The following is a 57,671-nucleotide window of genomic DNA, read 5'->3' on the forward strand; positions in this document are numbered from 1 at the left end:
CATAGGACGGTACGTGGCTGAGCGGCATAGATAGGCCGTTTACAATACTATGTAAAATTTGGCCGTCTTCTAAAATGAGTGCGATACCGCGTGCTATACCAATGAGCACTGCTGTGGTGGTGAGATCTTTAACACCCTCAATAAAGCTTTCCGCGGCTTCATCAACTTTTAAACGCCCCAAAAAGGTAATTAAAATACCCCAGCCAACAAAACAAGCGCCCAGTTCATAAAGGTACCAGCCGTATTGGGAAATGCCGTAAATTGCAATAGCAATGGTGGCCAAGAAGGTTCCTAAAATTAGGCGATGGCGCCCGTTTAAGGTCGGATAGTCGGTCTGCGCTTGTCCTTTCAGTGGGCAAGGCAAGTCGGCCACTAGCGACGCGCTGGGGTCTGCTTTTACTTTCTTGGCGTAGCTCCACACATGGTGAAAGGCAATGAGTACGAAGGGTAATATAATAGCCAAGCGAAGCCATAGGCCTGAATAGGGTGGTACTTCGGCAATACCTTGGGCAATCAGTACGGTAAACGGATTAAAAGCAGAAACACCGTAGCCCACGCCATAGCCCGCTACAGTCATACCTACCGCGGTCATGGCGTCGAGCTTCATGGCTTTACACAAGGCCACGAGAATCAACACAAAAGGAATGTACTCACCTGCGGTGCCAATGGCACCAGACGCCAGCGCGAAGAAAAAAATCACCATAAAAATAAGTTTTTCTGGTGTGTCGCGGTGCTTGTTGAGCAGGTTGCCAATCAACGCGTCTACGGTACCGGTGCGGCGTGCAATTGCCAGCACACCACCAACAATAAATACAAAGAAAATAATGTCTTGCGCCGCGGCAAAGGCCCGAGGCACGGCGGTAAGCAACTGCCAAGGGGTTAGGTATTGGCGCTCATCAACCAGTTCAAAGGTATTGGGAACAACTACGGAACGGCCTGCGTCGTTAATGAATGTTTCGAAAAAGCCCTGAGGAACAACCCAAGTGGCAATCATGGCAACAATCATCATGCTGAACAGGAGCGTGAGCGTGTGTGGAACTTTAAATGCTTTCATAAGGGCAAAGCCTATATTGTTATAATTGTAAGGTTAAAATACGCATAGGAACGGCTAATACTAACCGAAGCTTGGCGAGCCGCCAAGCAACCCCGTTGATCAGCGCTTATGCTGGGTGTAAAAACGCGTTACAATGCGCAAAAAAGAAGAACAAAAGATGGTGGTATGAAAAAGCAACGCGCATTCTTAAAGTGGGCAGGAGGCAAATACACTCTTGTTGAAGCCATCAGCCGCGTGTTGCCACCCGGTGAAAAACTGATCGAACCTTTTGTGGGTGCAGGTTCGGTGTTTTTAAACACAGACTACCCCAAGTATTTATTGAACGACATTAACCCCGACCTTATTCATTTGTATCAAACCCTGAAGCGCAGGCCGAAAAGTTTTATTGAAGACGCGCGCACATTGTTCAGCGTACAAACCAATTCAGCGTCGGCGTTTTACAGTTTGCGCACTCAGTTTAATGGTTCCACAGACGCCTATGAACGTTCATTACTGTTCTTGTATTTAAACCGCCACGGCTATAACGGGCTGTGCCGTTACAATAGTAGCGGCGGTTTCAATGTGCCTTATGGGCAATATAAAAAGCCCTATTTTCCTGAGCAAGAGCTTGAGTTTTTTGCCGAAAAGGCAAAGCGCGCAACGTTTACTTGTGAGCCTTTTCAAAACAGTTTTCGCCGTGCTCGCCGCGGCCATGTTATGTATTGTGATCCGCCGTATCTCCCGTTAAGTGTCACGGCAAACTTCACCTCGTATGCAACGCAAGGGTTTAGCCTCGACGAGCAGGCGCTGCTCGCCAAAAAAGCCTTACATGCCTCACGCAAGCGCCATATTCCGGTGCTTATTTCAAACCATGACACGATGCAGGCGCGCTGGCTTTACAAAGCAGCACAAATTACCGAGTTGCAGGTACACCGGTTTATTAGCCAAAATGGTGCAACGCGAAATAAAGTAAATGAATTAATGGCTTACTTTCCAGCAGGAAACCTTGCTCCATGACACCTACTCCCCAACAAATTGAATGGCAGTTAAAAGCCTTTAACCAGCTCACGGCACAAGAAATGCACGACCTGCTGCGTTTGCGCCAAGACATTTTTGTGGTTGAACAAAATTGCGTTTATGCCGACATAGACGGCACAGACCACGAATGGCTGCATTTGTTGGGTATAGTGTCACACCCTACGCACGAACATTCGAACACCCTCCTTGCTTATGCGCGGCTTCGTTTTACCATCGCTGCTAGTGAGCCAGTGGCACGTATTGGCCGGGTAGTTGTGGCACCCGCAGCGCGTGGTCAAGCATTAGGGCGTGCGCTTATGGAACACGCCATGGCTGCTATTCATTCGCAGTATCCGAACCGAACGATCGTATTGGGCGCACAGGTTTATTTATTGAAGTTTTACCAGTCGTTAGGGTTCAAGAATGTTGGCCCAGAATACTTGGAAGACGGTATTTTACACCAGGATATGGAATGGCGTGGAGCCTCTGCATGACGCCTACTTCATTAGCGACCCCACAGGTTCCAGTCACTACAGCGGTACCCGAACTGAGTAGCGCTGCTGTGGCGTTGGCAGAGCGGTTCGGTTTACCGTTTTGCACCACTGAACAAGCGCACGCGCTCGACTTTGTATTGCTGCTAGGCTTTGACGGCCTCGAATTGGTATGGCAACACCAACCGCACAAGCAAAAACTGCATCCGCTGCAACTGAGTTTTACCCATGGCAAACAAGCATGGCGGCAACAGTTGGGCGGCGGTAAGCAAGAAGCGGTTGTGCGTGCAGTGGGTGTTGCAAAAGGCTATCGGCCCAAGGTGCTCGACGCTACCGCAGGATTGGGGAGAGACGGTATGATGCTGGCTCACGCGGGTTGCACGGTGGCATTGCTTGAGCGTCAGCCGGCGGTGTATGCGTTGTTGCGATATGCCGTTGAGCAGGCGCAACAAGACGAGCGCATCGGTGCCTGGGTTACGGAGCGTGTTACCGTGCTACCGTTCGGTAGTTTATTAGCCGAAGGCTCATTGCGCGCAGATATTGTGGAGTGGGCTCCCGAGGCTATTTATTTAGACCCTATGTTTCCAGAGCGTGGAAAAACAGCGGCAGTGAAAAAAGACATGCAAATGCTTCAGCAGCTCGTGGGCGCCGACAGCGACGCCGACGGCTTGTTGCCGGCAGCACTGGCCTTAGCGTCATACCGAGTTGTGGTAAAACGCCCAGCGTCAGCGCCCTATTTGGCGGGCCAAAAGCCAACCAGCCAAGTGGTTACCAAAAAACACCGCTTCGACCTTTATATTAAAAAGGCTTATGGCTCAGCCAACACCACCTCAAGTTCGGTTTGAATCCAAGCGTAAGGTTTCGCCCACGGCTCTAGTTGTTGCAACCCAGCGGGTAACTGTGGAATAGCAGCTCGTGCTTCTGCCAGCGAGCCATAATTACCGGTCACCACAACGTACCAACTGCGTTCATCTCTGAGTGTGTGATACACCATCAGGTTGTCGGTGGGGGTATTGGTTTCTGCCAGTGTGGCAAAAAAGCGATCGAGCGCGCTTTGTGAGCGCACTGCACCCAGTTGCAAAGCAACGCGTGAACTGTCGGCGTGCCAGAAAAAGCTGTTGTCGTGGGCATTAAGCCAAGGGTTGCTGGGGCTTTCGGGGAGCGTCGCTGGTGGCTCTACCGCAGCTAAGGCTTCAGCTGCCTGAGCTTGTTCCTCAGTGGGCGCTGTTTCTACGGCAGGAGCGGGTTCGGCCGCGGGCGCCTCGGCGGAAGTCGTTTGTGGTGTGGTAGCCGAAGACACGCGCATGAGGCCAACACTGAGTTCGCGTTCGGGCTGGTATTCCCGCGCCGCTATACTCAAACGCGACAGGGCGTCGTCGAAATTCATGGTCAGTTGTGCTTCGGCAACGCCTAATTCTGGCTCGCTAGTTTCAAGCGCTGCTGTGTCGTCTGGCGCGTTTACCGAGGCGATCACGCTTGTGTTATCAGCTGTACTGTTCGTCGGACTCTCAGCCGGATTCGCAGCCACAAGTTCCGTCGCGTTCTCGGCGGCAGGCGCAAAGCTTTGAACATAACTTTTCAGCTGTTCCTGGTACAAAAATGCTGTTACGCCAGTGGCCATTAAAAGTGCGCCGAGCAGGGCAAAAACAAGGCGTTTGCCACCTTTTTTAATCGTTGAAGTGTTGGCCCGAGATTTCACCGGCGCGGCAGGCTCATGCTCGTTGTCGGTAATCTGATAGCGCGCTTTTGGGGTTGGCATAAGTAGCTGGCTTAGCTGCTTTTGAATTACACCCGGGTATTTCAGACAGGTGCCAATTGCCGATTGAATGCGCTCGGCATTCATGGCTAAGCTTTTACCGCGCTCGTGGCAGTTGAGTAGCGCCTTTGCAAAGGATAACGCCTCACTGTCGGCGAGCTCGCTAACCAACACTATCTCTGGCGCGTCACTGGTATTGTTTGGTACAGCAGTACGTTGGCGAGCGGCCCAATCGGTACTGCCCGACACCACTACGCTAATTCTATGCTTGCCGCCGGTGAAACGGCTGTGCAATACCAACTCTTGTAACTCGTCCACAATAATCGGCGAAAGGGTATGTGCGTCGTCGATTACAATCATTAAATGTTGGCCATAAGCCGCTGACAATGTTGGCAAGGTGCGGCGAATGGTTTTACTTAACGAGGCTTCTGCTGGGGCATTTTGCAGGCTGCTAATTTGTTGCAAAAGTCGCTGGCGTACATGTTCGATGGTCAGTTTGGCGTTGGCGCTGAGGTAGGCAATATTGGCGTAGTCTGAGGCCTGTTCCATAAAGCTTTCGAGCAGCGTCGATTTTCCAGCACCTTGTGGGCCGGCAACAATCACCATTTGGTTTTTGAACGTGGTTACATAATGAAGCTGCTCGAGCAATTTTTGCTGGCTTGGCAGAATACGCACAGGCATGGCGAGTGGCGTTTGCTGGGTGGTATCTGTATGTGCTACTGAAGTCATGCAGGGCCTCTTGTGTTCGCTACACTCAAGGCCTTTGTGCCCGAGCGCTACTGGTGTGCGACGCTGGCTTGCAAAAGTTCAGGGGCTATGGGCTGCTCGGTAATTGCGGCACAGCCTATTGCCGTAGGTAAAACGAAGCGTACTAACCCGTTTTGAACTTTTTTGTCTCGGTACAAGCCCGCCTGCCAATCTTGCCACTGCATATTCGGAGCAGAGGTCGGCAAACCTGCGGCTTCAACCAAGGCTTTAATGCGTCGGTAATCTGACACATCGCACCATTGCATTGCACTAGCTAGGTGTGAAGCAATTACCATGCCAGCAGCAACGGCTTCACCATGCAGCCAATTGCCATAGCCCGCATACGACTCAATAACATGGCCAAAGGTGTGGCCGTAGTTTAATAATGCACGCACGCCTTGCTCGCGCTCGTCTGCGCTCACTATGCGGGCTTTAATAGAGCAGCTCACCTCAATAGCGTAGCGCAGCGCTTCCGGATCTCGTTGCAGTAATGCCGGCATGTTCTGCTCTAGCCAGGTAAAAAAGTTGGCGTCTTCGATAACGCCGTACTTAATCACTTCCGCTAACCCAGCTTTTAACTCGCGTTCGGGTAAGGTTTCTAGCGTTGTGGTGTCAATAACAACAGCGTTCGGCTGGTGAAAGGCACCAATCATGTTCTTGCCCAGCGCGTGATTCACAGCGGTTTTACCGCCTACAGACGAGTCTACTTGTGCCAGCAAGGTAGTGGGTACTTGCAGAAAACGAACGCCACGTTGAAACGTCGCAGCCACAAAACCAGCCAGGTCGCCCACAACACCACCGCCAAGTGCCAAAATAATACCGTCGCGGTGTAAGCCACTTTCCATCACGGCGTTGAGCGCCTCCGTGTAGGTTGCAAGGGTTTTGTATTGCTCGCCGTCGGGCATTAAAAAGGTGCCATGCAAGCGGTTGCCAAGCATGGTTTTTACTGCGGGCAAGTAAAGGGGAGCTACGGTTGGGTTCGACACAACGAACACCTGCCCCGAGCCCACAGACTCGAGCGCAGATGAAAGATATTGCATTGCTCTCGCACCAATAAAAACAGGATAACTACGCTCGCCTAAGTTCACTATAAGTGGGTTCATAAGCACTCCTGTTCTTTATTGGGGAGGTTAAAAGCCGAGCTTCTCAATAATTTGACCGGCAACAATTTTGGCGCTTTGTTCGTCGGTTTGAATCACGATGTCGGCAATTTCTTCATAAAGCGGCTCGCGCTCTTGCGCTAAACTTTCTAACACTTCGCGTGGGTTTTCTGCATTGGCCAGTAGCGGGCGTTTTTTATCACGCTCTGTACGCGCTACTTGCTTGTCGATCGTGGTTTTTAAATACACCACAATACCCCGCGCCGACAAACGGTTACGGTTTTCTTTGCTAATAATTGAGCCGCCACCGGTGGCAAGTACAATGCCCATGTTCTCGGTAATTTCTTCAATTACTTTTTCTTCACGAACCCGGAAGCCTTCTTCGCCTTCAAGTTCGAAAACCCAACTAATGTCAGCACCTGTACGGCGCTCAATTTCGGTGTCCGAGTCGAAAAAGTCTAAGTGGAGGGATTTGGCGATTTGCCGCCCGATCGTACTTTTGCCGGCGCCCATTGGGCCAACTAGGAATATATTACGCTTCTCAGCCATAACTTGATTACGTCACTTCTTTTGAATCGCGATTACACACAAATGATGAGTGTCTATCCACCCCTGTACCTGTGAAAAAAGACACGCGATTATCGCAATTTAACCTCGGGGGTGCAACCAGTAAGCCGCTGGGCGTGTTCGCTAACCGGGTTTTGCCGTTATAAATGCACTAACATGGCGGCAGTTCGGCGCCAAGTGCTGCCAAATAACCTTATCGCTTTCAATCTGTTGCAGAACCCAGTCGGTTCCCTGCAGCTGGCCTTGTGGGTATAGTGTTTGAATTCCATTTCCGCTGTGCTGAACCTGAATATAGGGTTCAGGCACATGCAATACTGCGGCTAAAACCCGAGCCTGCGGAACTTCTATGCGCTTGCATGGGTTTTCGCTCGCGCTATTGTGCTGCAATGGCATGGGCTCGGGATCCGGTTCTTGTTCCGTAATTTGCACAGCAGTTGGGTTCTCGGTTTGAACCGCTGTAGACAAATGCATGGGCTCTGCTGGCTGTGGTTTGAGCACGTAGAGAATGGTGCTACAGCACAACACGCAAAGGCCAAAACTAAGGTACAGGTTGCGGCGTTGCGCATTGCGGAGCGCCCGTGGGCGCAGCAAATTGATCATAACGCAGCCTGCTGAGCGAGGGCTATGGCGTGTTCACAATCCTGAACGCGCGGCCAAACACCGGCGTACGGCCAAGGTTCTGCTGTGCGTTCGTGGCGCATAGCAAGCGTAAAACCAAAGGGGACTACGCCCTGTTGCTCTAGCGGGTGCAAAAAGGAATAAAACCATTCTTTTTTTACCGCAACAAGGCTGTATTGCTGTTTATTTTTGCAGGTATCCCAAATCCAGTCGTTTACCACGTAGCCTTCTTGTTGCAAATACAATGCCCCCCAGTTAGGGCCTAAGCGCAAGTTTAACCTGCCCTTTGGTGGCTCTAATTGCAGGTGTAAATGCTGTGACGCAATGCTGGGATGGGTAGTGGTAAGCCACCATTTGGGGAGCCGAGTAAGTTTAACATTTCCTTTTTGAAAAATATTTTCTGCAATTTGGGAACTAATGAATTGGCCAAGGCTCTCAGTACTGTGTGTGTGGATTGGTCGCTGGCAGAGCAGCAGTACCTTTTGTTTGCTCTGCCGAGCGCCCTGTTTTTTCAACCACGCCAACGTGAACCAGCCCTCGCTTAACACCACTCCTATGGTTTCATTTTGAATCGGTAGACAAATATTTGTCATGCGCGCTCCTTGCTTGTCATTCGTTGAATGTAAAATTCAGGTATACTTTGTGTAGAAACGTTAATTACGGTTAAATTTAGTGCAGAAGCTGCCTATAATGCGCCGGTATTTTGTTGGGTTATTGCGGAAAACGTTGTGGTTAAATTTTTTAAGTGGATCTTCATTCTCGGTCTTATCGGCCTTGCTTTAGGTGTCGGTACCGTGGTGGGCCTGTATTTTTACGTAAAGCCGGAATTGCCCAGTGTGGAAACCCTACGCGACGTTCGGTTTCAAACCCCTATGCAGGTATATACGGTAGACGGCAAACTCATTTCACAGTTTGGCGAGCAGCGTCGTATTCCGGTTACCTACGACGAATTACCTCAGCAACTTATAGACGCGGTGTTGTCGACCGAAGATTCGCGGTTTTATGAGCACTTTGGCGTAGACCCAATTGGCGTAGCACGCGCTTTCCGGGTTGTGGTAATGACCGGCTCTATGCGCGAAGGCGCCAGTACCATTACCATGCAAGTCGCGCGAAACTTCTTCCTCACGCGGGAAAAGAAGATAATGCGCAAAATAAAAGAAGCCTTTATTGCGGTGCATATTGAGCGTTTGCTCAGCAAAGAAGAAATTCTTGCACTTTATATGAATAAGCCCGGATTAGGGCATCGCGCTTTTGGTGTGGCGGCTGCGGCGCAAGTTTATTATGGCAAAGAACTCAACGAACTTACCCTGGCCGAAATAGCAACCATCGCAGGCCTGTTCCAAGCACCGTCGGCGTTGAATCCGATTTCGAACCCAGAACGTTCAGTGCAGCGGCGGCGTATTGTGCTTGGCAGAATGCTCGAAACGGGTGCGATTACCCAAGCTGAATACGAGGAAGCGTACAACGCGCCAGTAACGGCGAGTTATCATGTTGCACAACTCGAGGCCAGCGCACCTTATGTTGCCGAAATGGTACGCCAAGAAATGGTGAATCGTTACGGCGAAGACGAGGCCTATAACAGTGGTATGAAGGTTTATACCACCGTGCACTCAGAACTTCAGGCGGCTGCAGAAACCGCCCTTCGGCAAAACCTGCATGACTATGACGAACGTCACGGTTACCGCGGTGCTGTGGCCAAACTCTGGGGTTACAGCGCGGCCGAGCTTGCGCAGTTGCGTGCCGGTGGTGCCATAGACGCAACAACACTTGCCACCATTCGCTCATTCCAAGGAAATCGTTGGGAGCAAAGCGCAATTCGTAGCCACTTAGCGCGCCAACCGCGGTTTGGTCGGCTTATTGCTGCGGTGGTGCTAGCTGTGCATGAGCAGTCCGCCGAGGTTATGATGCGGGGCGGCGAGGTGGTGACCTTACCTTGGCAGGCACTCGACTGGGCGCGGCCTTTCTTAGACCATGATCGACAAGGCCCGCCGCCGTCAACCGCAGCAGAGGTGTTAAATGCCGGCGACCAAGTGTGGTTGCGTGAAGTTGAAGACGGCTTGCGCCTTGCTCAATTACCCGCACCGTCCTCTGCCATTGTGTCGCTGAACCCGCGAGATGGCGCCTTACAAGCCGTGGTGGGCGGCTATAGTTTTAACGTAAGCCAATACAACCGCGCTACACAAGCCAAACGGCAAGTGGGCTCAACCATTAAGCCTTTTATTTATGCAGCCGCGCTAGAAAATGGCTTTACGTTATCTACTTTAGTGAACGACGCCCCTATTACCCAATGGAACCCAGGCGAAGGCTCTGCCTGGCGACCGCGCAACTCGCCGGAAGTTTACGACGGCCCAATACGGGTGCGCGAAGCGCTAGCACGCTCCAAAAACGTGGTGTCGGTGCGCTTAGCGCGCGCTATTGGTATTAATACGGTAGCCGACTATTTGCTGCGTTTTGGTTTTCAGGAAAACGACATCAACCGCAGTGAGTCTTTAGCGCTTGGTTCTGCAAGTTTTACCCCGCTGGAAATGGCTCGGGGCTTTGCTGTATTTGCCAACGGTGGTTTTTTGGTAGAGCCTTACTTTATTAGCCATATTGAAGACACCGAAGGCAACGAGCTGTTCCGCGCTAACCCTGCAGTGGCTTGCCTCAGTTGCGAACAAGACCTGGCAGAGATGGCAGAGCGGGTGCAGGAGCCGAGCACCGTCACCGACGAGTCAACACCAACAAGTGAACCGCAAGTGCTGAGCTTTGATTTTCCTTTGGCACCGCGGGCTATTCCGGAGCAAACCGCCTACTTGGTTGCCGAAGCCATGAAGTCGTCAATTTGGGGCGGCGGCTCTTGGGCGCATCAAACCGGTTGGAATGGTACCGCTTGGCGTGCGCAGGCTCTGCGCAATCGTAATTTGTCGGGTAAAACAGGAACCACGAACGACGTAAAAGACACTTGGTTTGCAGGCTTCACCAGCGGCACCTCTACCATGCTTTGGGTTGGCCACGATAATCTTAACAATGTATTGGGCCGGGTAACCTTGAATACTAATTTAGGTCGCCAGCGGCAACCTATTGTGGGTTCAGAAGCTGGTGGTACCACCGCACTACCCGGCTGGGTTCGTTACATGCAAACGGCATTAACCCAGGTGGAAAGTGAGTCGCTGCCGTTACCTACAGGCATGACCTCGGTTCGCATTGACCAAGAAACCGGAAAGCTGAGCCGCCGTACCGACCACACCAGTATGTTTGAATACTTTAAGGTAGGCACCGCGCCTCGGGAGTTTGCGGCAGACGGAGAACGCCCGCCGCTCATTTTTGAAGACAACAGCGAAGGGCTGTTCTAAACCATTTGGTTTTGGTTGCCCAAGCGGGCGAGCAGCTGGTGAAGATCAGACTGCACACCGCCCGCTGTTACCTTTTTACCTGCGCCCGGGCCGCTAATAACCAGTGGCATTTCTGCATACCAGTCACTGAAAATAACGAATATGTTCTCCCCCGGAATAAGGTTGGTGAGCATGTCTGTGTTGCTGATAAACTCAATACCCACGCGCGCATGGCTACGCCCTTCTTCCACTGAAAAACTCGCCATAAGGCGTGGTAACTTGTCTTCTTGGCGTGCCTTCGCCCAAAGCTCCGCCATGGGGGCGTCGAGCTCATCCACGCGGGCCAAAAACTCTTCCAGCGGTAAGTCTTGCAGCGGCTCAGGCACTAAGCCTTCTATTTCCACGTCGTCCCAGTCGAGAGTAGCGCCTATGTCGCGCGCCACAATCAGCAGCTTGCGAACAATGTCGTGACAGGAAAGGTCTTCGCGCGGGTCAGGTTCGGTAAAGCCTTCCGCTTTAGCACGGCGAACCAAAGCACCAAAACCTTCTTTGCCTTGGTCGTAGTGCTCAAAAAGCCAACTCATGGTACCGGAGAAAATACCTGAAATGCTACGAATACGGTCGCCAGAACGTTGTAAGTCGTTAATAGCATAGTTTAAGGGTAAGCCTGCACCTACCGTGGTGTTGTATAGCCATTCGCGCTTGTATTCGTGCTGGATGGTGCGAATCTCGCGGTACAGAGCGTCTTGCGACGCGCCCGCTCTTTTGTTCGCACTGATTACATGCATGCCATTGGCAAAGAAACTCGGGTAAAGCTGCGCCAACTCACTGGAGTCGGTGAGGTCCATAACAACCAGCTCGTCGCAAGGCGCATTGGGTAATTCGCGCAGCAATTCTGTAATTAAGTAAGGCCGCGCCAGGCGTTCAAAGTTGTCGCTCCAGTCTTGTAAGTCTACCCCGTTATAGTCGAGCCAAACGCGCTTGGAGTTGGCAATCCCCATAATCTTTACATCCACCGACTCGTTCAAGTTGTCGCGCTGGGCACGGAACAGTTGCAGCCACTCGCTACCAATGTTGCCTCGGCCCATCACCAGCACACCTACGCTGCGGCGGAAGTTAAACAGCAAGCTATGTAGCCGGTTAAGGAGCCGATGGTCAAGCTTCTGCCCTAATATAGCAATTGCGGAATTGCTGTTCGGTGCAACCGCGAAATGGCGGAGTTGCTGTTCGTCTACTTCCCGTTTTAACACGGCAAACTGGCGAGTTTCTTTAATCCGCGCGCCTACGAGCGCAACCATACTGTAGCCGCTCACTTCTTGCGACAAATGGTCGGCGTCTTGGCCGGCAAACCAATTGCGCACGTAGTCGAGGTGGTTTTGGTGAAATGCAAAATGGCGCTGGGCTTGATCAGTCCAACTCACTAAAGGCGCTAAACCGTTGGTTTCAAAAGCTTCTAAAAGCGCTTTATGTTCAAGCGGAATGCTAAAAAGGGTAACGTCTTGTAGCGAAGTGAGCACCTTGCCTTGTGCGTCGGTGTAGTCGTATTGGCCAATGCGCGTTTGCTGGTTTTCTACTTTCAAACTGGAGCGCACACTAATAACCATGCGCTGGCGATCGACCGGCTGAAAGGTGCGAGGGTGCAACACTGGGCTACCGAGCCGCGCAAGCTCTTCTGCTTCCGACCAATCTAAAGTGGGAAGGCTTACCACCCGCTCAACCTTACGTGGGTCTGCACTATAAACACCGGCCACGTCTTTCCAAATCGTGGTTTGGCGGCTGTTTACTAAGCTTCCAATAAGTGTGGCGGAGTAGTCACTACCATTGCGGCCGAGCAGTAAGGTGCGGCCTGTGCCTGCTTCGGCACAAATAAAGCCAGTTACAATAAAGCGTGTACCTGGGTAGGGCGCAATGCGAGCCAGCAATGCCTCGCGCGAGGCTTGGGTATGAATAATCGGCTCGGCTGCGTCGTCGGCCTGTAAAAAGGTGCGGGCGTCAATAAAGTCGGCGCGGGTGCCTTGTTTTTGTAGCAGGGCCGCGAGTAAGCGTGCCGACCACAGCTCGCCGTATGCGCATAATTCTGCGCGCTCTATTTCTTCTTCGCCCACCAACCAACGATGCCAGCGTTCAAAGTCTTGGTCCGACAGTGCTCGGGTCACCTCCAGCGGGCGACCCGCCAATAATTCGTCAATTAAGCCTTGTTGATAACGTTGCAACGACGCCAGTAGACTGGCGGCATACTCAGGCTCATTTTCGCGCGCTTCAGCAATGGCAATAATACGGTTGGTGGTGTCGCCGGCGGCGGAAACAACAACCATATCGCTGCTGCCTGCATGTTCTGTAACAATGCGGGCGACACGCCGATAACAATAGGCGTCGGCCAAGCTACTGCCACCAAATTTGTGCAGGTGAACGTCGTCGGCAATGGCTTGAATACGCTCGGCGCTAATATGATATTCGTTGTTTGTTTCTGTAGTCATGACCACCCTTGCTTAATCGCTCTAAACACATGCTTGGTTTTGCATGTTTTACATCATCGAGAATCGTCATCATAACGAATGTTTTCTGCAAATAGAAGTTTAGATGGCTAAATAGTTTTGCTTCATGCATAATAACCAAATAATGCGATCATCTAAGCATATAACAAAATTGATTTACCGGAGGTTTACCCATGAAGTGGGACGGCGACTACATTTACCCTTACGCGGAGCATGGTAAAAAGAGCGAACAAGTAAAGAAAGTTACGGTGTCTATTCCACTGCGGGTTCTGAAAGTGCTTACCGACGAGCGCACCCGCCGGCAAGTGAATAACTTGCGCCATGCAACCAACAGTGAACTCTTGTGCGAAGCGTTTCTGCATGCCTTTACCGGCCAACCGCTGCCCGCCGACGACGATCTTCGCAAAGACAACCCCTACAAAATACCGGTTGAAGTGCGTGCTATTTTGGCCGAACAAGGTATTGATATTGGCCCAGACGAACTTCCAGAGGAGCCCGAAAGCGACTGAGCCTAACCTCTATGCGGGAGCCTTAAGACTCCTGCATATAGTTGTCGGGCATAGGAATACGGGCAACACCGGAGGCCACTGCGGCTTCCGCTACCGCGCGGGCAACGCGAGTACACAAACGCGGGTCCATTGGTTTGGGAATAATGTAGTTCGGACCAAAGGATAACGACTCCACTCCGGCCGATTTCAACACCGCTTCAGGCACCGGCTCTTTCGCTAAGCTGCGAATGGCTTCTACAGCCGCAAGTTTCATTTCGTCGTTAATAGCCTCGGCACGCACGTCGAGTGCGCCACGGAATATAAACGGGAAACACAGCACGTTATTCACTTGGTTAGGGTAGTCGGAACGGCCCGTTGCCATAATCAGGTCGTCGCGCGCCGCTAAAGCAATTTCTGGGCGAATTTCTGGGTCGGGGTTTGAACAGGCAAATACCACAGGGTTTTCGGCCATGAGTTGTAGGTCTTCGGCACTGATTAAATCAGGGCCCGACACGCCCACGAATACGTCAGCACCTTTAATTACCTCGGGCAGTGTGCGCTTGTCGGTGTTATTGGCAAACAGCAGCTTGTATTCATTTAAGTCTTGCCGACGGGTATGAATGACGCCTTTCGAGTCGAGCATATAAATGTGCTCGCGTTGCGCTCCGCATTTAATTAAAAGCTCCATACAAGCAATAGCGGCGGCACCGGCGCCCATGCAAACAATTTGCGCGTCTGCAATGTTTTTGTTGCGAATTTCTAACGCGTTCAAGAGCCCAGCCGCAGTAACAATGGCGGTGCCGTGTTGGTCGTCGTGAAATACTGGAATGTCGCAGCGTTCAATTAAGGCCTTCTCTATTTCAAAGCACTCTGGCGCTTTGATGTCTTCTAAATTAATACCGCCAAAGGTATTGGCAATACTGGCCACAGTGTTAATAAAGTCTTGTGTGGTACGGTGCGTTACTTCAATGTCGATGGCGTCGAGCCCGGCGAAACGTTTAAACAATAAGGCTTTGCCTTCCATAACGGGCTTTGACGCCATGGGGCCTAAATTACCGAGGCCCAAAATAGCGGTGCCGTTGCTAATCACAGCAACAAGGTTTCCCTTTGCTGTGTACCGGTATACGTCGTCGGGGTTCTCGGCAATGGCACGCACCGGCTCTGCAACTCCTGGGCTGTATGCCAGCGCTAAGTCTTTTGCCGACTCCGCCGAGGTAGTGAGCTCGATACTTATTTTGCCTGGCTTTGGAAATTCGTGATAGTCGAGCGCTTGTTGACGAAAGGTGTTAGTCATAAAAAATTTCTATCCTTGGCTGCAGGCGTGGAGAGTGAATAATCGCTTACAAGTGTAATGAGTTTTCAGAAAAAAACACATCTTACCAATACACATACCGCAATTGTTGCCGATTAAGGCGCGCTAGCACTTGCCACATAAGCCTCGCACGGGTATTGTAACTTTTTTGTTGTAGCCCCAAACCGGCACGAGATCGGGCGGGTTTAAATTTAATATTCAGGTGGAAAATAGAATGAACCATTGGAGCCAGTTTTGGAATGCCAGTAATACATTGAGCAGCTTTGCCGAAGGGCGCGACGCTGCTGGGTATTCCGGCGACGTAAAAGAGTTTTGGGAAAAGTCGGTAGCAGGCTTAGCGGAAAACGCCGTAATTGTAGACATCGGTACCGGTAACGGTGCCTTAGCGGTGTTAATCAACAACATTAATAAAGAACAAAAGCAGCAGTGGCAGGTGCATGGTGTCGACGCAGCCGACATTTCGCCGGCAGAGCTGGAAAAACGCGAGCCTGCTTTTAAAGGGCAGTTCGACGGTATTCAGTTTCACGGCAACACCGACATGACCGCGATGCCGTTTGAAAACGAAAGTGTCGATTTGGTGGTGAGCCAATTCGCATTCGAATATGCCGAGCAAGCGGCGGTATTAAAAGAAGTGCTACGTGTACTAAAACCAGGTGGGCGCGTGGTGATGATGATGCACCACAAAAAATCTGAGCTTTATAAGCAAACGGCGCTTGGGCTTTCTATTTTGCGCGACATGGTAACGGGTTCTCCGTTGTTCCCGCAAACGGAGCTGTATTTGCGTTATGCCAGCGACGCCTTGCAACACATTAGCCTCGAAGAATTCTTACGCACGCCAGAAGGCCGTGGCACAGGTAAAACCGTGCAGTGGTTAATTGAACACTTCTTGCAAAAATACAACAAAGACGAAGAGCGCGTGTGGTTCGACGACGTTGCGAAACGCATTATTGATATTAGCGCCTCGGCAAAAACCAGCGAGGCGAGTAAGCAGTTACTGAAGCATTTAATTACCCAGTACAGTTTGTTCAGCGGCCATATTCTGCGCTTAGAAGACATGGTAAAGGCTGCCAATACGGAAGGGCAAATGAAGAAGCTTGTTACCGCAGCTGAAAAAGCGGGCGCAGAAGGCTCATTTAATGCCTTTGAAGACGACGGCAAACTCTTTGCTTGGTCGGCTGAACTGAAAAAAGCATAACTGCAACGAAAGACGGCAAAGAAAAAGAGCCATTAAAAAAGCCGCGACTCGAAAGAGTGCGCGGCTTTTCTGTAACTCACTGCCTCGGCTTGCTGCTGCAAACGAAGCGGCCGAAGGCTTACTTCGACTTGAGCGCGCCGAAACGCTGCTTGAACTTGTCTACGCGTCCGCCGGTGTCTAGAACTTTCTGCTTACCGGTATAGAACGGGTGACACTCTGAACATACGTCGATGTGAAGGTCTTCACAACGGGTAGAGCGCGTTTCAAACACGTGACCACAAGAGCAAGTTACGTTAATTGCTTCGTACTTAGGGTGAATATCTTTTTGCATGGGGTTACCTCAAAATTTAGGCCGTATCGCCATCCGCGCTCTCCGCGAACACCATACGTGTTTAAGTAGCATCGCTACCTTGACGAAAAATGAGCGCGGATCTTATATCAGCTAAGGCCCGTGATCAAGGTATTATGCGTGTATTTTGAGCGTTTCTTTCCGCTGCTTTACGGGGTAGCATAGGCCCATTAACCAAGGAAAGTGAATAGTGAGCCATCAATTTATACGGGTTGCTTTGCCCGTTCCGCTGCGTCGTTTATTCGACTACCGATTACCCGAGCGCGCCGCTATGCCTGTAGTGGGCGGCCGCGTGCGTGTTCCTTTTGGCCAGCGGCAGCTCATTGGCTTTGTTGTTGAACAAAATGTAACGCCTGAACTCGACCCCGAAACCATTAAGCCGGTTACCGAAGTGCTCGACCAAGAGCCGCTTTGGCCGCTAAGTATTTGGCAGTTGTTAGTGTGGGCCGCCCGTTACTATCATCATCCGCTTGGCGACGTGCTCAGCCATGCTGCTCCCGCACTTGTGCGCCAAGGCCAGTTGCCCCGTTACGAACAAACAACTTGGTATACGCTTACCAAAGAAGGCGAAGCCGTTACCCCAGCCGATCTTGCACGCGCACCGCAACAACAGCGATTATTAGCGGCGTTAGCGAACGGCCCGGCAGAAGCAAGCGTAGTGCGCGCGCTCGATATTCCAGCGAGTACGGTAAAAACCTTGCTCGACAAGCAGTGGATAAGTACCGAACAACGCTCAAACGAACCGCAAAACTGGGTTTTCACGGGTGCCAATGACCCACTGCAATTAAATACCGAACAAGCAGTGGCAGTGGCTGCCATGAAGGCACCGCTAGAGCGCGGTGACCCCACGGTCTGGTTGCTGGAAGGGGTAACAGGGAGTGGTAAAACCGAGGTTTATTTACAGGCCATGGCTCCGGTGCTGGAGCGGGGCCAACAGGTGGTTATTTTAGTGCCGGAAATAGGGTTAACCCCGCAAACGGTGGCGCGTTTTAGTAAACGCTTTAATGTGCCTATTGTTTCGCTACACTCAGGGTTAACCGATAGTGAGCGCTTACAAGGTTGGTTGCAAGCGCGCGACGGTAAAGCGGCTATTATTATCGGAACCCGCTCCGCTATTTTTACGCCTTGCCAGAATATTGGCTTAATGATTCTCGACGAAGAGCACGACAATTCCTTTAAACAACAGGACGGATTTCGCTATAACGCCCGAGATTTAGCGGTGAAACGTGCGCACCAAGAAGGCTTCGGGTTAGTGTTAGGCTCTGCAACACCGTCGCTTGAAAGTTTGGCAAATGTAGCGGCAAAGCGGTATCAGTATTTACGCTTAACCCAGCGCGCGGGACCCGCACAGCAAGCCCAACACGCGGTTATCGATTTAAAGCAGCAACGCATTGAAAGTGGTTTGTCTGATCAACTGCTCACCACCATGGCCAAGCACCTGCAAGCGGGTAATCAAGTGCTTATTTTCTTGAACCGGCGCGGTTATGCGTCGGCCTTGTTGTGCCATGAGTGTGGCTGGGTGAGCGAATGCCATCGCTGCCAAGCGAACATGACCTTGCACCAGTTCGATCATTTGCTGCAATGCCACCACTGTGGCGCGCAAAAAAGTATTCCGCGGCAATGCGGCGGCTGTGGCAGCACGCAATTGGTGTCGCAGGGTATTGGCACCGAACAAGTGCAAGAAACCATTGCAAGGCGGCTACCCGGCTATGGTATTTTGCGCATAGATCGCGACAGTACACGGCGCAAGGGGCAGCTGGCAGAGGCTTTAAATGCTGCCGCAGAAGGCGACTACCCTATTTTGATCGGCACCCAAATGGTGGCCAAAGGGCATCACTTTCCGAACGTAACTTTGGTGGCACTACTCGACGTAGACGGCGCGCTTTATAGCTCCGACTTTCGTGCGGCTGAGCGACTCGCTCAGCTCTATTTGCAAGTAGCAGGTCGCGCTGGGCGAGCGGAGAAAAAAGGCACTGTGGTGTTGCAAACACACCATCCGGAGCATCCGCTAATTCAAGAGTTGGTAAACAACGGTTATAACGACTTTGCGCGCGCAGCACTGGAAGAGCGTAAACTTGCATTGCTGCCGCCGTATGCTGCCATGGCCTTGATTCGCTCGGAGGCAACGTCGAAAGACGCAGCCGAACAGCTGTTAAAAGCCATAGCGAGTTGCTTGCAAGGGGTGGATAACGTAACTGTTATTGGTCCTATGCCGGCTCCGCTTGGGCGCCGCGCGGGGCGTTATCGTTATCAACTACTACTCCACGCTGAACAGCGTGCGCCGTTGCACAATATTTTAATGCATTACTTGCCCACCTTTGAAAAGCTACCCGAAACACGCAAAGCTCGTTGGTCGCTCGACATAGACCCGCAAGATTTCGCGTAATCCGCGGTTTTTTTTAAGGCCCGTAACGATTAAACTAAGCGACCGTTAAAGTTAACGCATAATTCATAAAATGAGGTTTGGCTGGCGCCATGAGAGAACAAATTGAAGTATTACTCGCCGCAGCAGTAGAAACATTAACTGCAAATGGAACATTGCCGCAAGGTGTAACCCCACGCATTCAGCTAGACCGACCGCGCGACAAAAGCCATGGCGATTTTGCCACCAACCTTGCACTAATGTTGGCAAAGCCAGCAAAGCAAAATCCTCGGGCCTTAGCCGAGGCGATAGTTGCCGCCATTCCGAGCAACGCCATTATTGAAAAAAGCGACATTGCTGGCCCCGGTTTTATAAACTTTTTTGTCAACCAGCAGCAGCTTATTCAGCAACTTGAACAGGCGTGGGCCGACCCTAATTTAGGCGTGGCCGCAAGCGGCGAGTCGCATACGGTGGTTATTGACTACTCTTCACCAAACCTTGCCAAAGAAATGCATGTAGGGCATTTGCGCTCCACTATTATTGGCGACGCTGTAGCGCGAACCTTAACCTTCCAAGGCCACAACGTCATTGCGCAAAACCACGTGGGCGACTGGGGCACGCAGTTTGGTATGTTGTTAGCGCACATGGAAGACGAATTAAAAGATCAAGCCTCTGCACGTTTGCAACTCTCCGACTTAGAAACCTTTTATAAAGCAGCAAAGAAACGCTTCGATGACGAAGACGGCTTTGCCGACCGCGCCCGTAGTTTGGTGGTAAAACTGCAGGGCGGCGACCCGCATTGCCAGCAACTTTGGCAGGAGTTCATTAATACCTCGTTGGAGCATTGCCAAGAAGTGTATGACCGCTTAGGTGTGCAACTCACGCGCCAAGATGTAATGGCAGAAAGTGCCTATAATGACGACCTTCCGCAGGTTATTCAGGACCTGCGCGGCAAAGGCTTATTGGTGGAAGACCAGGGTGCACAGTGTGTGTTCCTTGAGGAATTTAAAGGCAAAGAAGGTGAGCCGCTGCCCATTATTGTGCAGAAAAAAGACGGCGGCTATTTATACGCCACAACCGATCTTGCTGCGGTGCGTTACCGCGTGGGTGAGTTGAATGCAGATCGGGTAATTTATGTGGTTGATGCGCGCCAATCGCTACATTTCGATCAAATATTCACCCTCTGCCGTAAAGCCGGTTATGCCAACGAAAATACGTTACTCGAGCATTTGGGTTTCGGTATGGTGCTGGGCAAAGACGGTCGGCCCTATAAAAGCCGCGACGGCGGAGTCACCAAGCTTGCCGACTTGCTGAACGAAGCGGAACGCCGTGCCTTAGAGTTAATTAGTGGTAAAGGCACCGACTTAACCGCCAGTGAGCAAGCACATGTGGCGCGTGTGGTGGGTATTGCGTCAGTAAAATACGCTGACTTGTCGAAGAACCGCACCAGCGATTACATGTTCGACTGGGACACCATGCTAAGCTTTGAAGGCAACACCGCGCCCTACTTGTTGTATGCCAATACTCGGGTAAAAAGTGTGTTCCAAAAGGCCGGTATTGATGCCTTAGCGGTACAAGGTGAAATTCAACTGGCGACCGAGCAAGACGAAAATTTAGCGAACAAACTGGCACAATTCCCAGAGATTATTGCCAGCGTGGGTAAAAAAGGAATGCCCCATTTCTTGTGCGGTTATTTGTTTGAACTCGCGGGCGCATTCTCGTCGTTTTACGAAGCCTGCCCAATTTTAAATGCCGACGACCCAGCGTTGAAAAATAGCCGCTTAAAACTTGCGGCATTAACACAGCGTACCTTGGAAAAAGGTTTGGGTTTACTGGGTATTGAAACCCTCGAGCGGATGTAAACAGTGGCCGTAGACTACGCAAAAAAGCAGGCACCGAAGCGCAAGTCAGCGCCAAAGCGAAAAAAAGCGGCAGCAGCTAAATCTCGCGGCGGTGCTGTGCGTGTACAAACCGAGCGCGCGGTTTCGCGCCGCCGTTTCGTGCTCACGCTGGTGTTGTTGGTGGGCTTTATTGCGTTGTTAGTTGCCTTGAAATATCGCCAAGCCGAGGAAACTCCAGTGGTAACGCCACAAGTGCAGCAAGAAGACCCGTTGCCGGAGTTGCCGCAAGAACGCTGGCGCTACCCCGAAGAGCTTGAGTCGAAAGAAGTGGAAGTGATAGTGCCGGAGCGCGCAGAGTCACAGCCAAGGCTTATTCAGTGCGCGTCGTTTAGAAGTGCTGAAGACGCCGAGTCGATGCGTGCGCAAATTGCGTTTTTGGGGCTTGAAGCCCAAGTTCGTGCTACCCAAGGAACCTCGGGTATGTGGTATCGCGTCATTCTTGGGCCTTTTGAGAACCAGCGTGCAGCGCAACGCACCAACCACCAACTACAACGCGGCGGAGTGTATCGCTGTGAAATTTGGAACTGGACCGAATAACGCCACCTTGAAACTTAGCACTGGCGACCCTATCTCCTAACTTATGATTCATTGCATAGGCAAATGCAGCCGCATTTGCGCAGGAGAAAACCCATGACCACTATTGTTTCAGTGCGCCGCGGCGACAAAGTAGCGATTGGCGGCGACGGCCAAGTGTCGCTCGGCAACACGGTAATGAAGGGCAACGCCCGCAAGGTGCGCCGGTTGTACAAAGACCAGGTGTTAGCCGGATTTGCTGGCGGCACTGCCGACGCCTTTACCTTATTTGAACGTTTTGAAGCCAAGCTCGAACAACACCAAGGGCATTTAACGAAGGCGGCGGTGGAGTTGGCCAAAGACTGGCGTACAGACCGTATGCTGCGCAAGTTAGAGGCTCTGTTGGCGGTTGCCGACAAAACCACGTCGTTAATTATTACCGGTAATGGCGACGTAGTGCAGCCCGAAAACGATCTGATTGCCATTGGTTCCGGCGGCGCGTATGCACAAGCTGCAGCGCGAGCGCTATTGGAGAACAGCGAGTTAAGTGCGCCTGAGATTGTCGAAAAAAGCCTAACCATTGCCGGCGACATTTGTGTGTACACCAATAGCTTCCAAACCATAGAAGTTCTCGACGCAGTACCTGCAGGCAAGGAGTAAGCATGTCGAATATGACCCCGCGTGAAATTGTAGACGAACTTAACCGCCATATTATTGGTCAAGACGACGCCAAGCGCGCCGTTGCCGTGGCCTTGCGTAATCGTTGGCGCCGTATGCAGTTAAACAATGAACTACGCCACGAAGTTACGCCTAAAAATATTCTCATGATCGGCCCTACTGGGGTGGGTAAAACCGAAATTGCGCGGCGTTTGGCCAAGTTGGCGAACGCGCCTTTTATTAAAATTGAAGCCACCAAGTTCACCGAGGTGGGTTATGTGGGTAAAGAAGTGGACTCCATTATTCGCGACTTAACCGACACAGCGGTAAAGCTTATGCGCGAAACAGAAATGGCGCGGGTGCGCCATCGTGCGGAAGACGCCGCCGAAGACCGCGTGCTCGATGCCTTGTTGCCGCCAGCGCGCAAAACTTGGCCAAACAACGAAGATGAAGGCCAAGGTAACGCAGAGCAGGGCGAGCAGAGTGCAACCCGACAAACGTTCCGCAAGAAGCTACGCGAAGGTAAGCTCGACGACAAAGAAATTGAGATCGACGTGTCGATGGCCCCTATGGGTGTGGAAATTATGGCGCCACCAGGCATGGAAGAAATGACCTCGCAATTGCAGAGCATGTTTCAGAACATGTCGGGCGGTAAAACCAAAAAACGCAAAATGAAAATTAAAGACGCGTTTAAGCAATTGGTGGAAGAAGAAGCTGCAAAGCTACTCAACCCCGACGAAATTAAAGAGAAAGCATTAGAAGCGGTAGAGCAGAACGGCATTGTGTTTCTCGACGAAGTGGACAAAATTTGTAAGCGTTCCGACGCCAGTGGCCCCGATGTGTCACGCGAAGGTGTGCAGCGCGACTTGCTGCCCTTGGTAGAGGGCACCACAGTAAGCACTAAACATGGCATGGTGCGTACTGATCACATCTTGTTTATTGCGTCTGGCGCGTTCCAAATGTCGAAGCCTTCAGACCTAATACCTGAGTTGCAGGGTCGTTTGCCCATTCGGGTGAACCTAAAAGCGCTGTCGACCGATGACTTTGTGCGAATTCTCACCGAGCCGAACGCCTCGCTTACGGTGCAATACAAAGCGCTCATGGCTACCGAAGGGGTTACCGTCGACTTTACCGAAGACGGCATTCGCCGCATTGCTGAAATTGCGTGGCAGGTGAACGAAAAGACCGAAAATATTGGCGCGCGGCGTTTACACACAGTGCTTGAACGGCTCATGGAAGAAATTTCTTTTGACGCCTCAGAGAAAGAAGGTGCAACCTTCACTATTAACGCTGAGTATGTGAACAGCCACCTGAATGAACTGGCCGACAACGAAGACTTAAGCCGCTTTATTCTCTAATAAACCTCTGCAACAACGCCAGCTGGTTAGCGTTCACTGACCAGCTGGAAGTTCAGTTTTCCCCAGTTTTCCCAATGCTCGCGTAACAGCTCGAGGGCGCGGTTGGTGTCGACCGGCGGCGAGAGCAAATAGCCCTGCGCGCAGTCACAGCCAAGGTCGAGCAATGTTGCGAGTTGTTCACGCGACTCCACACCTTCTGCAATTACTTGTTTTCCTAAACCATGGCTAAGCTGAATAAGCGTACGCACAATGGTTGTATTGGCTTCGCTCGACAGCATTTCGGCTACAAAGCTACGGTCTATTTTAATGCGGTCTATGGGCAACCGACGTAAATAGGCAAGCGACGAATAGCCCGTGCCGAAGTCGTCTATCGACACCCGAATACCCATGGCCTGCAGTTCACTCAATACATTTAAGCCGGTGTTAATGTCCGACACCGCTACGTTCTCGGTAATTTCTAGTTCAATATCGGCCGCTTTGAGTTCATATTTGGCGAGCAGCGCGCGCATTTGTTGGCACAGCTCGTTGTTCTGGAATTGCCGTGCGCCGAGATTCACTGCGATAGGCACCGGTCGTTCACCTTCGGCACGCCACTTATGCAGTAACTTGGCGCAGTGGTCGAGAACCCAATGGTCTACTTCGCTGGCCATGCCGAGCTGTTCTGCATAGGGTAAAAATTCACCGGGGCCGAGCAAACCGCGTACTGGGTGCTGCCAACGAATAAGCGCTTCAAAACTATGCAATGTGCTTCGCCGACCTGCGTATATAGGTTGCAGGTGGATCAAAAACTCGTTGTTGTGAATAGCGCGGCGTAATTCGGGTTCTAAATCGGCGAGCCGAATATAGTGATCGTCCATGCCGCGTTGGTACACCATTACACTTGGGTTGTCGGCAAGCTTGGCGTTGGCGAGGGCAATGTTGGCTTTACTCACTAAACCTTCGGTGCGACTTCCGTGTTGTGGATACCGCGAAATGCCAATGCTGCAAGACACTGAAATTTCGCGGCCGTCGATAAGCATGGGCTCATGCAATTCGTTGTGCAAACGGGTGGCGAGATCTTCAATTAACGAGAGTTTTTTCAGGTGGTCGAACACCAACACAAACACGTCACCACTTATACGAGAGCAAAGCAGAGGTTTGGTGCGGGTATGGGTAAGCCGCTGGGCGAGCTCAACCAGCACCCTGTCACCGCCACGCATACCAAGCTGGTCGTTCACCGCCTTGAACCGGTCTACGCCGATCATCAGTATAGTGAGGTGGCGACCGGTGGCTCTGCACGAGTCAATAAAGAGTGGCACTTTGCTCATCAGTTCGTCGCGGTTCGGTAGCTTGGTGAGCGCGTCGTGACGATTCAAAAAGTCGGCTTTTTGCATGGCGTTCAGCGCCTGATGACGCTCCGACTCGAGCAGCCAAATAGTCACCCCAAGTGCGGCTATCGCTAAAAACACGAGGTTTAGAAAGCCTTGCAGTGCCCACACCAGTTCCGACATGAGTAAGGGAGTGGTGAGCTGGAATATGCCAACCAGTGCAATGTTCTTCAGCCCTTGTAAGCCAAAGGCAAAGGCGATCATGCGCGGGCCAAGCGAGCCTCTCACATATCGCAGTATAAAGCCGCCAATGGTAACCAAACCAATGCCCGTAACGAGGAACATAAGGGTGCCTTGCTCGAAGGGTTGCACCAGTGAGCTTGCTTGTTCGCCCAGCCGAGTCACTACACTTAAACTCATGGCAAAGGCGTAAATAACCCAACGCCAAGCGCGCTTCGGCGGCTTTTGCTTGGTAATGTCGAACACCCCAATGGTGAGCAGGCTGAGCCCTAAATACAAGGAGCCTAAATGCAGTGTGCCGAGCCACCACGACTGCCAAGCAAAGTCGGCCACCAGTGGCGCAAGCAGAATGTGGCTTAAGCTGGCAACGCAACCGAGGGTGTAGTAGGCCGCAGCATAAGACCAAAAGCGTAAATATGGCCTTTTATATGCTTTGTAATAATGCAGTAGCAACAACGAAAACCCAGCCATTAAAAGGGCTTGGCCGGCATAACTTGCGCTTGCAATAGCTGTATGAGTAAGAAGCATAGAAAGAACGGTTGCCTATGAGCAATCTTATATTTAGAGTTCTTCGATTTAACGGCTTTTCAACGAGAAAATCAACCTTAACCCGCATAAGCGGTTTCTAAGCACAGTGGAGCGGGTTATACTGTACGGCGAAACCCTAGCCAATGCAGGAGCCTGCACATGGAATACAATACTTCAGAACTCTGTGATTTATTTGCTGACCAAATCGACGTGGTTGAACCAATGTTTGTGAACTACGGTGGCCGAGCTTCGTTTGGCGGTCAAATTGTTACGGTGAAGTGTCATGAAGACAAAGGCGTTATTGAAACCGTATTAGCGCAAGACGGCACCGGCAAAGTATTATTGGTTGACGGAGGTGGTTCTTTACGCCGCGCGTTAATCGACATTTCAGTGGCAGAACTGGCGCTTGAAAACGACTGGGAAGGCATTATTTGCTTTGGTTGTGTGCGCGACGTAGACGCCTTGGAAGAGCTCGACTTGGGTGTGCAAGCCATTGCCTCAATTCCTGTGGGCGCTGCGTCTGAAGGCGTTGGCGAATCAGACATTCCGGTTAATTTTGGCGGCGTAACTTTCTTACCCGAAGACCACATTTACGCCGACAGTACGGGTGTGATTTTGTCGCCCGAACCGCTCGACATTGAATAACGCAGCGGCAAAAAATTAAACCTGTTGTTATGCGCTATTCCGCCGAATTTATTATCGCTCCTGAACCCCAACACTGGGTTCGGGCGCGCGACGGCGAAACTAAAATTGGTCAAGCCATTCCGTGCTTACCTGCCGCTGCAACAACCTCCACGCTTGCCGAGCTTTACCAACAAGGCTCACGTGTAGCTCTCGTTGGCGTACCCGAAAGTATTGGTCCGCGCGCTAACCTTGGCCGGGGCGGTGCTGAGCTCGGTTGGCAGGCATTTTTAACGCAGTTCCTGAACTTACAAGCAACGCCGGCCATTCCCGTACAAGAACTTCTGTTGGTGGGCGCCGTAGACTGCCAAGACCTAATGGCAGAAAGCGAAACCTTAAATGCCAACATTCCGCATGAGCTTATGCGGCTGCGTGAGCTCTGTGCAGTGCTTGATCGGCGTGTAGAGCATGTAGTTGCTCCCTTGTTTGCCGCCGGTTATGAAGTGGTTCTCATTGGTGGTGGGCACAACAACGCTTACCCATTACTGAATGCGCTAAAGCAAACCACAGGAAAAAGCTGTGGGGCCGTGAACCTTGATCCGCACGCCGACTTTCGCCCGCGTGAAGGCCGCCATAGTGGCAATGGCTTTAGCTATGCCTATGTAGAAGGCGCGTTAGCCTATTACCACGTGGTGTCGTTACATGAAGGGAAAAACTCCGCTTCGAGCCTGCGTAATCTTGCCGACGCCGGGTTTCGCTACCACAGCGCTCACCATTTGTATGATATGGAATTTACCGACGCCATGCGCGACGTTGCCGCCAAAGCAGCTTCGTGGCAAGTGCCGCTCGGTGTTGAAGTCGACATAGACGCGATTCAGTTCGCGCCGGCCAGTGCCTACAATGTTATGGGCGTTGCACCTGCACAAGCATTTCGCTTTGTAAGTGAGCTTGCGGTGCTGCCGGAGGCACGCTATTTACACCTCGCCGAAGCTGCTCCAGCTTGCCACCCTGCGGGTGTCGAAGCCGGTACACAGCACGCAGGGCAATTACTGAGCGAGTTGGTTATTGCTTGGCTGCGGGGGCGAGCAAAGCGCTATTAAAAAAGCGCAGCGGCGTAAACAAAACCCCTTCTTTAAGTTGCAACTCCAGCGAACCAGCGTTGGCGCAGCGGGTTCGCGCCAATTTCATAGCAAATATCTTCCGCGGCGTTGAGTTTCCATAAGGCAAGATCGGCACGATTACCCACCGCCAAGGTTCCGCTATTGGCAACTCCCAAAGCTTTGGCGGCATGCGCCGTAACCCCTAACCACGCTTCTTCTGGTGTTAACCGAAAGAGTGTGCAGGCCATGTGCATCATCAGTGGTAAATGAGTAAAGGGCGAGGTGCCAGGGTTGGCGTCGGTGGCAATGGCCATGGGAACCTTGGCGGCACGCAATTGGGCCACCGGCGGTAACTGCGTTTCGCGGAGAAAATAAAAGGCCCCGGGTAACAACACCGCCACCGTGCCGGCCTGCGCCATGGCGGCAACACCTTGCTCGGATAAATATTCCAGATGATCAGCAGAAAGCCCTTGGTATTGAGCGACTAAAGCGGCGCCGTTTTGGTTGCTGAGTTGCTCGGCGTGCAACTTCACAGGCAACCCGTGAGCCTTAGCAGCCTGAAATACTTTTTCTGTTTGCGCGCGGCTAAAGCCCACGTTCTCACAAAATACGTCTACGGCATCAGCAAGTTTTTCTGCCGCCGCTGCAGGCAAAATTTCGTTACACACCAAATCAATGTAAGCGTCGGTGCGCCCTTTATATTCGGGGGGTAAAGCATGTGCTGCCAGTAAAGTGGTATGCACACAAAGGGGCAACTCGGCACCGAGCCGCCGCGCTACCCGCAGTTGTTTTAGTTCGTGCTCTACACTAAGCCCATAGCCAGACTTTATTTCTATATGCGTCACCCCTTGTGCCATCAGCGCATCTGCACGGCTTTTGGCCTGCTCAAAGAGCTCGTGTTCAGATGCTGCACGGGTGGCTGTTACCGTGGACAAAATACCGCCTCCAGCTGCGGCTATGTCTGCGTAGCTGGCGCCGTGTAACCGTTGTTTAAACTCGTGTGCACGGCTCCCTCCCCACACTAAATGGGTATGGCAGTCAATTAAACCAGGCGTAAGTAAGCCGCCGTTACCGTTCACTTTTTGTGCATTTTGCGCAAGCTCCAACGGTATATTCTCGGCCGAGCCTAGCCACGAAATTACGCCATTTTCTATGGCTAAGGCGGCATTGGGAATAAGGCCGAGATCGGCCTTGGTCATGGTGGCAAGCGTTACATTGTGAATAAGCGTTGGCATAACAACTCCGAGCTGACTTTGCTGATTTTCTTTGCTAATGTATATACAAGCTGTACTCATGGTAATAGAATTTAAAAAATACGCAAGAACGCGGTAAGAATGAAGTGGGGGACTTCAGGGTGGCCAAGTTTGAAAACATTAAAGAACATATTTATCAAAAAATAGAAAGCGGTGAGTGGCCTGAGTACCACCCGGTAAGCTCGGAAAATGCGCTGGCGAATCAATTTAAGGTAAGCCGCATGACTGCTCGGCGGGCATTGCAGGAGCTTTCCGACGAAGGTTTAGTGACCCGCACACGGGGCTCAGGCACTTTTGTAGCACCGTTGAAGTCGCAGTCGGCGTTACTCACCATTCGCAATATTGCCGACGAAATAGCGCTGCGAAATCATCGCCACCATGCCGAAGTGGTGTGCATGGAAAAGGTTCCAGCGTCGCCAACGCTTGCAACATTTTTGCATGTGCCGGTGCAGTCGCAGGTGTGGCACTCCATTATTATTCACCACGAAAACGGCCAGCCCGTGCAAGTGGAAGACCGTTATGTAAACCCACGGTTAGTGCCCAATTACGGTGAGCAAGACTTTACCCAACGCACACCGCACGACTACTTATGCGAAGTAACACCGCTTACCGAAGCCAGCCACCAAATAGAAGCGGTGTTGCCGAGTGCGGCATTGAGTCGCTGGTTAAAAGTGGAAGCACTCGAACCTTGTTTACAGATTAACCGGCGCACTTGGTGCCGCGACGGCGTGGTGAGCCAAGCTACCCTTACCCACCCCGGTTCACGCTTTCGATTAGGCGGCCACATGACTTTTCGTGCCAGCAAAAAAAGTTAAGGAGATAACGAATGAAAACAACACGCCTCGACCCACGCCGAGTTATTCGGGCAGCGAAAGGGAGCGAAATTACCGCCAAAAGTTGGCAAACGGAAGCCGCTAAACGCATGCTGATGAATAACTTAGACCCAGAAGTGGCCGAACACCCGCAGGGTTTGGTAGTTTATGGCGGCATTGGCCGTGCAGCGAGAAACTGGGAATGTTTCGACCGTATAGTAGAGGTTCTCGATCGGCTCACCGACGAAGAAACCTTGCTCGTTCAAAGCGGTAAGCCCGTTGGTGTATTCCCAACGCACAAAAATGCGCCCCGCGTGCTGATCGCGAACTCCAACTTAGTGCCAAAGTGGGCCAACTGGGAACATTTTAACGAACTCGACCGTGCAGGCTTAATGATGTACGGGCAAATGACCGCCGGTTCATGGATTTACATTGGTTCGCAAGGCATTGTGCAGGGCACTTATGAAACCTTTGGTGCAGTTGCCAAGCAGCACTTTAATGGCGACGCGAGCGGTAAGTGGGTACTTACTGGCGGTTTGGGCGGCATGGGCGGTGCTCAACCTTTAGCGGCAACCATGGCGGGGTTTTCCATGTTGGCCTGTGAAGTAGACGAGTCGCGCATCGATTTTCGCTTAAAAACGCGTTATGTCGACGAAAAAGCGACAGACTTAGACAGCGCCTTAGCCCGTTTAGAGCAAGCGAAAAAAGACGGCAAACCGGTGTCGATTGGCTTGTTGGCCAACGCCGCAGACGTGTACAGCGAACTGGTTGAGCGTGGTATTACGCCGGACGTAGTAACCGATCAAACTTCAGCGCACGACCCGTTAAACGGTTACCTTCCGCAAGGCTGGACTCTAGAGCAAGCGGTAAAACGCCGAGACGAAGACGAAGCGGCCGTGGTAAAAGCCGCGAAACAGAGTATGGCCGTGCAAGTGCGCGCTATGTTGACTATGCATGAGCGCGGCGCCGCTACGCTCGACTACGGCAATAATATTCGGCAAATGGCGCAAGACGAAGGTGTGGAAAACGCGTTCGACTTCCCCGGCTTTGTGCCTGCCTATATTCGACCGCTGTTTTGCCAAGGTATCGGGCCGTTCCGCTGGGTAGCACTTTCGGGCGACCCAGAAGACATTTACAAAACCGATCAAAAAGTAAAAGAGTTAATGCCTCACGACACTCACTTGCATAACTGGTTAGACATGGCGCGCGAGCGCATTGCCTTCCAAGGCTTACCGGCTCGCATTTGTTGGGTGGGTTTAAAAGATCGTGCGCGCTTAGGCGTAGCGTTTAACGAAATGGTGCGCAACGGCGAATTGAAGGCCCCCATTGTTATTGGTCGCGACCACCTCGACTCCGGCTCAGTGGCTAGCCCTAACCGTGAAACCGAAGCCATGCTCGACGGCTCCGACGCTGTGTCCGACTGGCCACTACTGAATGCGTTATTGAACACCGCAGGCGGCGCCACCTGGGTAAGCTTGCATCATGGCGGCGGTGTAGGAATGGGCTATTCACAGCATTCCGGCGTGGTGATTGTAGCCGACGGTACAGACGAAGCTGAACAGCGCTTAAAACGGGTGCTCTGGAATGATCCCGGTACCGGCGTAATGCGCCATGCCGACGCCGGATACGACATAGCCAAAGACTGCGCCGTAGAATGCGGACTCGATTTACCCATGGTGGAAGGAACACAAAAATGAGTGCATACACACTTTCGCTCACACCCGGCCAGCTTAACTTGGCTGAACTACAACGAATTCGCCGCGAACCTGTGCAGCTCAGCATTGTAAACGACGCATGGAGCGGTATTGCCGCGTCGGCGGAAACTGTTGCTGATGTGCTGGCGCAAGGCCGCGTGGTGTATGGTATTAACACCGGCTTTGGCTTGTTGGCCAACACTCGAATTCAACCCGAGCAGCTTGCCGACTTGCAGCGCCGTATTGTGCTTTCTCATGCGGCAGGCGTGGGCGAGCTCATGTCCGACTCCGTAGTGCGGCTTATGATGGTACTGAAAATAAACTCTTTGGCGCGTGGCTTTTCCGGCATTCGCCCCGAGGTAATTCAGTTTCTTATGCAGCTTTTAAACAACCAAGCCTATCCTTGTGTTCCGGAAAAAGGCTCGGTGGGAGCCTGCGGTGACCTCGCCCCACTTGCGCACATGGTATTACCGCTGCTTGGTGAAGGCGAAATTCGTTATCGAGGCGAAGTAAAACCTTCAATAGAAGTATTAAATGAACTTGGCATGCAACCCATAGAATTAGCGCCAAAAGAAGGTTTAGCGCTACTCAACGGAACTCAAGCCTCTACCGCGTTAGCACTGCACGGCTTATTTGCTATTGAAGACGTATTTCGCGCCGCACTACTGGCCGGCAGCATGGCAGTGGAAGCCGCATTAGGTTCGCGCACCCCGTTCGACGCGCGCATACACGAAGTGCGTGGGCAGCCTGGGCAAATAGACGTAGCCGCAGAGCTGCGCCGCATTTTGCATAGCAGCAGCGAAGTGGGTGAGTCGCACGAAAATTGTGGCAAGGTGCAAGACCCCTACTCGCTGCGCTGCCAACCACAGGTAATGGGCGCTGTATGGGACCAAATTCGCTACGCCGCACAGGTGCTAGCGCGTGAGGCAAACGGCGTAACCGACAACCCGCTGGTATTTGCCGACGACAACGACATTTTGTCGGGCGGTAACTTTCATGCAGAGCCGGTGGCCTTAGTCGCCGACGCCCTTGCCGTAGCATGCAGCGAAATTGGTGCCCTTTCCGAGCGCCGCATGGCACTTTTGGTCGACAAAAACCTAAGCAACTTACCGCCGTTCTTAGTTGAAAATGGCGGGGTAAACTCAGGCTTTATGATGGCACAAGTGACCGCCGCCGCATTGGCCTCGGAGAACAAAACCTTCGCCCACCCCGCGTCGGTAGACAGCTTGCCCACCTCCGCCAACCAAGAGGACCACGTGTCGATGGCCACCTTCGCCGCACGCCGGCTTGAAGACATGGCCGAAAATACCGCCGCTATTGTAGCCATAGAGTTATTAAGCACAGCGCAAGGGCTCGACTTCCGCCGCCCGCTCAAAAGCTCGCCGATAATTGAAAGTGCCTACGCAAAAGTGCGTGAAAAAGTAAGCTTCTACGACGAAGACCGCTACTTTTCGCCCGACATAAAAGCCATAATCCAGCTCATACGCTCAGGCGACCTGTCGCCGTTAACGGCGATCAGCCTTTAAAACCTCGATTGACAGTGTAAAAAAGCGCCTTCGGGCGCTTTTTTTGTAGTGCGCCGAGCACGGCGCATAACGCCTTGACGGGCGCTGTTCCTGTACAGGTGGTGCTGGCAGGATGACTTGGAGGTGGGAGTCCCCTGTGAGCTCGGTAAGGGGAATCACTAGCTGAACCGCAAGGGTGTTCATCGTGAGGTGAAATCCGAAGGAAGCGGAAAGCAAATCACAAAAGACCATAACGGGCTCACCTTAACGCTGATGTTTTTGTTGGTTAACACTGTACGCAAAGCAAGCCAATGAACAGCGTTAAACCAATGAAACGCTTAGTTGCTAACGCTTCGCTTTCACTACGTAATGGCCGGTGAAGAAAGCGGCGAAGTCCTCGTTGTTGTACACCGCGATGGTGAGGGTAAGGTGGGCGTTTTTGCCGCTTTTGAGTGGGGTAAAGTCGCCTTCCATGTCGCTGAGGGTGGCAACGGCGCGGGGCTCTTCGTGAATGGGGCTTTGGTAGTCTATGGAGGCGTCGGCCAACACAATGGCGCCTTCTAGATCTTCTTCTTGCATGTGGAGCTGGATCATTCCCCAGCCGGCGAGGGTGGCGAGGGTGTAAATGCTGCCGGCGAACATGGTGTGGTGCACGTTAATGTTGCGTGCCAATGGCGCGCGTAGCTCAAAGGTGCGCCCGGTGTATTGATAAATGCGAATGCCCATGGCTTCGGTAATGGGTATTTGCTCGTGCCACGTTTTTTGCAAGGCTTCGCACCACGCTGGGCGGTACACAATGTATTCGGGGCGGTCGAGTGCTTTTACTAGCTGGTGTTCTGCGGCGGGGTTTTTTACCGTGTCGGCTTCTTCTTTTAATTCATAACCGCAACGTATGTAAAAACCTAAGGTATTACTGCGTGAATTTATAATTACTCGTTGCGCGCCTTGTTCTTTAGCGGCCGACTCCAACGCGTGAATAAGGGTTACACCATGCCCTTCGCCTTGGAAGTTGGGGTCTACGGCCATAAAGCGAATTTGCGCTTCTTCCGGGCTGTTAAAATGAATGCGGCCCACGGCAATAACAGTGCCGTCTTCGGCAACCAGCATGCGGTGGTCGCCCACTTGGTCGTACTCGTCTTTTTCTGAGCCTCGCGGCCGCTTAAATGGTTCCCGCAGCACGCGCCAACGCAGGTCGTAGTAGCGTTCGAAACTCTCGTCGCTTTGTGGAATAACAAGGTGTAGCTTTTTATACATTGGTGTTCCTAAAGCAATGGCTTACACTGAAAGCACGTTATAAACCGTATGTGAACTTATGCGCCAGAACCCACTTACACCAAAGCAATTAGAGTCCATACTTGGTGACGCAACCTTAACAGCGCTTTCGGGAACTAGTGAGGTTAGATTAGTCGTTCTTGAGAATCAAGAATATAGGCTATTGGTGTTAAATGGCGCTATTCAGTCGGTGCAGCATAAACAATACCCTTATGCGCTGCTTTTGCCGCACCAAGTACCCATGCTTGCGGTGCTTGAACAGTTACCTAGTGCTGCCGAGGTGCTGGAGTTAGGCTTAGGCGGTGGTAGCGCTATGGCGCATGCGCGGCATTATTATTCTACCTTCGAATGGTTGTGCGTAGAGTCGTCTGCCGCCGTTATTTCGCTTTACTTCGACCATTTTGCGCCAGAGGTGGTGTTACCCAACCAAACTATTGTTATGGCCGAGGCGCAGCAATGGTTGAGAACTGCACCACAGGGGCGGCAGTTTGACCTTATTCTTTGCGACATTTACGCTAAGGTTTCGCAGCCATTCTTGGAACTCTGTTATGTCCGCGTTAAACGAGGTGGTTGGTTGGTGATTAACTGGTTGCCGCATTTAAACGAGAGCGAATACGCCGACCCATTGAGTACCTTGGGTATATTTAAAGGTTGGCACGTTGAAAGCAGCAAGGTGCCGGGTTATCGAAACCGAATTTATCGCTTACAGCGCCCGCTTGGGTGACGTATAGGAAATGTAATGCCAATTAAAAACAGTATAGAAGTACTACTCCCCAAGGTGAGGCAACAGGTTTCGTCTGCGGCCGCGTTTTTGTCGTTCTTTGTGAAACGTTGTGTAAACGACCGCATTAACGTTATTGCTGGGCACCTTACCTATGTGTCGCTGTTGTCGCTGGTGCCTTTGCTAGCGGTGGTGTTTGCCATGTTCGCGGCGTTTCCTATGTTTGGTGAACTGCGCGAAAGCGTACAAGCGGCTTTACTGGAAAACTTAATTCCAACCAGCAGTGACGCTATTGAAGGCTACTTGGAACGCTTTGTGGGTAATGCCAACCAAATGACCGCGGTGGGCGCTGTGTTTTTGTTTGTGGTGGCGATTATGCTGATGTCGGCAATAGACAAAACCATGAATACGATTTGGCGGGTGAATAAGCGTCGGCGGCTAAGTATTTCCTTGGCGGTGTATTGGATGATCCTCACCATGGGGCCGGTTTTGGTGGGTATTAGTATTGCCATGAGTAGCTATTTATTCGCGCTGGCTTCGTTTACCGACGGTTATATCAGTGGCCTGCAAACCACTGTTTTGCGTTTGGTGCCGTACTTGTCGACCTTTGTCGCTTTTTTACTGCTGTACATTATGGTGCCTAACCGCGTGGTTCGTTTTCGCCATGCGGTGTGGGGCGCTGCGCTTGCCGCCGTGTTGTTCGAGTCGGCTAAAAATGCTTTTCAGTATTACTTAAAGGCCTTTCCGTCGTATGAGCTAATTTATGGGGCGTTGGCGGCTATTCCCATTATGATTGTGTGGATTTATTTTAGTTGGAACATTATTTTGCTAGGCGCTGAGCTTGCGGCCAGTATTGAAGAATACACGAACGAGCCGAAAGAGCCCGCACCAGAAGAAGAGCTGCACCCAGAGGACATAGAAACGAAATGAAGGGGTTAATACAGCGGGTGAAAAGTGCCCGGGTTGAGGTAAGTGAAGTGGTAGTGGGTGAAATACAGCAGGGTATTTTGGTATTGCTGGGTGTGGAAAAACACGACACCGACGCAGGAGCGATCAGGCTTGCAGAGCGCATTGCCAGCTACCGAATATTTGCCGATTCAAACGACAAAATGAACCTCGATGTACGGGATATTGGCGGCAGCGTGCTGGTGGTGTCACAGTTTACGCTCGCCGCCGACACCGGCAAAGGGCGCCGCCCCAGCTTTTCTAACGCGGGTAGCCCCAGCGAAGCACAGCGGCTTTATCATGTGTTTTGCGACGCCATGCGTGCGCAAGGCGTACCGGTGCAAACCGGCCAATTTGCTGCCGATATGCAAGTGCATTTAATAAACGACGGCCCCGTTACCTTTCAGTTGAGTGTTTAGCGAACACGCGTTCTAAACCGTCATCGAATTGCCAGTAAGAAAGTAGCAGCGCGAAAACCCCGAACAGACTAATCGGTTTTATTGGTGATTACGTAATTGAATAATCGATTAAACCATATACTATGGTGAAAAGAGGAACACCGAATGGGGACCAATATTATGAAGAAAACCGCTACTTTTGCCGTTGTGCACTTTCTTGTTGCCTTTACGGTAACCTACTTGCTAACGGGCAGTTGGGTGCTGGGGGGGCTTATTGCGTTGGTAGAACCGCTCTGCAATACCGTGGCGTATTTTTTCCATGAAAAAGCGTGGAATTGGTTCGACAATCGTAAGGCCGCAAACAAGCTAGCGGTTTAACGCGCAGCCATGACAACCCGCACTATTGCCGTTTTTGGTGCTGGCGGCGGCTTAGGAACTGCGCTTATTCAGCACTTGCTGCAACAGCCGAGCGAATCAAACACCCGTATTTTAGCGGTAAGCCATAGCGCCCAGCCGAATGTATTGAATGTTCCCCGTATTGAGTGGCATTCGGTTCCTGCGTACCTGCTGGAAAACCAGCCCAACCCTGAATTTGTTCCTCAACTCGAAGCCCTGTGCCAGAAGTGGCAACAACAAGGTGTTGTGCTGCACGGTGTTGTGTCTACCTTAGGCTGGTTACACCGGAGCAACTGGCAACCCGAGCGCCGGATAGAGCAACTGAACGAGCGTCAGTTGATGGCTTACTTTCATGGAAATGCAGTATTGCCAGCGCTGTTAGTGCAGGCGGTAAAGCCACTGTTGGCAAAGAAAGAGACAGCCTTTGTAGCCCAGCTTGGGGCGAAAGTGGGCAGTATTGGCGACAATGCACTAGGCGGCTGGTATGGCTATCGGGCGTCGAAAGCAGCGCTCAATATGCTGTTTAAAACGGCGGCGATAGAGCTTAAGCGTACCCACAAACAACTTACCCTGAGTGTTATTCATCCGGGTACCACCGATACGGCCCTTTCTGAACCCTTTCAAGAACGCCTACCCAAAGACAAATTGTACAGCCCCGAACAGAGTGCCGAGCGCATTTGGTCGGTTATTCGCGCACTTGAGCCGGCGCAATCGGGCGGCTTTTGGTTTTGGGACGGCACGCCATTACCTTGGTAGCTTGAGTCTTGGTAGCTTGAGCCTTGGTAGCTTGAGCCTTGGTAGGCTTGCCGAACGGCTAAAACTGGTTCATGCTGCTGAAAAAAGAGGGGAATGCTATGAATTATTTACTGTGTTTATTGGTGCCGCCAGCGGCAGTGTGGATAAGTGGAAATCGCCTACAAGCGGGTATAAGCCTCGTGCTGTGGGTTGTTGCCTTGTCGTTGTTCAACTGGGCAACCAGTAACGGCCCGCCGGGCGCCTATGCGGCGGGTCCTGTGGTGTATATTTTCACCATTATTCATGCTTTTGTGCTTACTCATCGGCACATGCAAGAGCAAACCGGAGATCGCCACCCACACCGCAAAGAACGCTAACTTGAAGCCTTAAATTAAATGTAAAGAGCCCGTTTTATGCGGGCTCTGGCGGTATTATGGCGCTAATGAAATCGTAATCTTAGTGGAGAACGGCATGAAGCTAGCGCAATTATCGTGGTTACCTTATTTTGCAGTAGCGGCAGCAGCCTTAGTTTTAAGTGCGTGCTCAGAAGGCCAAGCAAACCCGAACGCACAAGGCGAAAGCGCGCCGCTTTCTCGTGTACTTGTGGTTGAAGTGCAAGCACAAACCTTGGAGTTAGAACGATCGTTTGCCGCCCGCACCGAAGGCTCTATGGTGGCCGAGGTGAAAGCCCGCGCCAGTGGCTTAATTGAAGGCCGCGAGTTTAGCGAAGGGCAATTGATTAACGCCAACGACATTATGTTTCGGCTGGAAAAAGCACCGTATGAGGTAACTTTACAGCGTGCACGAGCGGATCTTAGCCAAGCCGAGGCGCGCCATTCAGCGGCTCAGCGCGACTGGAACCGGGTGTCGAACCTTTACGAAGACGGTGCAATTTCGGGCCGCGAACGCGACCAAGCGCAGTCGGAGTTGGAAATGGCGGAGGCCGAGCTGGAAAGTGCGCGTGCCAGCCTAGACGACGCGCAGTTGCGGTATAACTACACCGATGTAAAAGCACCGATTACGGGTATTGCCAGCCGCGAGATGGTGTCGGCGGGTAACGTTATTGAAGAAGGCAGCACTTTGGCGGTGGTGACCGCGCTCGACCCGCTGCATGTACGTTTTTCGGTGCCTGAAAACGACGTGGCGGCCCGTTATTTGTTACAAAACACAGCCCTAACAGGGCAAGTTGAAAATGCTCCACGTGCGCGCTTGGCCTTTACCGACGGGCGGCAGCACCCTATGGAAGGCCACATTGATTATGTTAGCCGCGTGGTGGACCGTGAAACCGGCAGCATGGAAGCGCGTGCGGTGATCCCTAACCCCCAAATGGATCTATTACCTGGCCAATTTGTGCGCGTGCAACTGCCGCGTATTTCGCTTCCTAATGCCATTTTGGTGCCGCAGCGCGCAATTGTGCAGTCGGGGCGGCGCTCGGTGGTTTACATTGCCGACAGCCAAGACATTGTGCGTGTACGCGAAGTTACCTTAGGCGTGCGGGTAGACAGCCAACAGCTGATTGAGGAAGGCCTAAGCAGCGGCGACCGCGTAATTGTGGAAGGCTTGTCGATGTTGCAGCCGGGTAGCCGGGTTCGGGTGGAGGCGATTGAATGATTGCACGCACCTTTATTGAACGGCCGGTATTAGCGTCGGTTCTGTCTATTCTTATTGTTATTGCTGGGTTAATGTCGCTGCGTATGCTGCCTATTCAGCAATATCCGCAAATTGTTCCGCCGCAAGTGCAGGTTAGTGCAAGCTATTCGGGGGCTACTGCTGAGGCAGCGTCGCAAGCAGTGGCTGCGCCGCTCGAACTGTACATAAACGGCGTGGAAAACATGCTGTATATGACTTCCTCTGCCGACGACACAGGCGGGGTCAGTATTAACGTGGTGTTTGAGGTGGGCACCGACGTAGACCAAGCGGCAATTGACGTAGACGCTCAAGTGCAGCGTGCCATGTCGCGGTTACCTGAAGAAGTGCAGCGCAGTGGCGTACAGATTCGAAAGCAGTCGAGTGCAATTTTAAAAATTGTGTCGTTGAGCTCGCCCGACGGCAGCCGCGACTCACTGTTTTTGAATAACTATGCCACGCTTACCGTGCAAGACGAACTGAGCCGTGTAAACGGTGTGGCGCAGGTTACCTTTTTTGGTTCGAAAACCTATGCCATGCGTATTTGGTTGCGCCCTGATCAGCTCGCCGACTATGGGCTCACTCCGGCCGACGTGCGCGCAGCAGTAAATGAGCAAAACAGTATGTTTGCTGCAGGCCGTTTTGGCGACGCTCCGAACCCAGAAAACCCACAAGAGCTTACTTTGCCCATTGGCACCGAAGGGCGTTTTTCGACGGTGGCTGAATTTGAAAATATTATTGTTCGCGCCGATGAAAATGGCTCTGTTGTGCGTTTAAGCGACGTGGCACGGGTGGAGCTTGGCGCCAGTAACTACGACTTCGACGCGGTGCAAAATGGCGAAACCGTGGTACCCATGGGGATTTTCTTGCGGCCGGGCGCAAATGCGCTAGAGGTGTCGGAAGAAGTAGACGCAGTAATGGAGCGCATGAGCCAGCTGTTCCCCTCGGGAGTAGACTATTCCATTTCATTCGACACCACTGAGTTTGTGGAAGTGTCGATTAAACAAGTGGTCATTACCCTATTCCAAGCCTTGGTGCTGGTGATGGGGGTTATTTACCTGTTTTTACAACGCTGGCGCGCCACACTTATTCCGCTGTTGTCTATTCCGGTGGCTTTAATTGGTGCCTTCGCGGGCATGTATGTGTTCGGCTTTTCGGTAAACCTACTTACCCTGCTCGCGATGGTGCTTGCCATTGGTATTGTGGTAGACGACGCCATAGTGGTGTTGGAAAACGTTGAACGGCTAATGAACGAGGAAAAGCTCGGGCCGAAGGAAGCCGCGATAAAAGCCATGGAAGAGGTGAGTACGCCTATTATAACTATGGTGCTTGTATTGGCGGCGGTGTTTATACCGGTTGCCTTTTTGGGCGGTTTGGCCGGGGTTATGTATCAGCAGTTCGCGTTAACCATTGCAATATCGGTTATTTTGTCTGGCTTTATTGCGCTAACCTTGTCGCCAGCATTGTGTGCCAATATTTTGAAGGAGCGGCCGGAGTCGCCGCCGAAAGTGCTGCAACGTTTTAATGTGTTTTTTGAGCGCATGACAACCAAATACACCGACGGTGTGCGCTTTATGATGAAGCGAACGGCCATTGCCACCGCAGTATTTGTTGGTTTAGGGGTTATTTCTTACGGAATTTTCCAAGGGCTTCCCGGCGGCTTGGTGCCCGACGAAGACCAAGGCTATGTGTTGGTGTCGCATCGCTTACAAGAAGGGGCGTCTTTAGACCGTACCGAGCGCTTCTCGCTGGGTTGGAACGAACAGTTACGCAACGAAGAAGCCGTAGCCAATACCCTCACCTTTATTGGTTATGACTTGGTAAACGGTGGCCGTAAGCCAAATGTGGGCGCAAGCTTTGTAACGCTCGAGCATTGGGACGATCGCAATCTGCGCCGCAACAGTAGCCAAGACTTTGCTGAACAAGTAAACGCCTTTGGCCGTGAGCACCCAGAGGCGACCATTAGTGCCTTTAACCCGCCGCCTATTTCGGGCATATCTACCACCGGCGGTATTGAAGGCTATATGGTGGTGTTAACCGAGGGCGATACCGAAGGGCTAATACAGCACTTGAACCAAGTGATTGGCGCAGCGAATGAGCGGCCGGAGCTGCAGAACGTGCGCACGACCTTGAATACTTCCATTCCGCGTTACACGGCTATTGTGGATCGTGAGCGCGCGAAAACCATAGGGGTGTCAATTAACGACATTTTTGCCGCCATGAACGCCACCTTTGGTCGCCAGTACATTAACGATTTTAATTACTTAGGCCGTGCTTGGCGGGTGTATATGTCGGCGGAGTCGGCGTACCGAGAAAGCCAAGCCAACCTAGCGGAAATTTATGTGCGCTCTTCACGGGGTGAAATGATTCCATTAAACAGCGTGTTACGGGTAGAGCGAACGACTGGGCCAGACTCGGTGCAGCGCTACAATAACCGCCCAGCGGCGCGTTTATTGGGTGACCCTGCGCCCGGTTACAGTACCGGCGAAGCAATGTTAGCGATGGAACAGGTGCTGGCGGAAATGTCAGAAGGCAGCAGCCAATATCAATTGTATTGGACAGGCGCGTCGCGGCAAGAGCGTGAGGGTGGCGCGGCGGCAGGCTTAGCGTTTGGTTTTGCCATACTTATGGTGTTCTTATTGTTGGCAGCGCAGTATGAGCGTTGGACCTTGCCATTGGCGGTGCTTACGGCAATTCCGTTCGCTATTTTTGGTGCTGTGTTTGCTACTTGGATATTGGGTCTGCAGAACAATATTTATTTCCAAGTCGGTTTATTGGTACTGATTGGCTTGTCGGCGAAAAACGCAATTCTTATTGTCGAGTTTGCCACCATTAACCGTAAGCGTGGGTTGTCAATTTTGGCGTCTGCGTTAACCGCCTGCCGACAGCGTTTCCGCCCTATTTTGATGACCTCTTTGGCCTTTATTTTGGGCGCAGCGCCGTTGGCTATTGGCAGCGGAGCAGGCGCGGCGGCGCGGCAAGCGGTGGGTATTACCGTGGTCGGCGGTATGTTAGTGGCCACCTTCGTGTCGATTTTCTTTATTCCGGTGTTTTATCAGTGGATTGAAAAAACCGTGTTGAAACGCGAGCGCGCAAAAGCAAAAGCCTTGAAAAATTAAAACTTTATTGCCATACCTTGAGTATCAACTGTTAAGCGCCTCATCAGCGAGGCGCTTTCACCCAGCAAGGGGCTAATATGAAAAACGAAATAAGTACTAAGCAAATACTCGCGGTGTTCGAAAAAATCAGGCTACACGGCGAGCACAGCAACGACATACACGAACTTGAGGGTGTACAAGCCAGCACAGACTTCGACGGCTACACGGTGTTTTTAGAAGGGCACCGAGTAAAGTTAAGTACCGGTTTTCACAATACCTACCACCTCGACTACGAAAATGACCGCGACTTAGGTGAGTTTCTGAAAAAATTAAAGTACATCGAAGCGAACTATGATTAAATAAGTGCACAATCAAAGCAGTTAGGTTCGTTTTCATGTCTGTAGAGTCACCGAAAAAAGTATACAAAACATACTCCCTCGGCGAAGAAATTGCGCATTCCATAACCCACGGCGTGGGCGCAGTACTGAGTATTGCGGCGCTAGTGGTCATGATTTGGCTTTCTATTGCCGAAGGTACGGCTTGGCACTTAGTTAGCTCCATTATTTATGGAAGTTCACTCATACTGCTGTATACCGCCTCCACGTTGTATCACGCTATTACCAATGCGCGCGCAAAACATGTATTCCGGCTTATGGACCATGCCGCTATTTTTATTCTTATTGCCGGAACCTACACGCCATTCTTGTTAGTAAATTTACGCGGTCCTTGGGGTTGGAGCCTGTTTGTTATTATTTGGTCTATTGCCATTGGCGGCGTAATGCTAGAAACCATGAAAAAAGAACGGGTGAAGTGGCTTTCGCTTACCCTTTACCTGGGCTTAGGCTGGATGGCCATTGTGGCGGTGAAGCCTATGCTCGAACTGGTCGACATGAATGCCTTGCTGCTGCTTTTAGCGGGTGGTTTAGCCTACTCGCTAGGCGTTATTTTTTATGTGCGTAAACAAATGGTTTATCACCACGCGGTTTGGCACGTTTTTGTGCTCGCCGGTAGCGTACTGCACTTTCTCGCTGTACTCTATGGTGTGTTGCTGGCCTAAGGAATTCCGATTTTGAAGATATTAATAAGCAGAATAAAAAGCCTTGCAGTGACCGCTATTATAGTGCGGAGCTTGGCTATTTTTCTTCTGCTGTCGGTTGCCTTTACTGTCACGATTATCAACGAAGTGCGATACTTCGTACAGAAATCTCATGACTTGGCGTATCAAAAGTTTGAGCAAAGTGTTGAGTCTACCGCACGACTCGCCGACGCTATATTTGAGGCTGTGATTGACAGGCCTGACGTTGCGGGGCTCTTTGCGCAGGCCCATGAAGCAAGTGAAGAAAAGCAATTAAGCGTGCGCGCAGACTTGTATAACGCTTTATTGCCACTCTACCAAAGCCTTTTAAGCTCTGATATTCAACAACTTCATTTTCACACCAGTACAAATCATTCATTTTTAAGGTTTCATCGACCAAACCTTTTTGGCGACGATTTAACGCCAGTGCGCCCCTCAATTGTTTACGTTAATAAACATTTAAAGCCATTCCATGGCTTCGAAGAAGGGCGAATTTTTAATGGCTTCCGCCATGTTTATCCTATCGTGCACAATAGTGTTCATGTGGGGAGCGTGGAGATATCTAACTCTCTGGGCAGCTTTAAAAAAGCCTTCGAAAATTCGGGCACAGAGTTTGTCGACTTCGTGCTGTTTAAGCAGGTGGTAGAGGACAAAGTTTTTGAAAGTGAACAAAGCAACTACATCAGCTATCCGTTATCTAGCGAACTGTTGATTCAGTCGTCTTTGAATATTCCACCACAAGGCGCTGGACCGTTTAACGTAGAAGTGAAAGACGCTTTACTTGAACGCATGCAAAACCGAAGGTCTGTCCAAAATGCTATTCAAGCAAACGCCGACTACTTTGGTATAACCTGGTTGAATGGTGCACTCTACTCAATGAAGTTGAACATACTTGAAAACGGCAGCAGGCAAGAGCCTGTGGGCTATGTTGTGTCGTTTAGCACCTTTGACTACATTGCTGAGTCTGCTCGTGGTCACCTTAATCAGTTTGTACTCTTCTTTCTCGTTTCAATCTTATTTGCTTGGATTCTTTACCGGCAACGCAGCTTGTTAAAGGAAATGAAGCGCTATGCGCGCTATGACTCGCTAACTGGGTTTATGAACCGGCGCTACTTTTTAGAAGTTATAACAGCAAAATTAACGGAGAACGTCGCTCGTGAGGGGGTTGCCAACAGAGAGGGGCGAAAAAGGGATTGGGTACCAAGTCGTTATAGCTTGATCATGTTCGATATTGATCACTTTAAAGCTGTGAACGACCAATATGGGCATGACATTGGCGACCTCGCATTAAAGTATCTTGCGACCCTTGTAGCCGACCTCCAAAAGTCTAACGACGGTCGAAAGCGTTGGTTTGCGCGCTGGGGCGGTGAGGAATTCATGGGCTTCTTGCGAGCAGATTGCGATCAAGCGTATGACTTCGCAGAAACAATGAGAAAAATGATAGAGGAGAAAACGGATCTTCATCCTGACTTACCGCGTTTTACCTGTAGTTTTGGCGTGGTTGAAATAACAGACAGAAAAAATCTACAGGGCGAATTGAAGCGTGTTGATCAGGCTCTCTATGAAGCGAAAGCTACCGGCCGTAACAAAGTGGTTAGGGGTTAACGACTTTTATTGCGTTGAATATGGGGTTTATTTTGGGGTTTCGAACGGGGCTTTTTCGTTGTCGGCCGCGCGGCTTGTTTTGCTGGCGCTTTGCGGCGGTGCCCGGGCGGTGCTTCAGACGACGAATGCGCAATTGCCTTCATTAAGGTGTCGAGTTCGGCGGGCGTGAGCTCGCGCCAAGTACCCGGTGCAATGTCGCCCAGTTTAATGTGCATAATGCGAATGCGCTCTAGCTTTTTCACGCGGTAGCCAAAGTGTTCTGCCATGCGGCGAATTTGGCGGTTCAGCCCCTGCACTAAAATTATTCTAAACACAAAACGCGACAACATGGTGACCTTACACTTTTTGGTCATTTGCCCCAAAATAGGCACGCCATTGCCCATACCGCGAATGAAGTCTTGGGTAATGGGCTTGTCGACGGTCACAATGTATTCTTTTTCATGGGCGTTGCCAGCCCGCAGAATTTTGTTTACGAGATCGCCGTTGCTGGTCATAAACAGCAGGCCTTGTGAGTCTTTGTCGAGGCGACCAATGGGAAATACGCGCTGCGAGTGTTTTACCACACTCAACAGGTTGTTGGGTTCGGCGGAGTCGGTGGTGCTCACAATGCCAACGGGTTTGTTAAAGGCAATGAAAGCAAAGCGTTCTTTGTTTTGTGGCTTAATGAGCTTACCGTTGAGTTTTACTTCGTCTTCGGCGGTTACCTTGGTGCCCATTTCCGCAACCTGACCATTCACCCATACTTTTCCTTCCTCAATGAAACGGTCGGCTTCACGACGCGAGCATACGCCAGACTCAGCAATAAACTTGTTGAGGCGAACTGGCGGGCGGTCGCTAAGGTCTGGGTTCATGTTAGTGCGAGCTCCTTATCAGGAAACATTCCCACGTTGAATTCACCGTCCGGGAACGCGCTGCATTGCAGCGCCTACGCCGAATTGCGAGCAGTGGCACCGGTTTTGAATCCAGCGCCCGGGAACGCGCTGCATTGCAGCGCCTTGCGCCGAATTGCGAGCAGCGGCCCCGGTTTTGAATCCAGCGCCTACGCGCGAGAAGCGCGCTTACGATCATTTTCGGTAAGAAGCTTCTTGCGCACACGAATCGATTTTGGAGTTACTTCTACCAACTCGTCGTTGTCGATGAATTCAAGCGCACGCTCAAGCGACATTTTGATCGGCGGGCTCAACACCTGCGCGTCGTCTGTACCCGACGCACGTACGTTAGTAAGCTGCTTACCTTTCAAACAGTTCACGGTAAGGTCGTTTGAACGGTTGTGAATACCAATAATTTGGCCTTCGTATACTTCGTCGCCGTGCGAGGCAAACAAACGCCCGCGCTCTTGCAAGTTAAACAACGCGTAAGTCAGTGCCTTACCTTGCGCGTTCGAAATCAATACACCATTCATACGCTGACCAATGCGGCCACCTTTATGTGGGCCGTAATGATCAAACGAGTGATACACCAAACCTGTACCTGAGGTTAAGCTCATAAACTCGGTTTGGAAGCCAATTAAGCCGCGGCTCGGTACTTGAAAGTCGATACGCACACGACCTTTGCCGTCGGGCAACATGTCGGTCATTTCTGCTTTACGTAAGCCGAGCGACTCCATTACTGAGCCTTGGTGTTGCTCTTCAATGTCAACGGTAAGGTTTTCGATCGGCTCGTGTTTAACGCCGTCGATTTCTTTTACAATAACTTCAGGGCGCGACACCGCAAGTTCAAATCCTTCACGGCGCATGTTTTCAATCAGTACACCAAGGTGCAATTCACCGCGGCCCGACACTTTAAATTTGTCTGGGTTTTCGGTTTCTTCTACGCGAAGGGCAACGTTGTGCTTCAATTCTTGCTGTAAGCGCTCAAGAATTTGGCGTGAGGTTACAAACTTACCTTCTTTACCTGCAAACGGCGAGGTGTTGACCTGGAAGGTCATGGTTACTGTTGGCTCGTCTACGGTAAGTGGCTTCATAGCTTCGGCAGCGCCTGCAGCACATACGGTGTCTGAAATTTGCAATTCGCCCAAACCGGTAATGGCACAAATGTCGCCGGCGCCGGCAAAATCAGAGTCAATCCGGTCTAGCCCTAAGTAACCGAAAACTTTACCTACTTTACCGTTACGCGTGCTGCCGTCGGCACTCACAATCGTAACTTGCTGGTTTACTTTTACGCTGCCGCGAGTAACGCGGCCAATGCCGATTACGCCCACGTAGCTTGAGTAGTCGAGCTGTGAAATTTGCAGTTGTAATGGACCGTCTGGGTCTGCCGCTGGTGGTGAAACCTTTTCAATAATGGTTTCGAACAACGGTGTCATGTCGCCTTCGCGTACTTCAGAGTCGTCTGAAGCAAAGCCGTTTAACGCAGAAGCGTAAACAATAGGGAAGTCGAGTTGTTCGTCGGTAGCGCCAAGGTTTACAAAGAGATCAAAAATTTGGTCTACAACCCAGTCTGGGCGCGCGCCAGGGCGGTCGATTTTGTTCACAACCACGATAGGCTTCAAACCATGCGCAAACGCTTTTTGCGTTACGAAGCGTGTTTGTGGCATTGGGCCGTCTACGGCGTCAACCAACAACAATACAGAGTCGGCCATTGACAGAACGCGCTCTACCTCACCGCCAAAGTCGGCGTGACCTGGAGTGTCAAGAATGTTGATGTGGTAGTCTTGCCAGTTAATCGCTGTGTTTTTGGCGAGAATGGTAATGCCACGTTCTTTTTCAAGATCGTTCGAGTCCATTACACGTTCTTGCAGTTCGCCACGGCTTTCAAGCGTACCGGATTGTTGTAAAAGCTTATCAACAAGTGTGGTTTTGCCATGGTCTACGTGCGCGATGATCGCGATATTGCGAAGTTTTTGAATATCTTTTGACATAACTGGTAGTGCAACCTTAGGTAGAGTAGTCCCGAATTGCCGAGACAACAGAGGGCGCGGATTATACGCATGTTATGCTCAAATTTGAAGCAGTTTTCTATTCGCTTTTTTCTTGTTTCAATCGCTTATGCCAACGTTGCTGCGCGTAGCGGCGTAAACTTGGAACCGTGTCGGTCTCGTCCATAATGGCTTGGCCGAGTATGGTTTCAATAATATCTTCGAGGGTTACAAGGCCCAGCCAAGAGCCATATTCGTCGTATACCAAGGCCATGTGCTGCTTTTGTTGCAGCAAACGGGTCATTACTTGTTCTATGTCTATCGTTTCCATCACCACTTCGGCGGTGCGGCAGAGCCCACCTACGGCTTCGTCGCTGTGTGCTTCTAAGGCTTCATTGCGCAATAAAATACCGTGTGGCGACTCGTCTTTGTCTATTACCGGAAAACGCGAATAAGGCATAGATTTTACTTGCTGCAAAAAGTCGCCCACGGTTTCGCTCGGGTCTACCGACTGGCAAACGGTACGGGGTGTCATCACGTCGCGCACTTTAATGGTGTGCAAGTCTAGAATATTGCTAATTACCCGGCGCTCGTCGGTGTCGATAAGCTTTTGTTCATGGCCCAAGGTAGCAAGGGCTTTAATTTCGGAGCGAATATCTACGTTTTCTTCGCCACCAATTCGTTTGGTAATTTGATCAGACAGCCAAATAAAGGGCTTCAGCGATAAGATCATGGCGTTGAGAATACCGGGTAAAACGGGTGCCAATTGACGCCAAAACTTTGCGCCAATGGTTTTTGGTAGTATTTCGGAAAGCACCAAAATAAGAATAGTCATTACCGCCGAGGCAATAGCGAGGTAGCCGTCGCCAAATACCACGCCAACTTGAGCACCTACGCCGGCAGCGCCTGCGGTGTGAGCTACGGTGTTGAGGGTAAGAATTGCGGCGAGTGGGCGGTCGATATTGGTTTTTAATGCATAGAGTTTGGCATGCAGCTTTGGGCGTTCTTCTTTGAGTTGCGCCACATAACTTGGCGTTATGGAGAGTAAAGCGGCCTCGAGAATTGAACAGAGGAAGGAAATACCTACGGCAATAAAGGCAAAAACTAAAAGTAAAAACATAACCACCTGCAGCTGTTTACGGAACCTGATTTTGTCGGTTTTAAGCGTTCTTGTCTACATTCTTTGCTGGTTTTGCTGGCGAGGCTTCTGGGGCTTGGTGGGGAATGCGGAGCACAAAGCGACTGCCCGAACCTTCGGTGCTGAAAACTTCTATGGTACCGCCCAGTACAGATTCCACAATATTAAAGGAAATATGCAGGCCCAAGCCGCTGCCGCCTTTGCCTAGCTTGGTGGTGTAAAAGGGTTCAAAAACTCGGTTTCGCACTTTTTCAGACATGCCTTTACCAAAGTCTTGTACGGTTATTTCTACTAAACCGCAGCGCTCTTGGCGTGCCTCAAGTTGAATAACGCCGCCTTTTTGGTTGTCGTAGCCGTGCACTATGCAGTTCTGAATAAGGTTGGTGAGCACTTGCCCAAGCTGACCGGGAAAGCTGTCCATGCTAATGGTGTCGGTAATGCTAATGGTCAGTTTATGCTCGCCTTTGCGGAGTTGCGGGCCAAGGGTAGCAACCACCTGTTCAATGGTTTTGTGAAGGTCGAACTCGCGCCGCCGCGCGCTGGTTTGGTCAATGGAAACCTGCTTGAAGCTGCTAATAAGATCACCAGCCCGCAGGGTATTTTGTTGTACCAAGTAGGCGGCCTCGAGTAGCGGCGCTAACTTTTGTAGCACGTGTTCGGTGCTCAGTTCTGGCGCTTGTTTTTCAAGTGTTTTAGCCCGCTCTAATATAATGGAGGCGGCCATCATGGCGTTGCTAATAGGTGTTGAAAGTTCGTGTGCTACCCCCGCCACTAAGCTACCAAGTGCCGCCATACGCTCTTGTTTTACCAGTTGGCCTTGCGCTTGCTGTAGGCCTTCGAAGGTTTCTTTGAGTTGTTTTGTTTTTAATGCCACCAAAGTTTCAATACGAATGTTTTGAAACAATAGGGTGCCAAAAGCGAAAGCTGCGAGTAGGGTAAGTAACAGGCCAATACCCAACACAATATGAGCTGCGCCGCGCTCGTTGCCTGTGAGTGGGCTGTAGTCTTCGTCGAAAAGCCAACGAAATTGCCATTCACTAGCGCCAATATTGCCGGTAATAACATGCTCGGCTTCTGCGGGAGTGGTAAGCGGTGGCAGCTTGGAAAAATTAATACCAAGGTTGTCGGGGTGATAAATTTCGAGTGACGCGCCCTGCGCCACAATGGGCTGGGCAAGTTCATTGAGTATCTGGTCAAAGTTTGTGACGGTAAGCAATACCCCGGTGCGGCCATTATTCGGTGCCACAATACCCATCGACAAATAGCTACTGCCTGCGCGCTCAAAGAGCGGACCCACAACGAGCGCCGGTGACCGCTGCAGGGCCGCGAGTACAACAGACACCAGTGCGTCGGGTAAAGGCTGATCTTCACCCACCGGCAGCCAACTTAGCCCACCAGCGGTTTGCCGCATTACAAAACCATTAGGGGTGTCTTCTACCCAAGCGAGTGTGAGCGGAGCTTGCCGCTCGGTGGTTTCTATTAACTGCGCGTGTGCAGCGTAGAGTTCGTCTATGGTTACCGCTTCCGAGCCTTTATACAGGCTAGCGAGGCTAATTAACGGTTCGCGTTCACGCTCCACCCGAAAGGTGAGTTCGGCGGTCATACGCTCGGCTTCTGCTACCGCACTCACCTGCCAAAGGCGGAATGTGTTCTGCTGGTAAGCAACGGTTGAAAGCCACGTAAGCACCACTCCAATAAGAATGACAGCAAAAAGGGCAAGACTGTGCTTGCGATGTTGTAGTGCGTACTTAATCAATGCCACACTCCTCAAAACTAGTTCAATTTGAGTATAGTGGTGCAACGCGGGCTGTCTAGTGAAATGTTTTGCACTATAATGGTGCTGCGCGCTTTTAGTGTTGCACCAATATGGTGCAGAGGCGTGACAATCTTTGATTTAACTAATTGATTAATAATGAAAATATGAATTGGCATAACATTTGCTCTCTATTGGGCATAGGTCTGAACTATAGTGTTTTGTAACCCAACAACTCATTTTTAACCGGAGGTTCCGCATGTCTATTGAGACAGTGATGAGCATGATTGAAGAAGAAGACGTTCGTTTTATCGATTTACGCTTTACCGACACCAAAGGGAAAGAGCAACACGTAACTATTCCTGTGTCCCAAATCGACGAAGAGTTCTTCGAAGACGGCAAGATGTTCGACGGCTCATCGATTGCCGGTTGGAAAGGCATTAACGAGTCTGACATGGTGTTGTTGCCCGACACCGAGACCGCTGTGCTCGACCCTTTTACGGAAGTACCTACGTTAATTGTGCGCTGCTCTATTTTAGAGCCCGACACACGCCAAGGTTACGACCGTGACCCACGCTCTATTGCGCGCCGTGCCGAAGAGTATTTGGTGTCTACCGGTATTGCCGATACCGCCTTATTTGGCCCAGAGCCTGAATTCTTTATTTTCGACGACGTGCGTTTCCAAACCGACATGAGCGGCTCGTTCTACAAAATTGACTCGCAAGAAGCGAAGTGGAACTCCGGCCGTGACTATGCGGAAGGCAATTTAGCCCACCGCCCAGGCGTGAAAGGTGGTTATTTCCCAGTACCGCCGGTAGATTCTGCACACGACATGCGTAGCGTAATGTCTGAAACCATGGAAGAAATGGGCTTAGTGGTAGAAGCGCACCACCACGAAGTAGCAACAGCAGGCCAGAACGAAGTGGCCACACGCTTTAACACCCTTACCAACAAAGCCGACGAAATTCAGGTGTTTAAATACGTTGTTCATAACGTTGCGCACGCTTATGGCAAAACCGCTACCTTTATGCCGAAGCCACTTGTGGGTGACAACGGTTCAGGTATGCACGTGCATATGTCGTTAGCAAAAGACGGTAAAAACCTGTTTGCAGGCGACAAATACGGCGGCTTGTCTGAACTGGCGCTGTATTACATTGGCGGTATTATTAAGCATGCGCGCGCACTGAACGCGTTTACTAACCCGTCTACCAACTCGTACAAGCGTTTAGTGCCAGGCTTTGAAGCACCTGTAATGTTGGCCTATTCTGCGCGTAACCGCTCAGCGTCAATTCGTATTCCTTTAGTGCCGAGTGCCAAAGCTCGCCGTATTGAAGCGCGTTTCCCCGACCCAGTAGCCAACCCTTATTTAGCCTTTACGGCGTTAATGATGGCGGGCCTCGACGGCATTAAGAATAAAATCCATCCTGGCGACGCCATGGACAAAGACCTTTACGACTTGCCACCGGAAGAAGCGAAAGAAATTCCGCAAGTTGCGACCTCTTTGGAAATGGCATTAGAGTGCTTAGACAAAGATCGTGAGTTTTTAACGGCTGGCGGCGTAATGACCGACGAGATGATCGACGCCTACATTAACTTGAAGCGCCAAGAAGTAGAGACACTGAACAAAACCACTCACCCGGTTGAGTTCGACATGTACTACAGCTGCTAAAGGCCGCTCTAACCTAGGCGCATGTGTGCGTTCGCCATGCGCCTACCCTTTCTTTTTCGGTTGCCTTTTTTGCGCTTCTGCACCATATTGGTGCGTCATGGGTATGCACTCTTTTGGTGCAACGCTTTTGATGCAATTCTTTGATGCAAGAGGGAATAGGGCACTATGCATTCTCAATCTACCGCAAACGCGCTGTTGCTCCCTGAGTTGTTTGACCAGCTCGCAACCGCTATTTTCGTGCTCGATTCCCGTTTGCATGTGGGCTACGCCAACGCGGCCGCAGAAATGCTGGTGGCAGGGAGTGGCCGGCGGCTGATAGGTGCGCCATTCGAAAGCTTGTTTCGTTACTGCAGTTTGTCGTTACTGCTGTTGCACGACGTGCTGGGCGAACAAAAAAGCCTTACCGACAGCGACGTAGCGTTGGTGTTACACGACAGTAAGGCCATGACGGTAGAGCTTACCGCTACGCCGGCTAAACTGAGCCAGCAAGACAGCTTATTAATTGAAATGCGCCAAGTAGATCTCATTCGGCGGCTGAATCAAGAGCAAGTACAACAGCACCAGCTAGCCGCTGCGCAGCAATTGGTGCGCGGCTTAGCCCATGAAATAAAAAACCCGTTGGGCGGTATTCGCGGTGCTGCGCAGCTGTTGCAAGCCGAGCTTGGTAATAAAGCATTACAGGAATACACGCAAATGATTATGAGCCAAGCCGATCGGTTGCGCGGTTTGGTAGACCGCTTGCTGGGCCCAACCAAAGTGGGCGAACGCGAATGGGTGAATATTCATGCCGTGATTGCACGCGCCCTCGAAGTGCTGAATGTTAACCGTCCGGCGGGGGTTAAAGTGGTGCAAGACTACGACCCAAGCTTGCCCGAGCTTGAAATATGCGCCGACCAAGTTGAACAGGTAATGCTGAACCTGATAAAAAACGCCTTCGAAGCGATGGGGAATGAAGGCACGCTTACCCTAAAAACGCGTATTGGCCACCGCGAGGCGGTGTATGGCAAGCAATACCGGCAAGTTGCACTGATTAGCGTGATCGACAGTGGGCCGGGTGTGCCGGCTGCATTGAAAGACACGTTGTTTTATCCACTCGTTAGTGGCCGAGAAGGCGGCTCTGGGCTAGGGCTTTCGATTGCGCAGTCGCTTGTACACCAGCATGCGGGAAAAATTGAGGTGCAGTCGCGGCCGGGCGAAACGCAAATGCTAATAACCTTACCCTATCTGCAGGAGGGCGCACTAACATGAAAGACTTGGTATGGGTGCTCGACGACGACGACTCCATTCGCTGGGTGTTAGAGCGCGCCTTTCATGCAGCAAACTGGCGGCCGGAGCTGTTTGCTAACGCCAACGACTTACTCACCGCGCTTGCACACGCCAGCACACTGCCGGCTGTAATTTTTACCGACGTGCGCATGCCGGGTATGAATGGCATGGAGTTACTTGAACGAGTACAACGCGATTACGCCGGCATACCCGTAGTGATTATGACTGCGCATTCTGATCTCGACAGCGCGGTAAAAGCCTTTAAAGGCGGTGCGTTCGAGTATTTACCCAAGCCCTTCGACCTCGACGACGTAATAGCAGTAGCGGAGCGCGCCATTAAAAAAGGCGAAGCAGAGCAAGGAAGTGAAATTAACCACAAACGGCCCACTATTATTGGCGAAGCGCCGGCCATGCAAGAGGTGTTTCGGGCTATTGGGCGGCTCTCGCGCTCTAGCGTGAGTGTTCTACTCACGGGGTCTTCGGGTACGGGTAAAGAGCTGGTAGCGAAAGCCTTGCACGAGCACAGCGACCGCGCAAATGGGCCTTTTGTGGCATTGAATATGGCAGCTATTCCGGAAGATCTGATTGAGTCGGAGCTTTTCGGCCATGAAAAAGGCGCCTTTACAGGTGCGTTGCAGCGCCGCGACGGCCGCTTTCGCCAAGCCCACGGCGGCACGTTGTTCCTCGACGAAATTGGCGATATGCCCTTAGCGGTGCAAACGCGTTTGTTGCGGGTACTTGCCGAAGGCCAGTTTTACCCGGTGGGTAGCCACGAACTGGTGAGTGTGAATGTGCGCGTGATTGCGGCCACGCATATTGATTTAAGCCAAGCCGTTGAAGAGAAGCGCTTTCGTGAAGACCTTTACCACCGACTGAATGTCATTCACGTACGGCTGCCAACATTAGCGGAACGACGCACCGACATACCAGCGTTGGCGCACTATTTTTTGGCGCGTGCAGCGAACGAATTACAAATGCCGGAAAAACGACTAACCCCAGCGGCGTATGAAATGCTACAAAATGCCCCGTGGCCGGGAAATGTAAGGCAGTTGGAGAATACCTGCCGTTGGATTACTGTAATGGCCAGTAGCGACTGGGTAGACGTAGACGAATTGCCCAACGACCTAACGCCTGAACATGGCGGGCAGTTTCATACGCAAGGCTGGCAAGCGTACCTTAGGAGCGCCTTTGCGCAGGCGCTCGAGAACGGCAAATGTTCAGAAATGTTTGTAGAAATAGAGAACTTAGCCATACAAGAAGCACTCAAAGTTACCAACGGCCATAAACAACAAGCGGCCGAGCGGCTAGGTTGGGGGCGAAATACCCTTACCCGTAAACTAAAACGTAAAGAAAACGGAAAGCTGCTCTGAAGTGTAAAGAAGGCTCTTTACAATGAAAATTGATTATCAGTGCACAATACGGAGGCACCCGTGGCGAATATCTTGTTAGTTGATGACGACACCGAACTGACCGGCATGTTGCAAGAAGTAATTCAGCGTGAAGGCTGGAAAATTAGCAGTGAACACAACGGTAAAGCGGGGCTAAACGCGGCCCTAGAAGGCAATTGGGATTTAATCTTGCTCGACATTATGCTGCCGGAAATGGACGGTTTACAGGTATTAAAGCAGCTGCGCCAAAGTGGCAAAGACACCCCGGTACTTATGTTAACCGCTCGCGGCGACGACGTTGACCGCGTGGTGGGCTTAGAGCTTGGTGCCGACGACTATTTGCCCAAGCCATTTTACCCGCGCGAACTTATTGCCCGTATCCGCGCTTTGCTGCGTCGCGCCAAAGGCGGCGCCCAGCCCGACGTGCAGCGGCTTAAGTTTGCTGGTTTCGACATCGACACCAAAGAAGCGGTTGCCAGCTGCGACGGCGAACAGCTTACGCTAACCCCAACCGAGTTCGACGTACTGCATCAGTTGGTGACGCACCATGGCCAGTTGGTTACCAAGGAAAGTTTGTCCATGCAGGTGCTTGGCCGCCAACTTGGGCCGTTCGATCGCTCGCTCGACGTACACATTAGTAATATTCGAAAAAAACTACCGAAAAACCCAGAGCGCATTGAAACCGTTCGTGGCCGCGGTTACCGCGTAACCGAACCGAATGGTTAAAGCCCGTAAAACGCGTTGGTATCAGTCGCTGACCCTGCGGCTACTGGCGCTGTTTTGGTTTTTATTGCTCGGCGCTGCAGCGGCGGCACTTTATGCTGCGTTTTACATGAGCCAACCCACCGAGTTGCAGCCGCTCTCGGAAGATTTTGAACGAAGCCTTGAGCCGGTTTTTCGTACCCAACAAAGTGGCGGCCTTGAAGGCACCGGCTTGTTGCAACCGGGCCGGCTGTTAGTGGGCGAATATCGGGTGATGGCGCGCAACGACATTGTTAACGCTGAGAGCGATAGCAAAAACACAACGGCGCCGCATACCGACACGCGCTTTGCACCGGCTCTGCACCAAAGTGTCATTAGTAATATTGTGCGGCTTTTGGCGGAAAACGAGAGTAAGCAAGTGCCGGTAGGCAATGAAATGTTCGCCGGGCCTTTCACTATAGGTAATGCCCGTATTGTGGTGTCGCGGCCGCTCACCGCCGACGAAGTGGCGTACTTGGCCTTACAAGAAGAACAAGACATTGGCCCGCGAGTGTTGTGGGTGGCATTTGTGGCCTCCGGATTTGGTGCCTTTGTTTTGGGCTTCTGGTTTGTGCGGCCACTCAAAAAGCTGCGCAACGGCATGCGCGAAATTGCCGCAGGTGAGGCCTATCCGAATTTAGGGCGACTGCCAAAGCGGCGCGACGAATTAGGTGAGCTGGCGCGAACGCTGCGCACCACGGCGCTGGAACTAGCAACCAGTCGCGATGCCCAGCGCCGCTTATTAAGCGACGTTTCCCATGAGCTCCGCTCGCCCTTAGCGCGTTCGCAAATAGCGCTGGATTTACTGGGCGACGAAAGTTTGCGACAGAACACCCACTTTTTGCAGCTCGAGCGCGACATATACCGGCTCGGCTCTATTATTGACAGTATTTTGTGGCTGTCGCGGCTGGAAAACGGGCTCGACGACCCCATTCGAGAAAGCGTAAAACCGGCCGAGCTGTTCAAAGAAATTCAAAGCGACGTGGGCTACGCGCAAGCTGAGTGGGGCGCGCGGTTAGTGTTACCTACTGCCAAACTCCCAACTATTGAGACCGACCCGGTGTTGTTGCGTTTAGTATTAGAAAACCTGATTCGTAACGGTTTTCAGTATGGGCCAGAGCAGGGCGCCGTGCATTTAACGGTTGAGCAGCACATAAAGGGCGAACATGGCAAAAGCCTAAAAATGACCGTACGCGACGAAGGCGACGGCGTTGACGAAAGCAAGTTAGAACAGTTGTTTAAGCCTTTCTTTCGAGGCGATCCGTCGCGCCACCATGGTGCTGGCGTAGGACTTGGGTTAGCATTATGCCAGCGTGCAACGCGGGTACTCGACGGCACGTTAACGGCAAGCAATCACCCCGACGGAGGATTAGCGGTGTCGCTCACAGTTCCTATTCGAGCACCGCAGTAGCAAAATAATGACCAATCAAGCATTAAAAGCACAATTAAAAGCGTGGTTGGCCGCCCGGCCAAGCGACACCGACCCAAGCTGGCTTGCTTGGAGTGAAAACGAACTTGCGGAGTTTTGGCAGCGCACCGAGCACCTTGAATTCAAAGCCCGCGACGGCGTGCGCATTTGTTATGGCGTGTGGCCGCAGCCCGAGCCTTCACCGTGGTTAATTCTGTTACCCGGCCGCATAGAGGCCTACATAAAATACCAAGAAGTAGCATTGGAGTGGGCCGCAAAGGGCTACTCCGTCGCTATTATTGACCACCGCGGGCAAGGGTTCTCCGACCGTTTAACAGACCGACATGAACACGGCCATGTACATCGGTTTGCCGACTACGTACACGACATTGCAGATTGGATGGAAGTTTTAGCGCCGCGGATCGACAACCAACCCGCAAAGTTGCTGGCGCATTCTATGGGTGCGGCTATCGGTGCCTTATATTTAGCGGGCTACGCACAAGCCAAAGCGCCCTTTGCCTTTGAAAAAGCAATGCTGTGCTCACCCATGATGGGCATCAATACCAAGCCGTGGCCTGCGCCTATCGGTAAAGCTGTTGTTCGTGCTGGGGCATGGCTGAAGCGAAAAATAGCACCCGAACGTGCGCATTATTTTATCGCCATGAAAGACTACGAAACCTTACCTTTTGACGAGAACCGTTTAACCCACAGCCGCGCGCGGTATCAGTTTTTAAGCGAGCAGTATCACCAGCACCCACGTATTCGGGTAGGTGGGCCAACGTGGCAATGGCTCACAGAAGCGCTTCATGTAATTGATATCATGCCGAAAATACTGGGCCGCATTCAAGTTCCAGTGCTGTTGTTGCAAGCTGGCGCCGATGAAATAGTTGATTTAGCCGCGCAAGAACGTAATGCGCAGTACATTCAACACGTGGACTTTCATGTCATTAAAGGCAGCGCCCATGAAATTTTAATGGAAACCGACGCTATTCGTAATCGAGCACTCGCGCTAATGGGCGTTAGCCACCCCCAATAAACCCGTGCTGGCGCCACGCTTCGTAGCTTACCAACGCCACAGTGTTGGAAAGGTTTAGCGAGCGGTTGTTGGGCATCATGGGCACACGCAAGCGTTGTTCCGGCGCTATTTGTGCCATCACATCGGGTGCTAAACCGCTGGTTTCAGAGCCAAAAAGCAGCACGTCGCCCGCTTGAAAGTGGATCTCCGTGTAGCCTTTCGTGCCTTTAGT

General features: G+C 51.6%; 50 protein-coding genes (2 of these 50 cut by a window edge). 33 read left to right on the forward strand and 17 right to left on the reverse strand.

Annotated elements, in window-relative coordinates:
* Nucleotides 1-1,054, reverse strand: partial view of a YfcC family protein gene (locus DQW12_RS09115; RefSeq protein ID WP_113907553.1) — the 5' portion only. It extends 383 nt beyond the left edge of the window; only the first 1,054 of its 1,437 coding nucleotides appear in the window; it begins with the start codon at nt 1,052-1,054; its stop codon lies off the left edge, out of view.
* A 165-nt stretch (nt 1,055-1,219) separates the two neighbouring features.
* Between DQW12_RS09115 and DQW12_RS09120 the strand changes: the two genes are divergently transcribed.
* From DQW12_RS09120 to DQW12_RS09130, 3 genes are read left to right on the forward strand one after another with little or no spacing between them, the layout of a single operon-like run.
* Nucleotides 1,220-2,050 carry a Dam family site-specific DNA-(adenine-N6)-methyltransferase gene (locus tag DQW12_RS09120; protein ID WP_113907714.1) on the forward strand — a complete coding sequence of 277 codons (831 nt, stop codon included), beginning with the start codon at nt 1,220-1,222 and terminating at the stop codon, nt 2,048-2,050.
* Nucleotides 2,047-2,544 (forward strand): GNAT family N-acetyltransferase, encoded by a 498-nt coding sequence (locus DQW12_RS09125; protein ID WP_113907554.1) that lies wholly within the window; start codon nt 2,047-2,049, stop codon nt 2,542-2,544. Before DQW12_RS09120 ends, DQW12_RS09125 begins: the two co-directional genes overlap by 4 nt.
* Nucleotides 2,541-3,386, forward strand: a complete 846-nt coding sequence (locus tag DQW12_RS09130) for a class I SAM-dependent methyltransferase (RefSeq protein ID WP_113907555.1) — start codon at nt 2,541-2,543, stop codon at nt 3,384-3,386. Before DQW12_RS09125 ends, DQW12_RS09130 begins: the two co-directional genes overlap by 4 nt.
* Here DQW12_RS09130 and DQW12_RS09135 read toward each other — a convergent pair.
* From DQW12_RS09135 to DQW12_RS09155, 5 genes are all read right to left on the reverse strand, one after another.
* Nucleotides 3,350-5,026 carry an AAA family ATPase gene (locus DQW12_RS09135; RefSeq protein WP_113907556.1) on the reverse strand — a complete coding sequence of 559 codons (1,677 nt, stop codon included), beginning with the start codon at nt 5,024-5,026 and terminating at the stop codon, nt 3,350-3,352. The two genes, DQW12_RS09130 and DQW12_RS09135, sit on opposite strands and share 37 nt — an antisense overlap.
* Before the next feature lie 47 nt (nt 5,027-5,073).
* A complete protein-coding gene (gene aroB, locus DQW12_RS09140; protein ID WP_113907557.1) occupies nt 5,074-6,147 on the reverse strand; it encodes a 3-dehydroquinate synthase in 1,074 nt (357 codons plus the stop codon).
* A gap of 27 nt (nt 6,148-6,174) precedes the next feature.
* Entirely contained in the window at nt 6,175-6,693 is a 519-nt protein-coding gene (gene aroK, locus DQW12_RS09145) for a shikimate kinase AroK (protein WP_113907558.1), read from the reverse strand.
* Between the two features lie 141 nt (nt 6,694-6,834).
* On the reverse strand, nt 6,835-7,311 hold the full coding sequence (locus DQW12_RS09150) for a hypothetical protein (RefSeq protein WP_113907559.1): 477 nt from the start codon (nt 7,309-7,311) through the stop codon (nt 6,835-6,837).
* Entirely contained in the window at nt 7,308-7,922 is a 615-nt protein-coding gene (locus tag DQW12_RS09155) for a hypothetical protein (protein WP_113907560.1), read from the reverse strand. Before DQW12_RS09155 ends, DQW12_RS09150 begins: the two co-directional genes overlap by 4 nt.
* 135 nt (nt 7,923-8,057) lie before the next feature.
* On the opposite strand from DQW12_RS09155, the gene DQW12_RS09160 reads away from it, so the two are divergent.
* Entirely contained in the window at nt 8,058-10,664 is a 2,607-nt protein-coding gene (locus tag DQW12_RS09160) for a penicillin-binding protein 1A (RefSeq protein ID WP_370444360.1), read from the forward strand.
* Here the strand turns inward: DQW12_RS09160 and metL are convergent.
* Nucleotides 10,661-13,120, reverse strand: coding sequence for a bifunctional aspartate kinase/homoserine dehydrogenase II (gene metL / locus DQW12_RS09165; protein WP_113907561.1), 2,460 nt, complete (start codon nt 13,118-13,120; stop codon nt 10,661-10,663). The two genes, DQW12_RS09160 and metL, sit on opposite strands and share 4 nt — an antisense overlap.
* Nucleotides 13,121-13,311: 191 nt before the next feature.
* On the opposite strand from metL, the gene metJ reads away from it, so the two are divergent.
* Nucleotides 13,312-13,647, forward strand: a complete 336-nt coding sequence (gene metJ, locus DQW12_RS09170) for a met regulon transcriptional regulator MetJ (RefSeq protein ID WP_113907562.1) — start codon at nt 13,312-13,314, stop codon at nt 13,645-13,647.
* Nucleotides 13,648-13,669: 22 nt separating this feature from the next.
* Here metJ and DQW12_RS09175 read toward each other — a convergent pair whose 3' ends face one another.
* Nucleotides 13,670-14,920 carry a malic enzyme-like NAD(P)-binding protein gene (locus tag DQW12_RS09175; RefSeq protein WP_113907563.1) on the reverse strand — a complete coding sequence of 417 codons (1,251 nt, stop codon included), beginning with the start codon at nt 14,918-14,920 and terminating at the stop codon, nt 13,670-13,672.
* 232 nt (nt 14,921-15,152) lie between these two features.
* On the opposite strand from DQW12_RS09175, the gene DQW12_RS09180 reads away from it, so the two are divergent.
* Entirely contained in the window at nt 15,153-16,133 is a 981-nt protein-coding gene (locus tag DQW12_RS09180) for a class I SAM-dependent methyltransferase (RefSeq protein ID WP_113907564.1), read from the forward strand.
* Between the two features lie 118 nt (nt 16,134-16,251).
* On the opposite strand, the gene rpmE is transcribed toward DQW12_RS09180, so the two are convergent.
* Entirely contained in the window at nt 16,252-16,464 is a 213-nt protein-coding gene (rpmE, locus tag DQW12_RS09185; RefSeq protein ID WP_113907565.1) for a 50S ribosomal protein L31, read from the reverse strand.
* Nucleotides 16,465-16,672: 208 nt separating this feature from the next.
* Between rpmE and priA the strand changes: the two genes are divergently transcribed.
* From priA to hslU, 5 genes are all read left to right on the forward strand, one after another.
* Nucleotides 16,673-18,868, forward strand: a complete 2,196-nt coding sequence (priA, locus tag DQW12_RS09190) for a primosomal protein N' (protein WP_113907566.1) — start codon at nt 16,673-16,675, stop codon at nt 18,866-18,868.
* 89 nt (nt 18,869-18,957) lie between these two features.
* Nucleotides 18,958-20,706 (forward strand): arginine--tRNA ligase, encoded by a 1,749-nt coding sequence (argS, locus tag DQW12_RS09195; RefSeq protein WP_113907567.1) that lies wholly within the window; start codon nt 18,958-18,960, stop codon nt 20,704-20,706.
* 3 nt (nt 20,707-20,709) lie between these two features.
* Complete coding sequence (locus DQW12_RS09200) at nt 20,710-21,282, forward strand: SPOR domain-containing protein (RefSeq protein WP_113907568.1); 573 nt, start codon at nt 20,710-20,712, stop codon at nt 21,280-21,282.
* A 93-nt stretch (nt 21,283-21,375) separates the two neighbouring features.
* A complete protein-coding gene (gene hslV, locus DQW12_RS09205) occupies nt 21,376-21,918 on the forward strand; it encodes an ATP-dependent protease subunit HslV (protein WP_113907569.1) in 543 nt (180 codons plus the stop codon).
* A gap of 2 nt (nt 21,919-21,920) precedes the next feature.
* Nucleotides 21,921-23,273 carry an ATP-dependent protease ATPase subunit HslU gene (hslU, locus tag DQW12_RS09210; RefSeq protein ID WP_113907570.1) on the forward strand — a complete coding sequence of 451 codons (1,353 nt, stop codon included), beginning with the start codon at nt 21,921-21,923 and terminating at the stop codon, nt 23,271-23,273.
* A gap of 26 nt (nt 23,274-23,299) precedes the next feature.
* On the opposite strand, the gene DQW12_RS09215 is transcribed toward hslU, so the two are convergent.
* On the reverse strand, nt 23,300-25,348 hold the full coding sequence (locus DQW12_RS09215) for a putative bifunctional diguanylate cyclase/phosphodiesterase (RefSeq protein WP_113907571.1): 2,049 nt from the start codon (nt 25,346-25,348) through the stop codon (nt 23,300-23,302).
* A 159-nt stretch (nt 25,349-25,507) separates the two neighbouring features.
* Here DQW12_RS09215 and rraA point away from each other — a divergent pair, with 159 nt between their 5' ends.
* Nucleotides 25,508-25,993 carry a ribonuclease E activity regulator RraA gene (rraA, locus tag DQW12_RS09220; protein ID WP_113907572.1) on the forward strand — a complete coding sequence of 162 codons (486 nt, stop codon included), beginning with the start codon at nt 25,508-25,510 and terminating at the stop codon, nt 25,991-25,993.
* A 29-nt stretch (nt 25,994-26,022) separates the two neighbouring features.
* Nucleotides 26,023-27,069 (forward strand): formimidoylglutamase, encoded by a 1,047-nt coding sequence (locus DQW12_RS09225; RefSeq protein WP_113907573.1) that lies wholly within the window; start codon nt 26,023-26,025, stop codon nt 27,067-27,069.
* Between the two features lie 32 nt (nt 27,070-27,101).
* Here the strand turns inward: DQW12_RS09225 and hutI are convergent, their stop codons facing one another.
* On the reverse strand, nt 27,102-28,304 hold the full coding sequence (hutI, locus tag DQW12_RS09230; RefSeq protein ID WP_113907574.1) for an imidazolonepropionase: 1,203 nt from the start codon (nt 28,302-28,304) through the stop codon (nt 27,102-27,104).
* Nucleotides 28,305-28,423: 119 nt separating this feature from the next.
* Between hutI and hutC the strand changes: the two genes are divergently transcribed.
* From hutC to hutH, 3 genes are read left to right on the forward strand one after another with little or no spacing between them, the layout of a single operon-like run.
* The gene (gene hutC / locus DQW12_RS09235; protein WP_113907575.1) at nt 28,424-29,137 is read left to right on the forward strand and encodes a histidine utilization transcriptional repressor HutC; all 714 of its coding nucleotides are present in this window, start codon (nt 28,424-28,426) and stop codon (nt 29,135-29,137) included.
* A gap of 11 nt (nt 29,138-29,148) precedes the next feature.
* Nucleotides 29,149-30,831, forward strand: coding sequence for a urocanate hydratase (gene hutU / locus DQW12_RS09240; protein WP_113907576.1), 1,683 nt, complete (start codon nt 29,149-29,151; stop codon nt 30,829-30,831).
* Nucleotides 30,828-32,354, forward strand: coding sequence for a histidine ammonia-lyase (hutH, locus tag DQW12_RS09245; protein WP_113907577.1), 1,527 nt, complete (start codon nt 30,828-30,830; stop codon nt 32,352-32,354). Before hutU ends, hutH begins: the two co-directional genes overlap by 4 nt.
* 324 nt (nt 32,355-32,678) lie before the next feature.
* Here the strand turns inward: hutH and DQW12_RS09250 are convergent, their stop codons facing one another.
* Entirely contained in the window at nt 32,679-33,587 is a 909-nt protein-coding gene (locus DQW12_RS09250) for a bifunctional GNAT family N-acetyltransferase/hotdog fold thioesterase (protein ID WP_113907578.1), read from the reverse strand.
* A gap of 58 nt (nt 33,588-33,645) precedes the next feature.
* On the opposite strand from DQW12_RS09250, the gene DQW12_RS09255 reads away from it, so the two are divergent.
* The 11 genes from DQW12_RS09255 (at nt 33,646) to DQW12_RS09305 (ending at nt 44,204) form a co-directional block, all read left to right on the forward strand.
* A complete protein-coding gene (locus DQW12_RS09255) occupies nt 33,646-34,329 on the forward strand; it encodes a spermidine synthase (protein ID WP_113907579.1) in 684 nt (227 codons plus the stop codon).
* Between the two features lie 15 nt (nt 34,330-34,344).
* A complete protein-coding gene (locus tag DQW12_RS09260) occupies nt 34,345-35,256 on the forward strand; it encodes a virulence factor BrkB family protein (protein WP_113907580.1) in 912 nt (303 codons plus the stop codon).
* Nucleotides 35,253-35,690, forward strand: coding sequence for a D-aminoacyl-tRNA deacylase (gene dtd / locus DQW12_RS09265; protein ID WP_113907581.1), 438 nt, complete (start codon nt 35,253-35,255; stop codon nt 35,688-35,690). Before DQW12_RS09260 ends, dtd begins: the two co-directional genes overlap by 4 nt.
* Before the next feature lie 144 nt (nt 35,691-35,834).
* Nucleotides 35,835-36,047: a DUF2061 domain-containing protein gene (locus DQW12_RS09270; RefSeq protein ID WP_370444361.1), complete on the forward strand. Its 213-nt coding sequence runs from the start codon at nt 35,835-35,837 to the stop codon at nt 36,045-36,047.
* A 9-nt stretch (nt 36,048-36,056) separates the two neighbouring features.
* The gene (locus DQW12_RS09275) at nt 36,057-36,821 is read left to right on the forward strand and encodes an SDR family NAD(P)-dependent oxidoreductase (RefSeq protein ID WP_113907582.1); all 765 of its coding nucleotides are present in this window, start codon (nt 36,057-36,059) and stop codon (nt 36,819-36,821) included.
* Nucleotides 36,822-36,919: 98 nt separating this feature from the next.
* Entirely contained in the window at nt 36,920-37,177 is a 258-nt protein-coding gene (locus DQW12_RS09280) for a YqaE/Pmp3 family membrane protein (RefSeq protein ID WP_157957890.1), read from the forward strand.
* Between the two features lie 94 nt (nt 37,178-37,271).
* The gene (locus tag DQW12_RS09285; protein ID WP_113907584.1) at nt 37,272-38,411 is read left to right on the forward strand and encodes an efflux RND transporter periplasmic adaptor subunit; all 1,140 of its coding nucleotides are present in this window, start codon (nt 37,272-37,274) and stop codon (nt 38,409-38,411) included.
* Nucleotides 38,408-41,545 (forward strand): efflux RND transporter permease subunit, encoded by a 3,138-nt coding sequence (locus DQW12_RS09290; protein ID WP_113907585.1) that lies wholly within the window; start codon nt 38,408-38,410, stop codon nt 41,543-41,545. Before DQW12_RS09285 ends, DQW12_RS09290 begins: the two co-directional genes overlap by 4 nt.
* Before the next feature lie 77 nt (nt 41,546-41,622).
* Nucleotides 41,623-41,883, forward strand: a complete 261-nt coding sequence (locus tag DQW12_RS09295; protein ID WP_113907586.1) for a DUF3081 family protein — start codon at nt 41,623-41,625, stop codon at nt 41,881-41,883.
* A gap of 35 nt (nt 41,884-41,918) precedes the next feature.
* Entirely contained in the window at nt 41,919-42,581 is a 663-nt protein-coding gene (trhA, locus tag DQW12_RS09300) for a PAQR family membrane homeostasis protein TrhA (protein WP_113907587.1), read from the forward strand.
* Between the two features lie 12 nt (nt 42,582-42,593).
* A complete protein-coding gene (locus DQW12_RS09305; RefSeq protein WP_113907588.1) occupies nt 42,594-44,204 on the forward strand; it encodes a sensor domain-containing diguanylate cyclase in 1,611 nt (536 codons plus the stop codon).
* On the opposite strand, the gene rluF is transcribed toward DQW12_RS09305, so the two are convergent.
* The 4 genes from rluF to DQW12_RS09325 form a co-directional block, all read right to left on the reverse strand.
* Nucleotides 44,201-45,055, reverse strand: a complete 855-nt coding sequence (gene rluF, locus DQW12_RS09310) for a 23S rRNA pseudouridine(2604) synthase RluF (protein WP_113907589.1) — start codon at nt 45,053-45,055, stop codon at nt 44,201-44,203. The genes DQW12_RS09305 and rluF overlap by 4 nt on opposite strands.
* 188 nt (nt 45,056-45,243) lie before the next feature.
* Nucleotides 45,244-47,064: a translational GTPase TypA gene (gene typA / locus DQW12_RS09315; protein WP_113907590.1), complete on the reverse strand. Its 1,821-nt coding sequence runs from the start codon at nt 47,062-47,064 to the stop codon at nt 45,244-45,246.
* Between the two features lie 97 nt (nt 47,065-47,161).
* The gene (locus DQW12_RS09320) at nt 47,162-48,181 is read right to left on the reverse strand and encodes a CNNM domain-containing protein (protein WP_113907591.1); all 1,020 of its coding nucleotides are present in this window, start codon (nt 48,179-48,181) and stop codon (nt 47,162-47,164) included.
* A 40-nt stretch (nt 48,182-48,221) separates the two neighbouring features.
* On the reverse strand, nt 48,222-49,955 hold the full coding sequence (locus DQW12_RS09325) for a sensor histidine kinase (RefSeq protein ID WP_113907592.1): 1,734 nt from the start codon (nt 49,953-49,955) through the stop codon (nt 48,222-48,224).
* A 256-nt stretch (nt 49,956-50,211) separates the two neighbouring features.
* Between DQW12_RS09325 and glnA the strand changes: the two genes are divergently transcribed.
* The 6 genes from glnA (at nt 50,212) to DQW12_RS09355 (ending at nt 57,460) form a co-directional block, all read left to right on the forward strand.
* The gene (glnA, locus tag DQW12_RS09330) at nt 50,212-51,621 is read left to right on the forward strand and encodes a glutamate--ammonia ligase (protein ID WP_113907593.1); all 1,410 of its coding nucleotides are present in this window, start codon (nt 50,212-50,214) and stop codon (nt 51,619-51,621) included.
* 165 nt (nt 51,622-51,786) lie between these two features.
* The gene (gene glnL / locus DQW12_RS09335; protein WP_113907594.1) at nt 51,787-52,869 is read left to right on the forward strand and encodes a nitrogen regulation protein NR(II); all 1,083 of its coding nucleotides are present in this window, start codon (nt 51,787-51,789) and stop codon (nt 52,867-52,869) included.
* On the forward strand, nt 52,866-54,257 hold the full coding sequence (gene ntrC, locus DQW12_RS09340; protein WP_113907595.1) for a nitrogen regulation protein NR(I): 1,392 nt from the start codon (nt 52,866-52,868) through the stop codon (nt 54,255-54,257). The genes glnL and ntrC overlap by 4 nt, the downstream gene beginning before the upstream one ends.
* A 60-nt stretch (nt 54,258-54,317) precedes the next feature.
* Nucleotides 54,318-55,001: a response regulator transcription factor gene (locus DQW12_RS09345; protein WP_113907596.1), complete on the forward strand. Its 684-nt coding sequence runs from the start codon at nt 54,318-54,320 to the stop codon at nt 54,999-55,001.
* Nucleotides 54,994-56,427, forward strand: coding sequence for a sensor histidine kinase (locus tag DQW12_RS09350; protein WP_113907597.1), 1,434 nt, complete (start codon nt 54,994-54,996; stop codon nt 56,425-56,427). Before DQW12_RS09345 ends, DQW12_RS09350 begins: the two co-directional genes overlap by 8 nt.
* A 7-nt stretch (nt 56,428-56,434) precedes the next feature.
* Nucleotides 56,435-57,460: an alpha/beta fold hydrolase gene (locus DQW12_RS09355; RefSeq protein WP_113907598.1), complete on the forward strand. Its 1,026-nt coding sequence runs from the start codon at nt 56,435-56,437 to the stop codon at nt 57,458-57,460.
* On the opposite strand, the gene DQW12_RS09360 is transcribed toward DQW12_RS09355, so the two are convergent.
* A protein-coding gene (locus DQW12_RS09360; protein WP_113907599.1) for a tRNA (cytidine(34)-2'-O)-methyltransferase crosses the window boundary here: on the reverse strand, nt 57,444-57,671 show its end. It continues 237 nt past the right edge of the window; only the last 228 of its 465 coding nucleotides appear in the window; the start codon falls outside the window, past its right edge — the gene reads right to left on this strand; it ends in the stop codon at nt 57,444-57,446. The genes DQW12_RS09355 and DQW12_RS09360 overlap by 17 nt on opposite strands.

It is taken from the genome of Aliidiomarina celeris (genome assembly GCF_003316875.1).
Lineage (GTDB): Bacteria > Pseudomonadota > Gammaproteobacteria > Enterobacterales > Alteromonadaceae > Aliidiomarina > Aliidiomarina celeris.

Bases quoted from the DNA above. Each gene is read 5' to 3' on its own strand.
- DQW12_RS09120 (WP_113907714.1), top strand. From the start codon at position 1,220: ATGAAAAAGCAACGCGCATTCTTAAAGTGGGCAGGAGGCAAATACACT.
- DQW12_RS09125 (WP_113907554.1), top strand. From the start codon at position 2,047: ATGACACCTACTCCCCAACAAATTGAATGGCAGTTAAAAGCCTTTAAC.
- DQW12_RS09130 (WP_113907555.1), top strand. From the start codon at position 2,541: ATGACGCCTACTTCATTAGCGACCCCACAGGTTCCAGTCACTACAGCG.
- DQW12_RS09135 (WP_113907556.1), bottom strand. From the start codon at position 5,026: ATGACTTCAGTAGCACATACAGATACCACCCAGCAAACGCCACTCGCC.
- aroB (WP_113907557.1), bottom strand. From the start codon at position 6,147: ATGAACCCACTTATAGTGAACTTAGGCGAGCGTAGTTATCCTGTTTTT.
- aroK (WP_113907558.1), bottom strand. From the start codon at position 6,693: ATGGCTGAGAAGCGTAATATATTCCTAGTTGGCCCAATGGGCGCCGGC.
- DQW12_RS09150 (WP_113907559.1), bottom strand. From the start codon at position 7,311: ATGATCAATTTGCTGCGCCCACGGGCGCTCCGCAATGCGCAACGCCGC.
- DQW12_RS09155 (WP_113907560.1), bottom strand. From the start codon at position 7,922: ATGACAAATATTTGTCTACCGATTCAAAATGAAACCATAGGAGTGGTG.
- metL (WP_113907561.1), bottom strand. From the start codon at position 13,120: ATGACTACAGAAACAAACAACGAATATCATATTAGCGCCGAGCGTATT.
- metJ (WP_113907562.1), top strand. From the start codon at position 13,312: ATGAAGTGGGACGGCGACTACATTTACCCTTACGCGGAGCATGGTAAA.
- DQW12_RS09175 (WP_113907563.1), bottom strand. From the start codon at position 14,920: ATGACTAACACCTTTCGTCAACAAGCGCTCGACTATCACGAATTTCCA.
- DQW12_RS09180 (WP_113907564.1), top strand. From the start codon at position 15,153: ATGAACCATTGGAGCCAGTTTTGGAATGCCAGTAATACATTGAGCAGC.
- rpmE (WP_113907565.1), bottom strand. From the start codon at position 16,464: ATGCAAAAAGATATTCACCCTAAGTACGAAGCAATTAACGTAACTTGC.
- argS (WP_113907567.1), top strand. From the start codon at position 18,958: ATGAGAGAACAAATTGAAGTATTACTCGCCGCAGCAGTAGAAACATTA.
- hslV (WP_113907569.1), top strand. From the start codon at position 21,376: ATGACCACTATTGTTTCAGTGCGCCGCGGCGACAAAGTAGCGATTGGC.
- hslU (WP_113907570.1), top strand. From the start codon at position 21,921: ATGTCGAATATGACCCCGCGTGAAATTGTAGACGAACTTAACCGCCAT.
- DQW12_RS09215 (WP_113907571.1), bottom strand. From the start codon at position 25,348: ATGCTTCTTACTCATACAGCTATTGCAAGCGCAAGTTATGCCGGCCAA.
- rraA (WP_113907572.1), top strand. From the start codon at position 25,508: ATGGAATACAATACTTCAGAACTCTGTGATTTATTTGCTGACCAAATC.
- DQW12_RS09225 (WP_113907573.1), top strand. From the start codon at position 26,023: ATGCGCTATTCCGCCGAATTTATTATCGCTCCTGAACCCCAACACTGG.
- hutI (WP_113907574.1), bottom strand. From the start codon at position 28,304: ATGCCAACGCTTATTCACAATGTAACGCTTGCCACCATGACCAAGGCC.
- hutU (WP_113907576.1), top strand. From the start codon at position 29,149: ATGAAAACAACACGCCTCGACCCACGCCGAGTTATTCGGGCAGCGAAA.
- hutH (WP_113907577.1), top strand. From the start codon at position 30,828: ATGAGTGCATACACACTTTCGCTCACACCCGGCCAGCTTAACTTGGCT.
- DQW12_RS09250 (WP_113907578.1), bottom strand. From the start codon at position 33,587: ATGTATAAAAAGCTACACCTTGTTATTCCACAAAGCGACGAGAGTTTC.
- DQW12_RS09255 (WP_113907579.1), top strand. From the start codon at position 33,646: ATGCGCCAGAACCCACTTACACCAAAGCAATTAGAGTCCATACTTGGT.
- DQW12_RS09260 (WP_113907580.1), top strand. From the start codon at position 34,345: ATGCCAATTAAAAACAGTATAGAAGTACTACTCCCCAAGGTGAGGCAA.
- dtd (WP_113907581.1), top strand. From the start codon at position 35,253: ATGAAGGGGTTAATACAGCGGGTGAAAAGTGCCCGGGTTGAGGTAAGT.
- DQW12_RS09270 (WP_370444361.1), top strand. From the start codon at position 35,835: ATGGGGACCAATATTATGAAGAAAACCGCTACTTTTGCCGTTGTGCAC.
- DQW12_RS09275 (WP_113907582.1), top strand. From the start codon at position 36,057: ATGACAACCCGCACTATTGCCGTTTTTGGTGCTGGCGGCGGCTTAGGA.
- DQW12_RS09280 (WP_157957890.1), top strand. From the start codon at position 36,920: ATGAATTATTTACTGTGTTTATTGGTGCCGCCAGCGGCAGTGTGGATA.
- DQW12_RS09285 (WP_113907584.1), top strand. From the start codon at position 37,272: ATGAAGCTAGCGCAATTATCGTGGTTACCTTATTTTGCAGTAGCGGCA.
- DQW12_RS09290 (WP_113907585.1), top strand. From the start codon at position 38,408: ATGATTGCACGCACCTTTATTGAACGGCCGGTATTAGCGTCGGTTCTG.
- DQW12_RS09295 (WP_113907586.1), top strand. From the start codon at position 41,623: ATGAAAAACGAAATAAGTACTAAGCAAATACTCGCGGTGTTCGAAAAA.
- trhA (WP_113907587.1), top strand. From the start codon at position 41,919: ATGTCTGTAGAGTCACCGAAAAAAGTATACAAAACATACTCCCTCGGC.
- rluF (WP_113907589.1), bottom strand. From the start codon at position 45,055: ATGAACCCAGACCTTAGCGACCGCCCGCCAGTTCGCCTCAACAAGTTT.
- typA (WP_113907590.1), bottom strand. From the start codon at position 47,064: ATGTCAAAAGATATTCAAAAACTTCGCAATATCGCGATCATCGCGCAC.
- DQW12_RS09320 (WP_113907591.1), bottom strand. From the start codon at position 48,181: ATGTTTTTACTTTTAGTTTTTGCCTTTATTGCCGTAGGTATTTCCTTC.
- glnA (WP_113907593.1), top strand. From the start codon at position 50,212: ATGTCTATTGAGACAGTGATGAGCATGATTGAAGAAGAAGACGTTCGT.
- glnL (WP_113907594.1), top strand. From the start codon at position 51,787: ATGCATTCTCAATCTACCGCAAACGCGCTGTTGCTCCCTGAGTTGTTT.
- ntrC (WP_113907595.1), top strand. From the start codon at position 52,866: ATGAAAGACTTGGTATGGGTGCTCGACGACGACGACTCCATTCGCTGG.
- DQW12_RS09350 (WP_113907597.1), top strand. From the start codon at position 54,994: ATGGTTAAAGCCCGTAAAACGCGTTGGTATCAGTCGCTGACCCTGCGG.
- DQW12_RS09355 (WP_113907598.1), top strand. From the start codon at position 56,435: ATGACCAATCAAGCATTAAAAGCACAATTAAAAGCGTGGTTGGCCGCC.